General features: G+C 56.2%; 51 protein-coding genes and 1 riboswitch. Of the genes, 38 read left to right on the top strand and 13 right to left on the bottom strand.

What is annotated here, in order from left to right:
- Positions 1 to 140 precede the first annotated feature (140 nt).
- A complete protein-coding gene (gene rnjA / locus JUE30_RS07340) occupies positions 141 to 1,823 on the bottom strand; it encodes a ribonuclease J1 (RefSeq protein ID WP_125755451.1) in 1,683 nt (560 codons plus the stop codon).
- A 2-nt stretch (positions 1,824 to 1,825) separates the two neighbouring features.
- Complete coding sequence (locus tag JUE30_RS07335) at positions 1,826 to 2,038, bottom strand: RNA polymerase epsilon subunit (RefSeq protein WP_125755449.1); 213 nt, start codon at positions 2,036 to 2,038, stop codon at positions 1,826 to 1,828.
- A 182-nt stretch (positions 2,039 to 2,220) separates the two neighbouring features.
- On the opposite strand from JUE30_RS07335, the gene JUE30_RS07330 reads away from it, so the two are divergent.
- Positions 2,221 to 2,667, top strand: a complete 447-nt coding sequence (locus JUE30_RS07330) for a hypothetical protein (RefSeq protein ID WP_125755448.1) — start codon at positions 2,221 to 2,223, stop codon at positions 2,665 to 2,667.
- Positions 2,668 to 2,731: 64 nt separating this feature from the next.
- Here JUE30_RS07330 and def read toward each other — a convergent pair whose 3' ends face one another.
- Positions 2,732 to 3,286: a peptide deformylase gene (gene def / locus JUE30_RS07325; RefSeq protein WP_203624287.1), complete on the bottom strand. Its 555-nt coding sequence runs from the start codon at positions 3,284 to 3,286 to the stop codon at positions 2,732 to 2,734.
- A gap of 211 nt (positions 3,287 to 3,497) precedes the next feature.
- Positions 3,498 to 3,659, top strand: a riboswitch (M-box (ykoK) riboswitch).
- Positions 3,660 to 3,903: 244 nt separating this feature from the next.
- Here def and JUE30_RS07320 point away from each other — a divergent pair.
- Positions 3,904 to 4,719 (top strand): hypothetical protein, encoded by an 816-nt coding sequence (locus JUE30_RS07320; protein WP_203624286.1) that lies wholly within the window; start codon positions 3,904 to 3,906, stop codon positions 4,717 to 4,719.
- Positions 4,720 to 4,921: 202 nt separating this feature from the next.
- On the opposite strand, the gene JUE30_RS07315 is transcribed toward JUE30_RS07320, so the two are convergent.
- Both JUE30_RS07315 and JUE30_RS07310 read right to left on the bottom strand, forming a co-directional pair.
- Entirely contained in the window at positions 4,922 to 5,353 is a 432-nt protein-coding gene (locus JUE30_RS07315; RefSeq protein WP_203624285.1) for an Rrf2 family transcriptional regulator, read from the bottom strand.
- A 77-nt stretch (positions 5,354 to 5,430) separates the two neighbouring features.
- A complete protein-coding gene (locus tag JUE30_RS07310; RefSeq protein ID WP_203624284.1) occupies positions 5,431 to 6,297 on the bottom strand; it encodes an SDR family oxidoreductase in 867 nt (288 codons plus the stop codon).
- Between the two features lie 322 nt (positions 6,298 to 6,619).
- On the opposite strand from JUE30_RS07310, the gene JUE30_RS07305 reads away from it, so the two are divergent.
- From JUE30_RS07305 to JUE30_RS07255, 11 genes are all read left to right on the top strand, one after another.
- The gene (locus JUE30_RS07305) at positions 6,620 to 7,507 is read left to right on the top strand and encodes a lactate dehydrogenase (RefSeq protein WP_203624283.1); all 888 of its coding nucleotides are present in this window, start codon (positions 6,620 to 6,622) and stop codon (positions 7,505 to 7,507) included.
- A gap of 2 nt (positions 7,508 to 7,509) precedes the next feature.
- The gene (locus JUE30_RS07300) at positions 7,510 to 7,824 is read left to right on the top strand and encodes a UPF0223 family protein (RefSeq protein WP_203624282.1); all 315 of its coding nucleotides are present in this window, start codon (positions 7,510 to 7,512) and stop codon (positions 7,822 to 7,824) included.
- The gene (locus JUE30_RS07295; protein ID WP_203624281.1) at positions 7,793 to 8,566 is read left to right on the top strand and encodes an inositol monophosphatase family protein; all 774 of its coding nucleotides are present in this window, start codon (positions 7,793 to 7,795) and stop codon (positions 8,564 to 8,566) included. The genes JUE30_RS07300 and JUE30_RS07295 overlap by 32 nt, the downstream gene beginning before the upstream one ends.
- Before the next feature lie 177 nt (positions 8,567 to 8,743).
- Positions 8,744 to 10,594 carry a translational GTPase TypA gene (gene typA / locus JUE30_RS07290; RefSeq protein ID WP_203624280.1) on the top strand — a complete coding sequence of 617 codons (1,851 nt, stop codon included), beginning with the start codon at positions 8,744 to 8,746 and terminating at the stop codon, positions 10,592 to 10,594.
- A 189-nt stretch (positions 10,595 to 10,783) separates the two neighbouring features.
- Entirely contained in the window at positions 10,784 to 12,157 is a 1,374-nt protein-coding gene (locus tag JUE30_RS07285) for an Nramp family divalent metal transporter (RefSeq protein WP_203624279.1), read from the top strand.
- A gap of 122 nt (positions 12,158 to 12,279) precedes the next feature.
- Complete coding sequence (locus tag JUE30_RS07280) at positions 12,280 to 12,648, top strand: GntR family transcriptional regulator (RefSeq protein WP_203624278.1); 369 nt, start codon at positions 12,280 to 12,282, stop codon at positions 12,646 to 12,648.
- Positions 12,645 to 13,517, top strand: coding sequence for an ATP-binding cassette domain-containing protein (locus JUE30_RS07275; RefSeq protein WP_203624277.1), 873 nt, complete (start codon positions 12,645 to 12,647; stop codon positions 13,515 to 13,517). Before JUE30_RS07280 ends, JUE30_RS07275 begins: the two co-directional genes overlap by 4 nt.
- Positions 13,507 to 14,238: a hypothetical protein gene (locus tag JUE30_RS07270; protein WP_203624276.1), complete on the top strand. Its 732-nt coding sequence runs from the start codon at positions 13,507 to 13,509 to the stop codon at positions 14,236 to 14,238. The genes JUE30_RS07275 and JUE30_RS07270 overlap by 11 nt, the downstream gene beginning before the upstream one ends.
- Before the next feature lie 12 nt (positions 14,239 to 14,250).
- Positions 14,251 to 15,000, top strand: a complete 750-nt coding sequence (locus tag JUE30_RS07265; protein ID WP_203624275.1) for a hypothetical protein — start codon at positions 14,251 to 14,253, stop codon at positions 14,998 to 15,000.
- Positions 15,001 to 15,099: 99 nt separating this feature from the next.
- Positions 15,100 to 15,621, top strand: coding sequence for a DUF805 domain-containing protein (locus JUE30_RS07260; RefSeq protein WP_203624274.1), 522 nt, complete (start codon positions 15,100 to 15,102; stop codon positions 15,619 to 15,621).
- A 205-nt stretch (positions 15,622 to 15,826) separates the two neighbouring features.
- Complete coding sequence (locus JUE30_RS07255) at positions 15,827 to 16,174, top strand: hypothetical protein (RefSeq protein ID WP_203624273.1); 348 nt, start codon at positions 15,827 to 15,829, stop codon at positions 16,172 to 16,174.
- 234 nt (positions 16,175 to 16,408) lie between these two features.
- Here JUE30_RS07255 and JUE30_RS07250 read toward each other — a convergent pair whose 3' ends face one another.
- Both JUE30_RS07250 and JUE30_RS07245 read right to left on the bottom strand, forming a co-directional pair.
- Positions 16,409 to 17,119 carry a nuclease-related domain-containing protein gene (locus JUE30_RS07250; RefSeq protein ID WP_203624272.1) on the bottom strand — a complete coding sequence of 237 codons (711 nt, stop codon included), beginning with the start codon at positions 17,117 to 17,119 and terminating at the stop codon, positions 16,409 to 16,411.
- A gap of 50 nt (positions 17,120 to 17,169) precedes the next feature.
- Positions 17,170 to 18,216, bottom strand: coding sequence for a hypothetical protein (locus tag JUE30_RS07245; protein ID WP_203624271.1), 1,047 nt, complete (start codon positions 18,214 to 18,216; stop codon positions 17,170 to 17,172).
- Between the two features lie 563 nt (positions 18,217 to 18,779).
- Here JUE30_RS07245 and JUE30_RS07240 point away from each other — a divergent pair.
- The gene (locus JUE30_RS07240) at positions 18,780 to 18,956 is read left to right on the top strand and encodes a ribbon-helix-helix protein, CopG family (protein WP_203624270.1); all 177 of its coding nucleotides are present in this window, start codon (positions 18,780 to 18,782) and stop codon (positions 18,954 to 18,956) included.
- A 103-nt stretch (positions 18,957 to 19,059) separates the two neighbouring features.
- On the opposite strand, the gene JUE30_RS07235 is transcribed toward JUE30_RS07240, so the two are convergent.
- On the bottom strand, positions 19,060 to 20,388 hold the full coding sequence (locus tag JUE30_RS07235; RefSeq protein ID WP_203624269.1) for a C1 family peptidase: 1,329 nt from the start codon (positions 20,386 to 20,388) through the stop codon (positions 19,060 to 19,062).
- Positions 20,389 to 20,606: 218 nt separating this feature from the next.
- Between JUE30_RS07235 and JUE30_RS07230 the strand changes: the two genes are divergently transcribed.
- The 7 genes from JUE30_RS07230 to JUE30_RS07200 all read left to right on the top strand — a co-directional run bounded on the left by JUE30_RS07230 (position 20,607) and on the right by JUE30_RS07200 (position 29,682).
- Positions 20,607 to 21,785 (top strand): FtsW/RodA/SpoVE family cell cycle protein, encoded by a 1,179-nt coding sequence (locus JUE30_RS07230; protein ID WP_203624288.1) that lies wholly within the window; start codon positions 20,607 to 20,609, stop codon positions 21,783 to 21,785.
- Positions 21,786 to 21,799: 14 nt separating this feature from the next.
- Positions 21,800 to 25,234 carry a pyruvate carboxylase gene (locus JUE30_RS07225; protein WP_203624268.1) on the top strand — a complete coding sequence of 1,145 codons (3,435 nt, stop codon included), beginning with the start codon at positions 21,800 to 21,802 and terminating at the stop codon, positions 25,232 to 25,234.
- Positions 25,235 to 25,253: 19 nt separating this feature from the next.
- Positions 25,254 to 25,562 carry a YlbG family protein gene (locus JUE30_RS07220; RefSeq protein WP_203624267.1) on the top strand — a complete coding sequence of 103 codons (309 nt, stop codon included), beginning with the start codon at positions 25,254 to 25,256 and terminating at the stop codon, positions 25,560 to 25,562.
- Positions 25,549 to 26,109 (top strand): 16S rRNA (guanine(966)-N(2))-methyltransferase RsmD, encoded by a 561-nt coding sequence (gene rsmD, locus JUE30_RS07215; RefSeq protein ID WP_203624266.1) that lies wholly within the window; start codon positions 25,549 to 25,551, stop codon positions 26,107 to 26,109. The genes JUE30_RS07220 and rsmD overlap by 14 nt, the downstream gene beginning before the upstream one ends.
- Positions 26,110 to 26,616: a pantetheine-phosphate adenylyltransferase gene (gene coaD, locus JUE30_RS07210; protein ID WP_203624265.1), complete on the top strand. Its 507-nt coding sequence runs from the start codon at positions 26,110 to 26,112 to the stop codon at positions 26,614 to 26,616. It begins immediately after the preceding gene.
- Positions 26,594 to 27,658 carry a SepM family pheromone-processing serine protease gene (locus JUE30_RS07205; RefSeq protein WP_203624264.1) on the top strand — a complete coding sequence of 355 codons (1,065 nt, stop codon included), beginning with the start codon at positions 26,594 to 26,596 and terminating at the stop codon, positions 27,656 to 27,658. Before coaD ends, JUE30_RS07205 begins: the two co-directional genes overlap by 23 nt.
- A 113-nt stretch (positions 27,659 to 27,771) precedes the next feature.
- Positions 27,772 to 29,682, top strand: coding sequence for a M13-type metalloendopeptidase (locus JUE30_RS07200; RefSeq protein WP_203624263.1), 1,911 nt, complete (start codon positions 27,772 to 27,774; stop codon positions 29,680 to 29,682).
- Positions 29,683 to 29,693: 11 nt separating this feature from the next.
- Here the strand turns inward: JUE30_RS07200 and JUE30_RS07195 are convergent, their stop codons facing one another.
- Positions 29,694 to 31,112, bottom strand: a complete 1,419-nt coding sequence (locus JUE30_RS07195; RefSeq protein WP_203624262.1) for an IS5 family transposase — start codon at positions 31,110 to 31,112, stop codon at positions 29,694 to 29,696.
- 224 nt (positions 31,113 to 31,336) lie between these two features.
- Here JUE30_RS07195 and JUE30_RS07190 point away from each other — a divergent pair, with 224 nt between their 5' ends.
- From JUE30_RS07190 to JUE30_RS07170, 5 genes are all read left to right on the top strand, one after another.
- The gene (locus JUE30_RS07190; RefSeq protein WP_203624261.1) at positions 31,337 to 31,981 is read left to right on the top strand and encodes a helix-hairpin-helix domain-containing protein; all 645 of its coding nucleotides are present in this window, start codon (positions 31,337 to 31,339) and stop codon (positions 31,979 to 31,981) included.
- Positions 31,978 to 34,152, top strand: coding sequence for a DNA internalization-related competence protein ComEC/Rec2 (locus JUE30_RS07185; RefSeq protein ID WP_203624260.1), 2,175 nt, complete (start codon positions 31,978 to 31,980; stop codon positions 34,150 to 34,152). Before JUE30_RS07190 ends, JUE30_RS07185 begins: the two co-directional genes overlap by 4 nt.
- On the top strand, positions 34,149 to 35,189 hold the full coding sequence (holA, locus tag JUE30_RS07180) for a DNA polymerase III subunit delta (RefSeq protein WP_203624259.1): 1,041 nt from the start codon (positions 34,149 to 34,151) through the stop codon (positions 35,187 to 35,189). Before JUE30_RS07185 ends, holA begins: the two co-directional genes overlap by 4 nt.
- Positions 35,190 to 35,296: 107 nt before the next feature.
- The gene (locus JUE30_RS07175; RefSeq protein ID WP_203624258.1) at positions 35,297 to 35,587 is read left to right on the top strand and encodes a hypothetical protein; all 291 of its coding nucleotides are present in this window, start codon (positions 35,297 to 35,299) and stop codon (positions 35,585 to 35,587) included.
- Positions 35,588 to 35,602: 15 nt separating this feature from the next.
- On the top strand, positions 35,603 to 35,779 hold the full coding sequence (locus JUE30_RS07170) for a hypothetical protein (RefSeq protein ID WP_203624257.1): 177 nt from the start codon (positions 35,603 to 35,605) through the stop codon (positions 35,777 to 35,779).
- Between the two features lie 107 nt (positions 35,780 to 35,886).
- On the opposite strand, the gene rpsT is transcribed toward JUE30_RS07170, so the two are convergent.
- Positions 35,887 to 36,141, bottom strand: coding sequence for a 30S ribosomal protein S20 (rpsT, locus tag JUE30_RS07165; protein ID WP_125758171.1), 255 nt, complete (start codon positions 36,139 to 36,141; stop codon positions 35,887 to 35,889).
- Between the two features lie 142 nt (positions 36,142 to 36,283).
- Between rpsT and JUE30_RS07160 the strand changes: the two genes are divergently transcribed.
- The 6 genes from JUE30_RS07160 to JUE30_RS07135 all read left to right on the top strand — a co-directional run bounded on the left by JUE30_RS07160 (position 36,284) and on the right by JUE30_RS07135 (position 42,627).
- Complete coding sequence (locus tag JUE30_RS07160) at positions 36,284 to 36,535, top strand: hypothetical protein (protein WP_203624256.1); 252 nt, start codon at positions 36,284 to 36,286, stop codon at positions 36,533 to 36,535.
- Positions 36,536 to 36,662: 127 nt separating this feature from the next.
- A complete protein-coding gene (gene rpsO, locus JUE30_RS07155; RefSeq protein WP_125758175.1) occupies positions 36,663 to 36,932 on the top strand; it encodes a 30S ribosomal protein S15 in 270 nt (89 codons plus the stop codon).
- A 164-nt stretch (positions 36,933 to 37,096) separates the two neighbouring features.
- The gene (locus JUE30_RS07150; RefSeq protein ID WP_203624255.1) at positions 37,097 to 38,779 is read left to right on the top strand and encodes a ribonuclease J; all 1,683 of its coding nucleotides are present in this window, start codon (positions 37,097 to 37,099) and stop codon (positions 38,777 to 38,779) included.
- A 113-nt stretch (positions 38,780 to 38,892) separates the two neighbouring features.
- Positions 38,893 to 39,810 carry a hypothetical protein gene (locus JUE30_RS07145; RefSeq protein WP_203624254.1) on the top strand — a complete coding sequence of 306 codons (918 nt, stop codon included), beginning with the start codon at positions 38,893 to 38,895 and terminating at the stop codon, positions 39,808 to 39,810.
- A gap of 210 nt (positions 39,811 to 40,020) precedes the next feature.
- A complete protein-coding gene (tuf, locus tag JUE30_RS07140) occupies positions 40,021 to 41,211 on the top strand; it encodes an elongation factor Tu (protein ID WP_203624253.1) in 1,191 nt (396 codons plus the stop codon).
- A 219-nt stretch (positions 41,212 to 41,430) separates the two neighbouring features.
- On the top strand, positions 41,431 to 42,627 hold the full coding sequence (locus JUE30_RS07135) for an MFS transporter (RefSeq protein WP_203624252.1): 1,197 nt from the start codon (positions 41,431 to 41,433) through the stop codon (positions 42,625 to 42,627).
- A 108-nt stretch (positions 42,628 to 42,735) separates the two neighbouring features.
- Here JUE30_RS07135 and JUE30_RS07130 read toward each other — a convergent pair whose 3' ends face one another.
- From JUE30_RS07130 to JUE30_RS07120, 3 genes are all read right to left on the bottom strand, one after another.
- Positions 42,736 to 44,124, bottom strand: coding sequence for an MFS transporter (locus JUE30_RS07130; protein WP_203624251.1), 1,389 nt, complete (start codon positions 44,122 to 44,124; stop codon positions 42,736 to 42,738).
- The gene (locus JUE30_RS07125; protein WP_203624250.1) at positions 44,117 to 44,539 is read right to left on the bottom strand and encodes a MarR family winged helix-turn-helix transcriptional regulator; all 423 of its coding nucleotides are present in this window, start codon (positions 44,537 to 44,539) and stop codon (positions 44,117 to 44,119) included. Before JUE30_RS07125 ends, JUE30_RS07130 begins: the two co-directional genes overlap by 8 nt.
- A 122-nt stretch (positions 44,540 to 44,661) precedes the next feature.
- Positions 44,662 to 46,113 (bottom strand): amino acid permease, encoded by a 1,452-nt coding sequence (locus JUE30_RS07120; protein WP_203624249.1) that lies wholly within the window; start codon positions 46,111 to 46,113, stop codon positions 44,662 to 44,664.
- A gap of 223 nt (positions 46,114 to 46,336) precedes the next feature.
- Here JUE30_RS07120 and JUE30_RS07115 point away from each other — a divergent pair, with 223 nt between their 5' ends.
- The 6 genes from JUE30_RS07115 (at position 46,337) to JUE30_RS07090 (ending at position 52,173) form a co-directional block, all read left to right on the top strand.
- Positions 46,337 to 47,521 (top strand): PLP-dependent aminotransferase family protein, encoded by a 1,185-nt coding sequence (locus JUE30_RS07115; RefSeq protein WP_203624248.1) that lies wholly within the window; start codon positions 46,337 to 46,339, stop codon positions 47,519 to 47,521.
- A gap of 92 nt (positions 47,522 to 47,613) precedes the next feature.
- Entirely contained in the window at positions 47,614 to 48,285 is a 672-nt protein-coding gene (locus JUE30_RS07110; RefSeq protein WP_203624247.1) for a hypothetical protein, read from the top strand.
- 135 nt (positions 48,286 to 48,420) lie between these two features.
- Positions 48,421 to 49,212, top strand: coding sequence for a Cof-type HAD-IIB family hydrolase (locus JUE30_RS07105; RefSeq protein WP_203624246.1), 792 nt, complete (start codon positions 48,421 to 48,423; stop codon positions 49,210 to 49,212).
- A 15-nt stretch (positions 49,213 to 49,227) separates the two neighbouring features.
- Positions 49,228 to 49,830 (top strand): histidine phosphatase family protein, encoded by a 603-nt coding sequence (locus tag JUE30_RS07100; protein WP_203624245.1) that lies wholly within the window; start codon positions 49,228 to 49,230, stop codon positions 49,828 to 49,830.
- Complete coding sequence (locus JUE30_RS07095; protein ID WP_203624244.1) at positions 49,817 to 50,989, top strand: MalY/PatB family protein; 1,173 nt, start codon at positions 49,817 to 49,819, stop codon at positions 50,987 to 50,989. Before JUE30_RS07100 ends, JUE30_RS07095 begins: the two co-directional genes overlap by 14 nt.
- 146 nt (positions 50,990 to 51,135) lie before the next feature.
- Positions 51,136 to 52,173, top strand: a complete 1,038-nt coding sequence (locus tag JUE30_RS07090) for a DUF262 domain-containing protein (protein WP_203624243.1) — start codon at positions 51,136 to 51,138, stop codon at positions 52,171 to 52,173.
- The last annotated feature ends 79 nt before the right edge of the window (positions 52,174 to 52,252 follow it).

The following is a 52,252-nucleotide window of genomic DNA, read 5'->3' as shown; positions in this document are numbered from 1 at the left end:
ATCAACCGTATTTTCCTTGAGCGTGTCTGGTTTAACCCCAAAGCCCACAACCTGGCGGCTTAAAAAAAGAGTACCTAGACCAATTAAGGTCTAGATACTCTCATAAATTATGTTCAACTTCACTTGACGAAGAGCCGATTTTATAAGGTGATCAGCATTGGCAGGATCACAGGGTGACGCTCGGTCTTATCAAACAGGAATTCCTGCAGGTTTGACGTAATCGCATCCTTGAGCATGCCTTCGGTGACCTTCTCGTTTTCCTTGAATGTGTTCTTGATCGTGCGGTAGACGCGGTGCTGCGCTTGATTGATCAGCTCACCGGATTCGCGCATGTAGATGAACCCGCGGGAAAGCAGGTCCGGGCCAGCAAACACGGCCTGTTTTTGCATGTTGATCGTGGCCACGACCACGACCAAGCCTTCTTCGGAGAGCATGCGGCGATCGCGGATGACCGCGTTGCCGATGTCGCCGACGCCATTGCCGTCAACATAGACGTCGCCGGCCGGGAAGTGCCCGGCGCGATGGCAGGTGTCCGCCGTCAGCGCCAGCACGTCGCCGTTGTCCATGATGAAGCAGTTTTCTGCCGGGACGTGGCACTCCTGCGCCAACTCGGTGTGGATCTTGAGCATCCGGTATTCACCATGGATCGGCATGAAGTACTTCGGCTTCATCAGCCGCAGCATCAGCTTTTGTTCCTCCTGGCCGCCGTGACCAGAGGTGTGGACGTTGTTGACCTTGCCGTGAATGACGGTCGCGCCGGCTTCTTCCAGCTCGTTGATCACGTGGTTCACGGAAACCGTGTTGCCAGGGATCGGGTTAGAGGAGAAGACGACGGTGTCGCCAGGCTGGATCGTGATCTGCCGGTGTGTGCCGTTGGCGATCCGGGACAGGGCGGCCATTGGTTCGCCTTGCGAGCCGGTGCAGAGGATCATGACCTTTTCGGCGGGCATCTTGTTCAGCTCGTGCGGGTCGATCAGTTCGTCGTCGGTGACGTCGAGGTAACCCAGTTCGCGGCCATTGACCAGCGCGGTTTCCATCGACCGGCCGAAGACGGCGATTTTGCGGCCGTGCTCACGCGCCGCCTGAATGGCTTGCTCCATCCGCGAGATGTTCGACGCGAAGGTGGCGAAAATAATGCGGCCTTCGATGTCATCGAAAATGTGGCGGATTGACCGCCCCACGAATCGTTCCGACTTGGTGAAGTTCGGGATCTCGGCGTTGGTCGAGTCGCTCATTAAAAGCAGCACGCCTTCTTCGCCAAGTTTGGCCATACGTTGCAGGTTCGGCGCTGGCTGGTCGCCAACTGGGGTCAAGTCAAACTTGTAGTCCCCGGTTTCAACGATTGCCCCATACGGTGTATGAACTGCCACGCCCAGGGTATCAGGGATACTGTGGGTGGTGCGGAAGAAGTCGACCCAAAGATTCTTGAACTTCAGGACGTCTTCTTCCTTGATTTCGTGCAGCTCGGTCGAACGCAGCAGGCCGTGTTCTTCGAGCTTGCCGCGGATCAAGGCCGCTGCCAGCGGTGGGGCGTAAACAGGCACATTCGGCACTTCGCGCAGGAAGTAGGGAATGCCGCCGATGTGATCTTCGTGCCCGTGGGTGATGACCAGGGCATCGATCATGTCCTTGTGCTCAACCAGGTACGAGTAGTCAGAAATCACGTAGTCAATGCCCAGCAGGTCGTCTTCGGGGAACTTGATGCCGTTGTCGATCACGACGATCTCATCCTTGTATTGGACGCCGTACATGTTTTTGCCGATCTCACCGAGACCGCCAATGGCAAAGACTGCGACTTCATCTTTCTTTATGTTTAGATCCATAATTAGAACTCCGTCAGCTTGTAGTTCGGCGACTTCTGTTCGTATTCCAAAAAGTTGCCGGTGAGCTCCTGCACAAGCTCAATGTTGTAGTCCGTGTGCTGTTCGACAGCAGCACGCGCAGCGGCCGCAGATTCGGCCTCCATGTAAAGGGTCTGGGTGGTTTCCCGCCGCGGATTGCGGATCTTGTCCGGTTGGTACAATACTTTATAGATCATAAATAAAACTCCTTTGCACGCGAAAATGGCCTCAGGCTGAGGATCTTCGCAAATTTTGCCGGTCAAATGTTGAAAACTCAACAGTTATAGATAGTTTAGCATATAAGGGGCGCTTGCGCCACCAGCTGCCAGCGGCGCCGCGGGCTTTAAAGCGGTATAATGAACGCAAAGGAGGCGAGACCATGTACTGGTTGCTTGCAATTCTTGCGGTCGGCGTGGTCTTAGCCGGCGTCATTTGGCTCCGCATCGCCAGGCGGCGGCGCGCGCTGCGCCTGTTCGTGCGGCACAGTCAGCAGCTGACCGACCAGGTGGTGGCGGAGGTGTTGACGGTCCTGCACTGGCCGTTTGATAACCCGCTGCACTCGGATGCGGTCGCCGATGTGTGGGGCCACGGCATTATGGGCTTTGAATACGAGACGGACACCCCGAAAATCAAGATCACGCGCGACCGGCTTCAAAATCAGCTGCGCGACACGGCGGAGGATCAGCACATCGCCAGCTCCGATCCGCGCTATCCGGCGTTTGTGATTACCGATTTTTGGGAGCGGGACGGCAAGACACACTTCGATGTCGCCTTTGTCACGAATGCCCCAACGATTGCGTACCTGCAGGACATTCAGCGAGTGTAAAAAAGCGTCTCTGATGGGCGCGCGGCAAGTCAGGCTTGCCGCCGCACCAGAGACGCTTTTGGGTTTAGTCGATCAAAATGCCCTCAGGGTCCATTTTGAACGGCGTCTTCTTATTAATGTGATCGTAGAACAAAATCCCGTTGAGGTGGTCGATTTCGTGCTGGCAGACGATCGCCGGGTAGTTCTTCAGGCGCACCTTCTTGGTTTCGCCATCCAGGTTCTGATAGCGGATGGTGACGCGGTCGTGGCGCACCACGTAGCCTTCGATGTCCTTGTCGACGGACAGGCAGCCTTCACCTTCGGAAAGGGCGGCGTCTTGCACGGAGTTCGAGATAATCACCGGGTTGACCAACACTTCCTTGAACAAAATCTCGTTGTCCGGACCGGGGACCAGCACGGCGGCCATGCACTCGGACACGCCGACCTGCGGGGCAGCCAGGCCAACGCCGGGCCGCAGCTGATACTTCTTGTTTTCTTCTTCGTCTTGGCTGATGACCAGGTATTCCATCAGGTCATGGGCCAGCTGCTTATCCTCATCGGACAGCGGAAACTTGACCTTCTTCGCCCGCGCGCGCAGGACGGGGTCGCCGTCTCGGGTAATGTCTTTCATTAGATACAAGCGTAACGCCTCCACTTCAAATCGATTCCTTTTTACTTTAGCACAACTGGCAGGCAAGCAAAACGCGCAAATGAGGGCGGGCAGGGGTGTTTGGCGAATTCTGTTGGTGTCGCGCTCAAAATGAGAAAATGCTCATCAAGGCTGATGTACCAGGGTCTGGCGGTTGACAGGCAAGGCAAAAGTAAGTAGAATTAGGCTTGTAAACAAATATGGTGCTTTCCGTTAGGTGAGGCTCCTATACGAACAATGCTGCTGCTCAGAAACATCCAGAGATGCCAATGAGTCAACTGCGCCTGTCTACAAAGGCCCGCGCTAATGCAGCTGAGAACTTTTCTAGGCGTATAGTGCTAAAACTAAACGATTGGGATGCAAATCGCGCATACTCAATCGGTGTGCGCTTTTTTCTATTCTAGATGAGAAAAAACGCGGGTGGAAACCGCGAGCACAACGGCAAGTCAACTGAAAGGTGGTGAGCGCAATGAAACAAACAGCGATTGACGGTGGCGGTAGTCCGGACAGTGCGGATCCCGGAAGGTTTGTCATTGTGCCACCACTTAGTTCGATATATAAGTAAATAGGCGCATCGCAAGCCCTCTCTGGGAAGAGAGGAGAACACGATGTTTATGCAAGAATATTCTGGCCTGAGCACGACTCAGGTCAACAAGATGCAGTTCAACTTGCGCACTGTTGCGACGCCACTTCGTTCCACGTTCCCACTGCGCCTAATTGCCATGCTCAGCGCTGGCTTGGGTGTGCTCAGCGACGTGCTGCTTGACCGGGTTTGGCTCGGTTTGGCGCTCACGGCGCTGCTGGTGATGGGCGGCTACGCGGTGCACGCCGCATTTTGCCGCTGGCTGACCAACTTCAATGGCAACCGCCAGGTTCTGGTGGTGCGCGACGGGTTGGTTCGGGGCACGACGCTTGCTGGTTTAGTTGCCGGTGATATCGTCAAGATCCCGGCCGGCACGCTGCTGGCGACGGATGTGGCGACCACTGCTTCTGCTACGCCAAGCCGCTGGTTGCAGGTAATCCTGACGCTCACCGGCAAGACGATGCCGCAAGGGGTTGCCTTGGCGGGCAGCCGCGTCAATGAAGACGTTCAGGCGCGGGTGCTGGCCGTGGGCGATCAGCGGTACATCGCGAAGATGGCCAACGAGATTTTCGCCGTTAAAAGCGGGCTGCCAGTAGTCGCGATTTTCCAAGCGCTGCTGACTGGCATCAAGTGCACCATCATCCGGTTAGGCCGCGTGATCAGCGCAAGCAAGTTGATTCAGCAAGTTGAAATTAAAGTCAAGCAGGTTCACGACGACTTGGCCCTGATCCCGCAGGTTGCGGGTCGGGCTTCCCTGGTTAAAAGTGACGTGAGTGCGGTCAAAGCGACCGCGTTCCGGTACAACCAGGACCCAGTCACGTCGCCCCGACCCTCAGTTTAATTGAAAATGAAATGCATACCGCCCATCATTCGATGGGCGGTATTTTTGCGCTTTCCTGCTGGGCGTGGAGAGCCGATGGGGCTCATCCGGCGCGCAAGTTCGGCAGCAAGCGGGTACACAGGAGTCAACCAAGCCTTCAGTTTACCCCACACAAAAAGCGCATTGGTGAGAGTCTTAAGCTCATCATCAATACGCTTTTGAGTTAGTATTTGGCGTCCTGGCGAACCAGAATGTCGGCGATTATCTCTGCCAACGTGTGCTTGGCCATGCTGGCTTCAGTATCGCGTTGAATGTTGGCGTATACGACATTCAGGGTGTCTTGAATATTGCCACCAACAATGCACAATGGGTTGGTTTTATCATCGATGTGTAACAGGTTTTGATTGTCCTCAACAGCCAGATAAACGTCGAGCAGAGTGATGTTTTCAGGGGACTTAGCCAGGCTCACTGCGACCTTGCCAGGTTGGCTATTGAGCAGGCCGGCCTTGACTAGTTTAGACATCATTTGCCGCACCATGCTTTGGTTGGCTTCCACGCTTGCGGCAATCGCAGCACTGGATAGGTCGCCGCCAGCATAAATCTGGACGTACGCCAAAATGTGGAGGGCATCACTGAGTTTATGGGAAAATTTCATCGTGTATCCTGCTTTCAGAATGGCGGCGCCAGTGACGGTGTTCCCCACCCGATGCTGGGGCAAGGAAACCAGGAGGCTTACGCTTCTGGGCGGTAGCTGCGCTTCAGGAAGGCCGACATGCTCTCAGGCTTTTCGCCAGTGATCTTCGAAAAATCGTTGGTGGCCTGGTCGAACAGACCCAAGGCGCCGGCGGCATACATGCTGGCGAGTTCTTCACCATCGCCTTCCGCCGCATAAATGCGGCCGAATTCTGCCGTGGTCACGGGTTTATAGCCAATTTCATGACCGGTGACTTTGGTCATGATCCGTCCTAGTTCTGGCATGGTCAGGGCTTTTTCCTGGGTCAGCGTGTATATTTGGCCAGCGTCGCGCAATTCCGGCTTTACGGCCAAGGTGGCAATTGCCTTGGCGCTGTCGTCCTGGGTGATAAAACTCATCGCCTGATTGCCGACGGGATAGATCAACGCCTGGCGCTCGATCAACTCCGGCAGATAAGGCACGAGCGGATCGGCGTACAGCGAGTTTTTCGCGACCGCATACTGGAGGCCGCTGGTGGCTAGCCTGCGTGGAGCGTAGGCGTAGTATGGTGACATTCTAAAAGGATTATTCTCCTGGTCGGCATAAAAACTGACGAACACGACAGATGGCACCTTCGCGAGTTCGAGCGCCTTGATTGAGTTTTCAAATTCGGTGATTCGCTGTAAGACATCGTAGGTTTTGCTGGGAATATAGAGGACGACGTCTTGACCAGAGAAAGCCTGACGCATGGTCTCGACGTTGAGGTAATCCAGAACGACCGTGTTGATTCCTCGCTCGCTCAGGGCAGTGGCTTTTGCTGGGGTGTGTACAGCCGCGGTTAATGCGGACGCGCCGACCAGAGCGACCAACTGATCGATGACTTTGCGACCGAGATGTCCTGTAGCGCCAGTGATGAGATATTTCATGGATTGAGCCTCCTGGTAGAATGATTGACTGACATGGCCTGATGTTTTTTTGTAATTAACCTGTTGTTTTAACAATAACATCTAATAAACATTATGCAAGAATTTTTCCGAAACTTTTAGATGTACAGTGGCATTTCGGTGGGGAAAGTGCGATGGTCCACTAGTTCAGGGACCAGCATCTCTCCTGAAAACTGCGCGTGTTCCTCAGTTAGACACGCCTGCCACTGTCCACGATCCAGTGTCCACGTTTTGACATGAAACTGTATCGTCTTATCGCACTGCAATTGTTTAATATTACCTTAAGAGACTTGGAGGGTAAGTTATGCAAAAAGTAGTGGTTTGTGGGGACACCAGCGCGACGCAAGACATTGCCGCCAAACTGATTCAAAGCCGGCTGCCGCTGGCGGTTTTACTGGACACACCGGCGACCGAACATGTGGGGCTGGATGGCCTAATTGCGCTGGCCGCGGTGAGCGAGAACGCGTTTCAAAAGGCCACGCCCAAGCAGCTGGCCGATGCGGATGTGCTGATCATCACCGATTTTGCCGAAGGGGCGGCAGAAACGGTGCAGGCAGCCAATCTGGCCGGCATGCGGCGCGAGTTGAAGGCGGCGATGGGCGCCGGGTTCAGCGGCCGCCTGCTGGTGGCGACCCAAGAAAGCGAGCTGTGCACCCATTTTGCGCAGCGCTTCTCCGGCTTAAAGGCAGACGCGGTGATGGGACTGGGCACGATGGGGCTGACCCGCTGCTTTGAGCACAGCCTGGCGCGCGAGTTTGACGTCCCGGCAGGTGCGGTCACGGCGTATGTGATCGGCACCCAGCCGGACTTCACCTTGCTGTGGAGTCGGGCCTACATTGGCGCGACTGCGGTGATGACGCTGCTGCAAGACGCAGACGACGCGTCCGGCATCATGACGCGCGTGCTGACGGCCTGCCAGGCGTACGCGAAGGCGGCAGACGGTCACAGTTTGTGCGGCCTGGTCGAGCGGCTGCTGGCGGCCAACGCTGGCTCTGCCTTGATTGCGCCGGTGGCCGTGCGCTACGATAAAGGCGACCAGCCGCTGGTCTACTCGCGGCCGGTTCAAATCGATCGACGCGGCATCACCGCGGTGGCGAGCGTCACCGGGTCTGAGGCTGAGCAGCAAAGCTTGGCCGAAGCGCTGACTCGCCTATCCGCGCAAATTGCCGCGATCGAAGCAGGAGAGAACTAAATTTGGAAGCCAATTATGAATACCCGCTGGACCTGGATTGGTCCAAAAGCGAGATGATCAAAGTCACCACACTTTACACATTAGTGGAAGACGCCTATGAAAAAGGGGTCGACCGCGCCAATTTGCTGGCCGCTTACGCCGGGTTCAAAGAGGTGGTGCCGGACAAGGGCACCGAGCGGCGGCTGGGCCGGGAGTTTGAACAGGCCTCTGGCTACTCGATTTACCGCGTGATGAAGGCGGCGCAGGCGACCACTGACGGTCGCGTGCGCGTAAAGGAGGCAGCCCATGATGCTCGAGGCGCTCGCAGCAAACATTGAAGCCTGGCTGACCGAAGACCGCACGCGGATCCTCACGGCGATGCAAACACCAGTCAACGTGGCAACCAAAACCGGTCGCAATGACCTGGTCACCAATGTCGACGCGGCAAGTCAGCAGTTTCTGGTTGCGAAGATTCGCACCGCGTATCCGGAAGCAAAAATCGAAGCCGAGGAAGGCACTGCGGCGAAAGTTGCTGACATGGCCGGTCTGGTCTTTTTTGTCGACCCGATCGATGGCACCATGAACTTCGTCAAGCAGCGGGCCAATTTCGCCGTGATGATTGGCGTGTACCAAGATGGCGTGCCGCTGTACGGGGCCATCCTGGACGTCATGCGCAACGAGCTGGTCACCGGCGGGCCAAACCTGCCGCCAATGCTGAATGGCCAGCCGGTCAGCCTGCCGCTTGACCGCTTGCTAAAAGATGGTCTGCTGGGCGCCAGCGGGCCGATGACGATTCACAACTATTTGAATCTCGGCGACATCGCGCTGGCCAGCTCCGGCGCGCGGATCTCCGGGTCCGCCGGCATGGAGTTTAAAGCCATCGCCCTGGGCCAGCTGGTGGGGTATGTGTCGTACCTGCAGCCCTGGGACATCGCCGCCGGCATGGCGATTGGGACCGGGTTCGGGCTCAAGTGCACGCGGCCAAACGGGTCGGCAATCGATCTGCTCAAGGCCGACGTGGTGGTGGCCGCCATGCCGCAGGCGCACGCGGAGATTCTGCACCAGATGCCTGCCAAGTAATTTTCACGAAAGCCTCGCATGACTTTTCAGAAAAGGTATCCGAGGCGCGTGGTTTGTGCTATACTCTTATTTCGAAGACTGTCTCAGAAGAGGCATGTTTTTTTATGCCAGAACCAGCGCCGAGTTGGTTGGCATTTTGCAGCCACACAAGGCCATTCTGAAAGGAAGTTAATTAATTTGAAGACTCGCGACGATATTCGCAACATTGCGATCATTGCCCACGTCGACCACGGTAAGACCACCCTGGTCAACGAAATGTTAAAGCAGTCCGACACCTTGCCGGAACACATGCAGATCGGGGACCGCGCGCTTGATTCCAACGCGATCGAAAAGGAACGCGGCATCACCATTCTGTCGAAGAACACGGCCGTTAAATATGGGGACACCACCATCAACATCGTGGACACCCCAGGGCACGCGGACTTCGGTGGCGAAGTGGAACGGATCATGAAAATGGTCGACGGGGTCCTCTTGGTCGTTGACGCGTTCGAAGGCACCATGCCGCAGACCCGCTTCGTTTTGAAAAAGGCCCTCGAGCAGCACCTGACCCCAATCGTGGTCATCAACAAGATCGACCGGCCCGGTGCGCGTCCTGCTGAAGTCGTTGACGAAGTCCTTGAATTATTCATCGAACTCGGCGCTGACGAAGACCAGCTCGAATTCCCAATCGTGTATGCATCAGCGTTGAACGGGACCTCCAGCTACTCGGACGACCCGGCCAACCAGGAACACACCATGAAGCCGCTGTTTGACACCATTCTCAAGACCATTCCGGCCCCGGAAGACACTTCCGACGAACCGCTGCAGTTCCAGGTTTCCATGCTGGACTACAACGACTACGTGGGCCGTATCGGGATCGGCCGCGTGTTCCGCGGCACGATTTCCGTTGGCGATAACGTCACGGTCATGAAGCTGGATGGTTCTCACAAGAACTTCCGCGTCACCAAGATGTTTGGGTTCTTCGGCCTCAAGCGGGTCGAGATCCAGACGGCCAAGTCCGGTGATCTGATTGCCGTGTCCGGGATGGATGACATCTACGTCGGCGAAACCGTTGCCGCCGCTGACCATCCGGAAGCCCTGCCGATTCTGCGGATCGATCCGCCGACTCTGCAAATGATGTTCATGCAAAACGATTCCCCGTTTGCCGGCCGCGAAGGCGACAAGGTCACCGCGCGCAAGCTCGAAGACCGTCTGAAGGCTCAGCTGCAGACCGACGTCTCGTTGCGAGTTGACGACACCGATAAAGCCGGCGCCTGGATGGTTTCCGGCCGTGGCGAACTTCACCTGTCCATTCTGGTCGAAGAAATGCGCCGTGACGGCTTTGAGCTTCAACTCGGCCGCCCGGAAGTCATTTACCGCGAAATCGACGGCCAGACCATGGAGCCGTTTGAAGAAGTGCAGATCGACATTCCAAGCAAGTACACCGGCACCGTGATCGATGCGATGTCTCAGCGTAAGGGTGAGATGCAGGACATGTCTGATGAGGGCAATGGTCAGACCCGTCTGGTCTTCCTGACCCCATCGCGTGGCCTGATCGGTTACTCGACTGAATTCTTGTCCTCGACCGGTGGTTACGGCATCATGAACCACACGTTCGAGAAGTACATGCCGGTCGTTCGCAACTGGACGCCTGGCCGGGTCAACGGTGCGCTGGTGTCCATCAACGCAGGCGTGGCCACCACCTACTCCTTGCAGAGCATTGAGGAACGCGGGCAGTTGTTCGTTGACGCCGGCACCGAAGTGTACGAAGGCATGATTGTCGGCATGAACAACCGCGAAACCGATATCGCCGTTAACGCGACGAAGGGGAAGAACCTGACCAACACCCGTGCGGCCGGGAAAGACCACGCGGCGGCCATCAAGACCCCGAAGAACATGAGCCTCGAAGAGTCGATCGAATTTTTGAACGACGACGAGCTCTGCGAAGTGACACCTAAGAGTGTTCGCTTGCGCAAAAAGATCTTGAACACTGGCGAGCGTCAAAAGGTCGCTAAGCGCAAGAAGATCGCCACGACCGACAAGAAATAACTTGTCCGAGTCGTTCACGAACCGTCATCACAACTCTGTGGTGATGGTTCTTTTTGGTTTTTTCAAAAAGAAGTGACGAGCGGAAATTTGGGGGTTTCGGGAAGACTAAAATATCGCTATACTTACATATGAGGTTTTATCATAGACGTAGACTGTATTTGGGAAATCCTGAGAAGGGGAGGTGGCGTGATGGCAAAGTCATCCCGCAAAGAGCACCAAGTCATGTTCGCTGAAGAGGAGGCCGGCTCGAAAAGCTTGGACGAAATCAACGGCAGCATCGAGGTCCCAAAGAACGCCGGTTTCTGGAAAACCCTGCTGACCTACACCGGACCGGGGATCCTGATCGCGGTCGGCTACATGGATCCCGGCAACTGGATCACCTCGATCGCCGGGGGCGCGCAGTTCAAGTACACGCTGCTGACAGTGGTCCTGATCTCGAGCTTGACCGCGATGCTGCTGCAGGCAATGGCCGCCCGGCTGGGTATCGTCACCGGCAAGGATCTGGCGCAGCTCACCCGCGAGCGTACCGGCAAGGTCACTGGGTTCATCTTATGGATCATCACCGAGCTGGCCATCATGGCGACCGATGTGGCCGAGATCATCGGGTCGGCGATCGCGCTGGAGCTGCTGTTCAAGATCCCGCTGATCGTCGGCATCATCGTCACATCGGCCGACGTGCTGATCCTGCTGCTGCTGATGCGCCTCGGGTTTCGAAAAATTGAGGCTATTGTCGCGGTGCTGGTCGCCGTGATCCTGATGGTCTTCACGTACGAAGTGCTGCTGTCCCAGCCTGATGTCGGGCAGATGCTGCAAGGCTACATTCCGTCGCCGACCATTTTGACGAACCGCTCCGAGCTGTACCTGGCTTTGGGGATCGTCGGGGCGACCGTCATGCCGCACGACCTGTACCTGGGGTCGTCTATCTCGCAAACGCGCGCGGTCGACCGCAAGGATCCGAAGGCGGTGCACCGGGCCATTCGCTTCAGCACCATCGATTCCAACATTCAGCTGAGTATCGCGTTCGTGGTCAACTCGCTGCTGCTGATTTTAGGGGCGGCGCTGTTCTTTGGCACCAATTCCGACCTGGGCCGCTTCGTCGATCTGTTCAACGCCTTGCAGGACAGCAAGGTCGTCGGCGCGATCGCCAGCCCAGTCCTGTCGATGCTGTTCGCCGTGGCCCTGCTAGCTTCGGGGCAGAGCTCGACCATCACCGGCACCTTGGCCGGCCAGATCATCATGGAAGGGTTCATCCGCCTCAAAATGCCGCTGTGGGCCCAGCGCCTGCTGACTCGCCTGCTGTCGGTCACCCCGGTGCTGATTTTTGCCATTATCTACAAGGGCAACGAGGCCAAAATAGAAGGGCTGCTGACTTTCTCGCAGGTGTTCCTGTCAGTGGCGCTGCCGTTTGCGGTCGTGCCGCTGGTCTCGTACACCTCCAGTGAGGAGCTGATGGGCGAGTTCAAGAACCGCGCCTGGGTCAAATACGCCGCGTGGTTTGTCACGATTGTCTTGATCATTTTGAACATCTGGCTGATCTTGCAGACCTTCGGCATTAAAATTTAAATTCAAAAGTCGTCCAAAACGTTGGGCGACTTTTTTGTTGACTTCTTGTTGTGAAGAGGGTATCTTGACAGCGTAGGTTAGTTACTCAACTAATTAACTAAATAACCGGAAGGAGGCGGCCCATGAAATTCGATGCAAGCAGCGTCGTGCCGCTGTACCAGCAAATTGCCGATCAGTTCACGGCGGGGATTCTGAGCGGCGCGTTCGCTGAGGACACGCAGATCCCGTCGACGACTGAAGTGGCGAAGAGCTACGCCATCAATCCAGCCACCGTGCTCAAGGGGATGAATGTTTTGGTCGATTTGGGCCTGATCGAGAAGCGGCGGGGCATCGGCATGTTCGTGGTGCCAGGGGCGCAGGCTAAGATCAAGGCGAAGCGCAAGCACGATTTTTACGCCGAGCGCATCGCGGACCTGGTTGCGGCCGCCAAGGCGTTAGATATTAGCAAGGCGGAACTGATCGCCGCAGTGGAAGAGGGGTATGGGGCATGAGTAAGTTAGAGTTTAAGCAGGTCACGCGCAACTTCGGCGCCAAAAAGGTGCTGCGCGGCGTCAACATGACATGGGAGGCCGGCCAGCTATATGGCTTGCTGGGCCGCAACGGCGCGGGCAAGAGCACGCTGATGAAAATCGTCAATAACCGCCTCTTCCCGACGGCCGGCAAGGTGCTCCTGAACGGCAAAAACGTCACCGAAAACAGCGACGCCCAAAATCGCATTTTCCTGATGAGCGCGGCGATGCTGTACCCAGGCGATAGCCGGATCGAGCAGCTGTTCACGCTGACGCGGGAGATGTACGGGAGCTTCGATGACGAGCTGGCCGCTCACCTAGTCAAGGCTTTTGGGCTGGATCCGCACCAGCGGTTCCGCAAGCTGTCGACCGGGTACCGCACCATCGCCAAGCTGATCATCGCGCTGTGTGTGCCGTGCGAGTTCGTCATGCTGGACGAGCCGGTACTGGGGCTTGACGCCAACAACCGCGAGATTTTTTACCAGGAGCTGGCTAACACCTTTGCCAGCAAGCCGCGGACGTTCATCATCGCGTCCCACCTAATCGAAGAAATCGAGAATCTGGTCACCCATGTGTTCGTGCTGGATGGCGGGACCATCACCTTGGATGAGGATGTCGCTGATCTGACTGCCAAGGGCCGGGTGGTCACCGGTCCGACGGCACTGGTTCATGAGTGGCTCGGCGGTACGTGCACGCTGCGCGAAGTGCCGCTGGGCGGCATGCTGACCGCCTACACCTTGGATGCGCCACTGGAAAAGCCGGTGCCGGCAGGCGTCACAGTCGGCGGGATGGATCTCCAGCAGATGTACCTGGAGCTGACCCGCGATGGGGGTGGCGCTGATGACGAGTAAATTTCAGGCGATGCTGAAAGTGCAGTTGCAGATGATGAGTATCGTTATGATTGGCGGCCTGTTTGGCTGGGGCGTGCTGGTGGTGATGAGTTTTCTCGGCGACACGTCTGACGCCAACGGCTGGTCTGGCGAGTTTATTGGCCTGTATATCGCCGCAATTTTGGGTTATTTTGCCACGCCATGGGCGCTGGGGTCGGCGTTTCAAAACGGCGTCAGTCGCAAGCTTTATCTGCAAACCGCAGCAGTCGGGCTGGTGGCTTGTTCCGCTGTTCTGGCGGGGCTCGTCACCTTGGTCAGTCTCATTCCGCTGTTCAACGGTACGGGCAGTTTTCTGGCTTCTGTTTATCACCTGACTGGGCCAACTGGGGTACTCATGAGCGTCTTGTTGCGGCTAATGGCGTATTTGGCATTTTCGGCGCTTGGGGCTGCACTCGGTTTCCTTAGCCTGCCATTCAGCGGAAAAGTGAGATTTGCGCTGGTGTTTGGCATCTATGGGTTGATGGTTTTGCCGGGGTTGGCCTTGGTCCTGATCATGCTGGCACTGCCGGATCTGGCCACCGATTCAGGCGTGCTGCAGTTCTTGCTGGCGCTGATTGGGCTGCCGCTGCACGGGGCGCCTCAGCCGCTGCTCCTGCTCTTGATCTTCACGGTGCTGGCGGTCGGTTTTGGGTATTTAGCGGCGCGCTTGGGCCGCCGCGCCGAACTCAACGACCGGGTTTAGGAGGGAAAAGTCATGAAAAAACGTGTCATGTTAAAAATGCAGCTCCTGGACCTGGCGAAACCGTTTCTCATCTTTGCCGTGGTGATGCTCGGGCTTAGTTTTCTCTTTGTGGTCGGCATCAACGCCATGGTCGGCGCGAAGATGGACTGGAATCAGCCCTTCGGCAACACCATGATCGTGCCGACTGGCATGTTCACCATCGTAGCGAGCATGATCTTGACCCCAAAATGGCTGCGTCTGGCCGCTCAGTTTGGCATTCCGCGTTGGCAGCAGTTTTGGACGCAGCTGACCGGCTGGCTGTGCTATGGCTTGGTCGGGTTTGCCCTTGACTGGCTGATCATGACCATCTTCGGCGTGCCGATGCTGTTTATCAAGGAGCTTGGGTACTCGGGGACGTACACACCGGTTGCGTGGGTCGCCAACGCGCTGTTCATTGTGCTGGTGTTTGCTTCACTCGGTGGCATTGGGATGTTCTTCAACGTGCTGATGCAGCGGGTGGACCGGGTGGCAGCAGCCTTGACGCTTTGCGGGGTGTTCATTGCGGTTGCGCTGGCCTGGTTTCCGGTTGGCCGGTTAATTGCGCCTTCCGACAGTGCTGCTGCTGCGCTGACCCGGCACTTGGCCAGTGGATCCCTGACCCAGACGTTGCCGGCAGCTCAGGCGAACCCGTTTTTGATCGTGGCAGCAGCGCTCTTGGTCTTCGCTGTAATCTTTGGGTTGACCGCGCTGGGGATGCGGCGCATGACCGTGGCTGAGCAGTAGGCAAGACAAAATGTTAGTTGCATCAGCCAAAAATTAGCCTAAATATTCGTTAACAATTGATTATGATATTAACAATATTTAGTATTTCGGAAAGATATTATGAAACACCTAGATGACGCGCTTGTCCGTAAAAATCGCAACTCGTATTATGGCGTTGGTGGTTTCCGGGCAATAAAAGCGTTCTTTGCCAACTACGTGAACTTTGTCGGTAAAAGTAGTAGACGAGAGTTTTGGTGGACAACGCTTTTTGAAATTATTTTTGGGTTAATATTGTTCTTTTCGGTAGGCGCAGTCGTTGTTCAGCATGTACTCAAAGTGATCAATAGCGGGAAATTTTCGGCAAGTAGCGGAGTACTGGACTTTCTGGGTGGATCGATTGCGGCGTTACTCATTTTGTTAGTCGTTGTGATTGTTCTGTTCTTACCGTCTATGGCAATTACCATCCGCAGATTTCGTGATGCGGGTGTGAGTTGGATCGTTTTTGCCGTATTATATGCAATCAATGTCTCGAGCGTGTTCATTTTTTCAAATAATGCGAGAGTCTCGTCTCTGATCGTGGGGCTTGCGACAACGGCGATGTTAATTATTGAACTGTTGCCCACCAAGCAAGCTGCACGTTAAACACCAAAAAAGCCACCAAGGGCTGAGTGCTACTTCATTTGCACGAATGGCCAGTGCGGCGAATCATCTAAATCCGATTGGCTAGAACCTATCATTACAAACTCAGTCAACTGGAACTAAGAAAGACTTGCCACATACAGGCAAGGCGAATTGTTTGCCTCAGTGCCGGGCCGGGCGTAAAGTGGGCGCGAAAGGGGCGGTTTAGATGTTAGACGTGAAGAACAGTATCGATAACCTGGAATGGACCACCACCCATCACTTGGCGCACATTCAGAATCAGCACCCGTTCATGCGTCGGTGGGCCGTGCAGTTCGAACTTGCCTACACCGATTTTCGCGTGATCCAGATGGCACTGCAGCTGGACGGTCAGCACCACGAGCTGTTGGCGGATTTCAGCCAGACGTACGAGACCATTCACAACTACGAGTTTGCCTTCGCCGGCGACGGGCTGGAAGGGTTCAACCAGCAGTACGGTGGCGAGCTGGACGAGTACGCGAGCCAGGTCGACCATTTTGAAGACTTGCTCGATCAGATTCGTGACTTAGAGCCATGATTTTCCCGTTTCTGAATTGTGGAACAATCTACTGAGCTTTGTCCACATGGGCGGATTAGTTCGATTCTCGAATATACTTACACGATTTGCAGATTAACAGCAAAGATAATCAGGCTTGGCGTGCAACCGGGTTTCTCAACATTAATCTCTTGAGAAGCAACAAGGCTGGTCCGAGAGAATTCGGACCAGCCTTGTTATTTGTCTATTTTCCTTGCCTTCGGAATCGTGGTGCAGTTAGTTGATAATCTCTTCTTCGATACATTTTGCAATCTCAGTGGTTCGAGACGCCTGCATTACCATTTTTGGCATGTGCTCATAATAATCTCGAAACCGGGCCAAACTAGAGAACCCATCTGGTTCAGATGCTGTGTGACCAGTGATTTCCGCAGCATCGTCATTCTTGGTATCGTCATCTCCGTCAAGCCGGCCGTTTAAATCGAAAATTTTGTTTTCATCTGACTGAGGGTACGCGTATAGTACGAAACCATGCACAAATGGCGGAATCTCCAGGTGCTCCTTCAGAAAAGTATGCAGTTTGGCCATCGTGGTCTTCACTTGCTGAGCAGGGTCGTGCCAGTTCGCATAGCCCTCGAGTGCTTCATCAGGTCTGGCAACCAGCGTAAAGAAATCAGAATGCTTTAGTTGGCGGATGGTGCTAGGCAATGAATCTTTGACAATCGGCCAGTAGTCGGCACATTCTTCAGTGAGTTGATCGAGTGTAATCTCGTGATAAATGGTGCCGGTCCAGTACTTGGTCTCAAGAACAAACAGACCGCGGTGACTTAATAACAGGTGATCGATTTGCCGGTTGGGCTCCCCATCATTGAGACTGAGAAACAGGTTAGCGTAAATTTTGATGCCGTCTTCAGGATACTGGGTCTGCAGTAACTTTGCCATTTTGTAGGTTTCGTATTCTCCGCGGTTGGTATATTGACGCTCTTGCATGCTAGAGAACCTTCTTTCAAGCCAGGGTAAGTTTATTCTGACTATTTTGTTTAGTTCTGAAACTTCGTGGGAATTTCATAAACCGTCGTATAAGAGGTGTATTTCATTTCAACCTCATCACTCTTATCATAAGGCACAACCGTGACATCATGTTCTCTTGGAATCTGATGTTTTTGAATCAGCTCCTTCATAAATTTTTCTGTGTCCCTGCTGTCAAAATTGTAAGATAGCTGAATGTGCTGGCTGTCACTCGAGACCTCTGTATGTGGATTATCGCTTGGCATATCTTGTTCTTTGTCTTTTTTGGTGAAAGTAATTTTTACGTGCTCATGTAAAACTGTGTCGAATTCAACCAAGATATCATCTGAGATGAGTTTTTTCACAACTGTTTCTGAAGGCACTGGGCTGTCAAACTTACCATAACTAGTGTTGCCTGTTTTTGTTGCTTTTTCCGCTTGATAAGTGCTAAAAGCTTTAAGCATATCCCCGCTTATGATGATGTTGTTCTTGCCTGGCTCGAGGAATGGAATATAAAATCTGCTGTTTTTTCCCGTTCCGTTTTTAAAGCTAATTCGTACGTGATGGACCGGCTCGCCATAGAATAGTCTGAGTTCAAACAGAGTGACACTCGCCTCATGAAAATTATTTAAAAAATTGACAAATACGGACGAATCAGAAATGTTGCCATACTTTCCACTCGCCTCGAGTTCGTCCAACCCTTTCGACATGATAAATATTCTATCACCGGGCTGAACTTTAGAGATAGCATCTTTAGCTTTGAAAGTTTTTTGTAAAAAAAACAGCATTGGTCTTACTTTATTGGAGGCTGTTGCCTGCTGAATTCTATTTTCATGAGCAATTTGCTCTTGAACATCTTCGTGTGAGCGGCTGGCTTGATAGACGACAAATAATGCGGCAATAGCTGCGGCACCAAAGTTACCAAAGAAATCAATTGCCCGGTCATAATTAGAGGTATGAGTAGTTATTAATTGGGCGAGAGAGGTGAAGCCCAATGCGACGAGTAATAATATAATTGCCCATAGGCAAAGTGATAACTTGCGAGGCATTTTTTGCAACAATTTTTTAAATGATTGCATAACTATTAAACTTCCTTCTTTGTGTAATGAACTATTCTTTCCGGTTGTTTCTCTCGCTCAGAAGCTGGCTGCAGCTGGTTACAAACCACGAAAATCTGTCAAAAGAGTAAAGAAATAGGTCAATCCACGCAGCATTTCTCAGTCCGTTTGCATTTTGTTACTAAAATGCAAATATGCTAGCGAGAAAACTCTTTTAGTAGGTTGGCCAACCGTTTTTAAAGCATATTTTTGTATACGCCGATAATATATCGCTTTTTCAGATTGATTACAATAAGTCTAGATGAGCCGAGCTAGTGTGTTCTGAAGCTCACGTTGTCGAACTAAAGATATCCCTTATTTCTCAGGCTTTATGACTTATTTTGGCAGGAAGGCATTCAACGTCACCAATGCAGAAGTTGGATTGTTTGTTGCGCTGCCGAAAAAACAAGACCGAGTTGTATAGACTCAACCTTCTTAGATATTGAAAGGACCTCCTTAGGCCTGCCTTATTTCGGAGTGACGGCAGCGGTAAATGGTGTTACGCTTACCGAGTTGGCTTTGAAATCTGCGAATGGGGGTTCATCATGGCAACTCAAGAAATGACGATCACACTGCCGGCTGATCTGGCCGCACAGGTAGCCGAAGAGGCGAAGACGCTCGACGGAGATGTTTCTGCCGTCGTGAAGTACGCACTGGAACAGTACCTGGAAGAGCAGAAAAAGGCGCGCGCGTTTGCCTTGGAAGACGACTGCAACGACTAACTAAAAATTAACTGGCCTGCGGGGGGACCTGCAGGTTTTTTTGCGTGAAAAAATAGTCGCCTCCCAGTGGAAGCGACCATTTTCGTAACAACGGTGGTGCATTCTAGTGCAATTCGTCCCATGGGTCCAGCGGAATCGGCTCGGTTTGCGTGGCGGCCAGAATCTCCGGCGTCAGCAGGTCCTTGCGAATCGCGACTTCGTAGGCGTACTGCTCGAACCAGCTTTGGTCGGCGACGTAATAGCCGTCGTTGCCGCGGTCCTTACCCCAGGAGTTCTCGACCTTCCAGCGGGTCGGCTGGCCGTTGTCGTCCAAGTCGACACCGGTGAGGGTCATCGCGTGGGTAACCTCGGCCTGCCGAGTGGCGAAGCGGTCGGCCACTCCCAGCTTCATGTCAAAGCCGAAGAGGGTCGAGTAGTCATACAGGCCGCCGGTCAGCGTCCCGGTATCGCGGTCGACGTCTTGGCCGACGTCATTGCCGAACCAAACGGCCTCGCCGGTTTGCAGCTGCTTGATCGCCATTTGTGCCAGCTGGTCTGCTGGCACATTCACGAAGGTGATCGGCCTCCCGCCAACGACGGTGTTTTGACTTGGCAGGCTGTAAGCTTGGAAGTACTGCTTGGTGTCGCGTGGGTCGGCAACCAGGTTGACGTGCTGGCCCAGGTCCCAGCCAACATACTTGGCGTAAAATTCCTTCGGCGTCAGGCCGCGGTCGGCGTGGAAGTTCTTTTTGTCGTCGCGGTACTCGAAGTCGAAGGTCGCTGGCGGGTTGCCGTAAGCGTAAGCGACAATGCGGTAAATGGCACTGAGGTTGTCGTCCTTGATGGCTTCGAGCGCGTCCTGATCCTTGCCGGCCTTGGCCGCCTGCTGGAGCTCGTTGGCCGCTTTGCGGAGCTTGAGGTTCAGCACGGCGTTGAGCTGACCGGTGGCGGAGCTGTTGAAGGTTTCAGGCATGACCGACTTGGGCACAATGCCGTACTTCTCGATCAGCGCCGGGGCGTTGTCGAACTGGCCGCCGTCGCCGTTGGGCTGCTGCAGCAAAGTCGCCAGCTTGCGGTCTTCGGTCGGGGAGGCAGTGGGGTCGGCGATTACCTGCTCGAGAAACAGGTTGGACTTTTCGATGCGGTCGTAGAAAGCCAGGTAGGCCTGGGACAACTCGAGGTCCTTGATGCCGAACTTTTCGCCGGCAAAATGGCGCATGGTGTTCAGCTCGGAAAACATCCAGCAGCGTCCGGACTGCTTCTGGTTGGTGACCTTACCAGTGTCCAGCTCAATGGAAAAGGCGGGCTTAATGGCTTTGTCGTTCAGCGTGCCGCGGCTGGCTGCCTGCGGGCCGACATTTTGCACGGCCTTGGCCAGCACCTGGGCGCCAGGCTGGTCGACAAAGTCCTTGTGGTACTGATCGATCTGATCAAATGAGATTGCTTTTGCCAAATTATTCACTCCTCATTGCAATATATGGAACCAGTCTACCGCTTTTCTTAACCAGAGGAAACAACTTTATGAGAGAAAAATGAAAGACTCTTGCCTGATTTTAAGTTTTGTCCGTGAATTTTGGCCCGGTCTTCCGCCGGCCCGACCACTGCCGGTCCCGGCGCCTTTCAGCTATGATATAATAATGTCAACTTTGCCGCGAAAGGGCGATCCCGTTGCTGAAAAAGCTGCATTACCTGGATTATAAAATTTTAGTGCCGTACCTCGTCCTGAGCGCGATTGGGGTCGTGATGGTTTATTCGGCCAGCGCGTACTGGATTCAGACCCAGTATCACTGGGCCGATAACGCAGTGATGATCAAACAGCTCCTGTTTGTGATCGCCGGCTTGCTGCTGGCGCTGTTTTTCTTCTACTTCAAGCTCAGCGTGTTCCGCCACCCGCGGGTGCAGCTGCTGCTGTGGGCGGTCCTGTTCCTCGGGCTGTTTTACCTGCTGTTTGTTGGCCGGTCGGTCAACGGCGCGGCGGCCTGGATCCCGGTTGGCCCGATCAACATTCAGCCGACCGAGTTTGCCAAGCTGATCATCATTTTCTACCTGGCTTACATGTTCAGCCAGCGCCAGGACAACATGCGGCGGCCCGACTTTTCCATTAAAGAGCTGGTTAAGCCGCTGATTCTGGTGGGCCTGGGCATCTTCCTGGTGCTGGTCGAACCGGACACCGGCGGCGCGATCATCATCACCGGCATCACGCTGATGATGCTGTGTGCCAGCGGCATTGCCCTGGGGTGGGGCACCGGATTCTTCGCCGGGCTGGCCCTGCTGGTCGGCAGCCTGTATTATGTTTTCGCCAACGTCAAGCTGCCGCACTGGTTGACCAAGCACTACCAGATTCAGCGCCTGACGGCCGCCATTCATCCGTTTCAGGAAAGCAAGACGGTTGGCAATCAGGTCGTCAATTCACTGCTGGCCATCAATCACGGCGGCCTGTTTGGGGTCGGCCTGGGCAACGGCACCCAAAAATTGGGTTACCTGCCTGAGCCGTACACTGACTTTATTTTGGCGGTGATTGCCGAGGAACTCGGGCTGGTTGGCGCGGCGGTCGTGATTGGCCTGATTTATTACCTGATCGCCCACATTTACCGCATCGGGATTCGCTCAAAAAGCGCGTACCGGTCGCTGATCAGTTACGGCATTGCGACCATGATGCTGATTCAGACCACGTTCAACGTGGGTGCGGTCACCGGCATGCTGCCAGTCACCGGGGTCACGCTGCCATTTGTTTCTTACGGCGGGTCCTCGATGCTGGTCCTCAGCATTGCGATGGGGGTCATGCTCAATATTTCCGCGATGGATAAGCAGGCGTTGGCCCGCAAACAGGCCGGCAAACAGAGCAAGTGAAAGGAAGCACGCACATGCGTAAAGTCTTAGTAGCTAACCGCGGCGAGATCGCGGTGCGGATCTTTCGGGCAAGCGAAGAGTTGGGGCTCAAAACCGTTGGCATCTACGCCAAGGAAGACGAGCTGACCATTCACCGGTTCAAGGCCCAGGAAAGCTACCAGGTCGGGGCCGGCAAGGGGCCAATCGAGGCCTACCTCGACATGGAAGACATCATTCGCATCGCCAAGGAGTCCGGGGCCGACGCCATCCATCCCGGTTACGGGCTGCTGTCGGAAAATGCCGAGTTTGCGCGGCGCGTTGAAGCGGCCGGGCTGACTTTTGTTGGCCCACGGCCCGAGCTGCTGGACATGTTCGGCGATAAGGTCGCTGCCAAGCGGGCGGCGGTCAAGGCCGGCCTGCAGACGATTCCGGGGATGACCGAGCCGACCCGCGATTTTAATGAGATCGTCGCGTTCACCGAAAAGCACGGCTTCCCGATCATGCTAAAGGCGGCGTCTGGTGGCGGCGGCAAGGGCATGCGCATTGTCCACTCCGAAAAAGAGCTCAAGGACGTCTACCAGAACGCCGTGTCCGAGGCCGTGGCCAGTTTTGGCGACGATCGCATGTATGTTGAGCGCTACCTGAAAGATGCTAAGCACATCGAGGTGCAAATTCTCGGCGACCACAACGGCAACCTGATCCATTTGTTCGAGCGCGACTGCTCGGTGCAGCGCCGCAACCAAAAGGTGATCGAAATCGCGCCGGCGGTCGGGCTGGCGCCTGCGCTCCGGGCGCAGATCTGTGATGCCGCGGTGGCGCTGATGAAGAGTGTGAATTACGACAACGCCGCCACCGTCGAGTTTTTGGTGGAAGGGGACCAGTTCTACTTCATCGAGGTCAACCCGCGGGTGCAAGTCGAGCACACCATCACGGAGCTGATCACCGACGTCGACATCGTCCAAGCACAGCTGCGCATTGCCGCCGGCGAGGACCTGTTCAAAGACATCGGCATCCCGCAGCAAAAAGACATTACCACGCGCGGGGCGGCGATCCAGTGCCGCATCACGACCGAAGACCCGAGCAACCACTTCATGCCCGACACCGGGACCATCACGACTTACCGTAGTCCCGGCGGTAACGGCGTGCGGCTGGATGTTGGCAACGCGTATGCCGGCGCGGTCGTCAGCCCGTACTACGATTCGCTGCTGGTCAAAACTTCCGTTCACTCCGGCTCGTTTCTGGGTGCCGTGGCGAAAATGACGCGCGCGCTGAAGGAATTTCGCATCAGCGGCGTGAAGACCAACCTGGCCTTTTTGCTGAATGTCTTGGAAACACCGACATTCCGCTCTGGCAGTGCGACGACCACCTTCATCGATGAGACGCCTTCGCTGTTCAAGCTGCGCCCGGTGGAAAGTCGCACCACGCAGCTGATGACTTACATTGGCCAAACCACGGTCAACGGCTTCCCCGGAGTGCACCAGCACCGCGAAAAGTTGCTGGCAGATTTTGACTACCAGCCGCGGTTCGAAAAGACCCAGCCGCAAACCGACCTGGTCGCCATGCTGCATGACCAAGGCGCCGATGCCGTGACCAAGTGGCTCGGCGCCCAAAAGCGGGTACTGCTGACCGACACCACGCTGCGCGACGGGCACCAAAGCCTGTTTGCCACGCGGATGCGTACGCGCGACATGCTGCGGGTCGCCTCGGACTTCAGCAATGCGCTGCCGAACCTTTTTTCCGCGGAAATGTGGGGCGGGGCGACGTTTGATGTCGCGTACCGTTTCCTGAATGAATCGCCATGGATCCGGCTAGATCAGCTGCGCAAGCGCATGCCACACACGCTGCTGCAGATGCTGTTCCGCGGCAGCAACGCGGTTGGCTACCAGAACTACCCAGACAACGTCATTAAGAAATTCATCCAAGTCGCGGCGAACCGCGGCATCGATGTCTTTCGCATTTTCGACTCGCTGAACTGGGTGCCGCAGCTGACACACTCGATCGACGCGGTGCGGGAGACGGGCAAGCTGGCCGAAGGGACGATGTGCTACACCGGTGACATTTTGGCCGACAGCCACCCGAAGTACTCGCTGGCCTATTATGTCGATCTTTCCAAGCAGCTGGTCGACGCCGGCGCCAACATTTTGGCCATCAAGGACATGGCCGGGCTGCTGAAGCCCGAGGCCGCTTACGAGCTGGTCAGTGCGCTGAAGGACGCGGTCGACGTGCCGATTCACCTGCACACGCATGACACCACCGGCAACGGGGTGGCCACTTACGTGCAGGCGGTCAACGCCGGTGTGGATGTGGTCGATGTTGCTCAATCCGCCTTTTCCGGCACGACCAGCCAGCCGAGCATGGAGAGCCTGTATTACGCGCTGGCCAATAACGACCGGCAGCCGGACTTGGATGTCCAAGGCGCCGAGAAGCTGAACCAGTACTTCGAACAGGTCCGCCCGTACTACCAGGACTTCGCCAACGGCGTGACTGGGCCTTTGACCGATATTTACACGGTGCAAATGCCAGGTGGCCAGTACAGCAACCTGAAACAGCAGGCCGAGTCGATGGACATCACCGACTTTGAGGCCGTCAAGCAAATGTACGCGCAGGTCAACGAGATGTTCGGCGACATCGTCAAGGTTACGCCGTCGTCCAAGGTGGTCGGCGACATGGCGCTGTTCATGCTGCAGAATCACCTGACCCCGCAGGACGTGCTGGATCACGGCGAGACCATTGATTTTCCGGCCAGTGTCGTGGACTTTTTCAAGGGCGACCTCGGCCAGCCGGTTGGCGGTTTTCCAAAACAATTGCAGGCCAAGATCCTCAAAGGGGAAAAGCCGCTGACCCAGCGCCCCGGGGCGTTGGCCGAGCCGGTCGACTTTACCGCTGTGCGCCAGCAGCTGATTGAAAAGGGCCTGCCGCACCCGACTGATGCGCAAGTCCTGTCTGCTATTTTGTACCCCGAAGTCTACACGACTTACCTGAAAAACCGCCTGAAGTTCGGCCCCATCACCGCGCTGGATAGCCAGACCTACTTCCAAGGGATGCGGATCGGCGAGCGCATCAGCGTCGACGTGCGGCCTGGCCTGCAAGTCGTGATGCAGCTGGATGCCATTTCGCCGGCTGATGCGGCGGGCAAGCGCACCTTGTACTTCACGGTCAACGGGCAAAAGCGCGAGGTCCAGATCCTGGACGAATCCGCTCAGCACACAGTGGCCACGAAGCGTCAGGCCGAACCAACCGACCAGAACCAGATTGGCGCGCCGATGGGCGGCCGGCTGGTCGGCATCGAGGTCAAGGAAGGCCAGCAGGTCGAAAAGGGCGACGCGCTTTTTGTCACCTCGGCCATGAAAATGGAAACCACGGTGCACGCGCCATTTGCCGGCACCATCACGCACCTGTACGCCGGTGTTGGCGACTTAGTGGAAACCGGCGAGCTGCTGGCCAAACTGAAGCCGCTGGCGCAGAACTGATTTTGTGAGGAGGAATTGCATGCTTGAGGTCACCAAACGCCAGGGCCTAGTGGTCTGGGTGTATTCACTCAAACAGATGAAGACCCTGCGCCATTACGGCACGATTCTGTACGCGTCGCGCCGCATGAAATATGTCTATTTGTACCTGGATATGGACAAAATCGACGACACCATGGCCAAGCTCAAGAAACTCCGCTTCGTCAAGGCGGTCGAAAAGTCGCAGCGCCCGTTCATCGCCACCGAGTACTCCGGGGACACCAGCCTGTCGGCCCTTGAGGACGACCAGGACGACGATGCGCCCAAGAGGTATCGCGATGCGCGTCATTAGCGGCGAATTTCGCGGCCGGCGCCTGGCCGCCGTGCCCGGCGCAAATACACGACCGACAGCGGATAAGGTCAAAGAGTCCATGTTCAACATGCTTGGGCCTTATTTTGACGGCGGCGCGGCCCTCGACCTGTACGCCGGCACCGGCGCTCTCGCCATCGAGGCCGTGTCACGCGGCATGGCCTCAGCGACATTGGTCGACAAGGCGTACCCGGCCATCAAGGTGATCAAGGAAAACGTCGGCCAGTTGCCACACCCAGAGCGCTTCACGGTGCTGAAAAGTCCGGTGGACCGCGCGCTGAAAACGTTCGGCGAAGCGGGCCGGCAGTTCGACCTGATCATGGCCGACCCGCCATACGCCAAGCAGGAGGCGCTGGCCCAGATGGCGCTGATCTTGGAACTGCACCTGCTGGCCCCTGGAGGCACGGTGATGTTTGAAACGGGGATGGACGTGGTTTATCCCGACGTGATTCCTGGTTATGAAAAGGTGCGCCGCCAGACCTACGGCGTCGCTCAGGTCCTGATTTTGAAGCAAAGCGAGGCAGAGTAGATGGTCAAAGCAATTTTTCCCGGGAGTTTCGATCCCTTCACCAATGGTCACCTCGATACCGTGACCCGCGCGGCCAAGATGTTCGACACGGTCGTGGTCGCGGTGATGACCAACACCTCTAAGCGCCCGCTGTTCACCGGCGCGGAGAAAGTGGCGCTGATCAAAGCAGCCACGGCGGACCTGGCTAACGTCGAAGTGGTCGCGGCGCCGTCGATGCTGACGGTGCGGTTCGCCCAGCAAATCGGTGCCACCGTGCTGGTGCGCGGCGTGCGCTCCGGCAAGGACCTCGACTACGAGCAGGACATCGCGGAGATGAACCAGGTGCTGTCGCCGCAGCTGGAAACCGTGCTGCTGCTGGCAGACAAACGCTACCGGTTCCTCTCGTCGAGTTTGATCAAGGAAGTGGCCACATTCGGCGGCGATGTCAGTTCGCTGCTGCCAGCAAACGTGAACGCCGCCGTGATGGCCAAGTTAGGTGATGCGCATGAGCAAGCAAAGAAAAACTAGCAACAAACGTCGTTGGGGGCTCATTGGGGGACTGGTTGCCGCGCTGGTAGTGGCTGCCGGTCTCTTGTTTTACCCCACCAACTACTACGCCGAGGTGCCAGGCTCGGCCGAGTCGCTGAAGCCGTACGTGACGGTTGAAGGTAAGAAGGACACGGAAAAAGGGGCCTACATGCTGACCACGGTCGGCGTGGTCGGCCCGGCCTCGCCGGCGCTTTTGCTGTGGGCGAAGCTGCAGCCGTATTCCGAGATCATGTCCAAGCAGGAACTGATGGGCGACGATGATTCCAAGGCCTATGATTTTCTGCAGGAACAGTATATTAAAAGCGCCGCCAACAACGCGGTCCAGGCCGCCTTCAAAGCGGCGGGCAAGCCGGCCAAAATGCGCCACCTCGGCATTTATGTGATGTCGCTGGTCAAAGGGTCGCCGTTTAAGGGCAAGCTGCAGGTGGGCGACACCATCACCGCGCTGGACGGCAAGCGCTATACCACCGCCAACCAGTACATCAAAGAAATTCAGTCACGCAAGATTGGCTCCAAGCTCACGCTGACCTTCACGCGTAAGGGCAAGGTGCACACGGCGACGGCGAAGCTGATGAAGCTGCCCGGCACCAACAAGGCCGGCATCGGCATTGAGCTGACCGAGCACACGACCATCAGCACGACCCCGCAGGTCAAGATCGATGCCGGTCAGATCGGCGGCCCAAGCGCCGGCCTGATGTTTGCGGTCCAGGTGTACACTGAGCTGACCAATCAGCACTTCCGCCACGGCCAGAAGATCGCTGGTACTGGCACCATTGACGGCGACGGCAACGTCGGCCAAATCGGCGGCATCGACAAGAAGGTCTACATGGCTGACAAGGAAGGCGCCAAGGTCTTTTTTGCCCCGGACCAGCCGGCCACCAGGCAGATCCGCAAGCTCGACCCGAGTTACGATAACAATTACGCCGTGGCCGCCCGCACCGCCAAGCAGATCAAGACCAAGATGAAAATCGTCCCGGTCAAAACGCTGAAGGATGCGCTGGATTACCTGAGAACCCATTAACTGATTGGAGTCGTCGCAACCCGCGGCGGCTTTTGGGTTACGGTTGTGAATCCCTTGGCAGTTGGCTATGATTAAAGCAATGCGAGAAAACAGTGAAATCACGAGGAGGAAACATGACAGATAAACCACGGATTCAAGATGATCTTTACATGGCCGTCAACGGCGACTGGCAGGAAAAAACGGTGATCCCGCCTGACAAGGCCATGGTCAGTGCCGACTCCGACCTGACTGACAACATTCGCGCCAAGCTGGTCAAAGATCTGACCGCACTGGCTAACGGCGAGCAGACGACAGATGACCCGGCGCTGCAGTACGCCGCCAAGCTGTACGTGAAGGCCAGTGACAAAGCGGCCCGCGACGCGCTAGGCATCGCCCCGATTGTGCCGCGGTTAAAGCACTTGGAAAGCCTCAAGACCTTGGCTGATTACAAGGCTGCGCTGCCGGAATTGGTTCAAGATGATTATCCAGTACCGTACGACTGGATGGTCATGGCCGATATGCACGACGCGACCACCAACCAGCTGCACCTGGCCGGCTTCAGCACCATTTTGCCGGACGCCGAGCAGTACGCGAAGGACACGCCGGAAAACCAGGAGAAGTTTGACGCCTGGCGCAAAATGGTTGAAGGTCTGCTCCAGGCAGCGGGCTACAGCGCTGACACGGCGGCGGCATACGTTACCGATGCGCTGGCCTTTGACCAGCGGCTCGGCAAGCTGACGCCGACCAATGAGTTCCTGGCGGTTGACACCAACTGGGACCACCCGACCAGCTGGGCCGACCTGGCGCACGAAACCAGCAACATTGGTCTGACCGATGCCTTGGCCAGTGTGCTGCCTGCGACGCCGGCAACGGTGAATGTCCTGATGCCGGATGTGTTTGCGCAGATGAACACCCTAATTTCAGAAGATAATTACCAGCAATGGCAGCACCGCGCCATCATCAACGAACTGCTCAATGACGCGGATTTGCTCAGCGATAATCTGCGCACCCAGGCCGGCGCCTACGCACGCTTTTTGACCGGTCAAGAGGCGGCCACGGAATGGGTCAAGGCCGCGTTCCAGCTGACGAACGCGTTCTTTGCCGATTCGGTGGGGCTGTACTACGGCCGTAAATATTTTGGTGAAAAGGCGAAGGCCAACATCACGGCCATGGTCAAGGAGCTGATTGCCCAGTATCAGGTCCAGCTCAATCACAACACCTGGCTCAGTGCCGAGACCCGCGAAAAGGCGATCCGCAAGCTGAAGACCATGAAAATCAAGATGGGCTACCCGGACGAAGAACCGAAACTTGCGCTGCAGCTGCATTTTGCCGACAGTGACAACTTGGTTGAAGCTGTCGCCAAGCTGACCAGCCAGGTCCAGGCCTTCCGCTTCGGCCAAGTTGGCCAACCGGTCGATCGCAGCGAATGGGCGATGCCGGGTTACCTGGTCAACGCCTGCTACGATCCGTCCAAAAACGACATCACGTTCCCGGCGGGCATTTTGCAGCCGCCGTTTTACAGCATTGATTGGTCGCGGGCCGCGAACCTCGGCGGCACCGGGGCCACGATTGGCCATGAAATCTCGCACTCCTTTGATAACAACGGCGCCGAATACGACGAAAACGGCTCGATGAACAACTGGTGGACCGCCGCCGATAAGGCTGCCTTCAGCAAAAAGGTCGATGCGGTGGCCGCGCAGTTCGATGGGCGAGACTCGTATGGCGCCAAGATCAATGGGCGACTGACCGTGTCGGAAAACATCGCCGACAACGCAGGGATGGCGGTTGCCTTGGCCGTGCTGGGCAAGGACGCTTCACAGGCCGAACTGCAGGCCTTCTTCAAGGCTTACACTAAGTCCTGGGCGACCAAGATGCGGCCAGCCATGGCGCAAACCCGCGCCACGACCGACGTGCACGCGCCGGCCCAGTTGCGGGTCAACGTGCCTGTGCTGAACTTTGCCGCCTGGTATCGCGCCTTCGACGTGAAGCCGACCGACAAGATGTACCTGGCGCCAGAAAAGCGCATCAATATTTGGGATAAGTAGTGGCTGTTCAACTAGGCCACCATATTCTCAATGCTAGTAGTAAATTTGTACCGGAAACGATAGGTTTGCCCTTCGTTCGTGGTTAAAATTAAAATTGGTATAGCAAACACTCTCAAGAATGTCAGCGCATTGCTTAATACCATTGCCTGATCGATTTTAACGGCCAATGACTCAGCTGTTCGGGTATTGACTAAGTCCAAGCCTACTGACCCTTTGAGAAAGGCGAATCGGCGTTCAATGGCCCCGCGTCGATTCTCTGCGTCCGTATCCTGGCGGCGTTTCTTGGCATCAATGTGTTTGGGCTTTGCGCCAAGTTTAGGTCCGCACAGGGTGATGCCTAGGTCCTTACACAACTTTCGATTGTCGCGGTTGCGATAAAGCGTGTCTGCCAACACCTCATCTGGGTAATGGCCATGCAAGTCGAAGTAATGATCCAAGGTCGCTTCAAAGTCTTTACTCTCATTGAAAGCCCTGAATTCGAAACGCTCAATATCAACGATGCCCTCACTTAACGATGCGTCAATCTTGGCCCCAAACTCAACTTTGGCTTTCGCCTTACCACGCTGGATCGGTCGAATATAAGGCTGTTGGAGACTAACAATCCGGTCTGCGACATGGTGAATCTTGTGTTCAAACATATACCATTGTTGGTCAAACAAGATTCGGATGACACCCAAGCGTACTGCTTGTTTGGCGGTTAAGATTGCCCCTGCATCAATGAATTCATTGATGTAGCGCAAGTCGCGACGGACGTATTGAAGTTGCGCTTTAACTTGCTTGTGAACGGATTGCTTTTGGCTCTTTGGATGGCGTGAGAAAGCCGTCCAAACTTGTTTGGCTTCACGCTTATACATGCGTGGATTAGGGACATTCAGTTGATGCGCCATGTCAATGGCCATGTCTTCAAGATTCTTGCGGGCTTGATTGATCAGCGAGGCATCTTGGGGATAGCGGATCTTCACCGGAATCGCTGTGGCATCCGTGATCATCACGTCAACCTTGAATGGCACCAAGGCTTCGATCTTGGCACGAAGCCAATCATTGATAATGTTTCTGACCAGTTCAGAGATATCCGCAATCCGTTTACGGAAGGTACACAAGCTGGTGTATGCGAAGGGCTTCTCTGCACGATATTCCGAGAGCCCGATGAGATACTGATAAGCCGGCGTATCTCGAATTGCGTCGACCACACCGCGATCGGTTAGTTTCATTCGATTCTGAATCAGTCCAGCGCCATAAAGCATCCGAAATGGTTTAGCCGCGCGCCCAGTACTTTTCTTGGAAAACTCCAATTGGTATGCCTCATCGAGTTCTTTCCACGGAAAAATATCGGCTAAGCGCACCCACTCATTATTTGGACTGAGCGGTGTACTCAGACCGCAACCAAAGGATTCAAAAGAGAGTTGGTGGGGACTTTGACGATAAACCATGGATAAAACCTCCGAGTGATTTCATAAATGCATGGGAAATGTCCGAAAACCGACATTTCGTATGCATTTATTATAAGACAGTAACGTCTTAAAATTACTAGTATCAGTCACTACGCGTTTTTGAACAGCCACTAAGTAAGCGGCCAGTTTTGGCCTTGGACCGTCGCAGGCAGCTGCGGCGGTTTTTTGGTGGCCTCGCGTAATCTAACTGCGAGGTGATCAAAATGGCAACACTGAAGGAATGGGTGCGGGAGTACTGGTACCTGGGGCTGGTGGCGGCAGTGGTCGGGCTGTTCTTCTGGTGGCAGGGCCGCCAACCGACCGAGGCGCCGGTGGCCGAACCACTCGTGGCGAGTGTGAGTAGCGTCAGCAGTGGGGTCAGCAGCGCTGCCGCCACCAGCAGTGCGCCGCCCAAAAAAGGCTACGTGCACATCAAAGGGGCCGTGGCCAAGCCTGGGGTGTATCCGGTGGGGCCAACCACGCGCTGGGTCGACGTGGTGGCACTGGCTGGGGGGCTGGTCGCGCAGGCCGATGTGAGCACGGTCAACCTGGCACAGGTCGCTGTCGACCAGGAGAGCCTTTACATTCCTAAAGTCGGGGAAGAGCCCCCGCCGGCCGCCATGCCTACGGGCGGTGGCTCGGCCTCAGCGGGCGCCAGCAGCAGTGCCGGTGCCTTGGTCAACCTGAACACGGCCACCGAAGCGGAGCTGCAGACCTTGTCCGGCATCGGGCCGAAAAAGGCGGCCGACATCATCGCCTACCGCGACCAAAATGGCGGGTTCAAGGCGGTTGAGGATTTGAAAAACGTCAGCGGCATTGGCGACAAAACATTCGAGCGCCTGGCGCCGCTGGTCACCGTCGGGCCATGAACCGGCGCGGGATTTTTCTGCTGGCCGCGGGCCTGGGCGGCATGCTGCTAGTCATGCAGCCCTGGTGGCTCGGCGTGCCACTGATCTTGTGGGCGTTTTTCAAGGCGGGGCGGATCGCCAAACTTGGGTTGCCGCTTGCGCTGGCCGTCGGGCTGGCGTGGGGCTTTCGTGCGGCCCAGCTCACGGCAGCACCGCCCAAGCCCAGCGGGGTGGTAACGGTGATGCCGACCGCGTGGCAGGTGACTGGCGAGCTGGTGCGCTACACTGGCACCTCAGCCAATGGGGTCAAAATCAGCGGCAGCGCGAAGGTGACCCCAGAGCAGGCCGCGGTGTTAAAGCAGATGACCAGCATCGCCACCGTTGCCTGGCACGGCGACGTGACCCGGCTCAGTGGCGCGCGCAATCCCTACGAGTTCGATTACGCCATCTACGCCTGGCGGCAGAACCAGTTGGCCTGGCAAAGTGAGCAGCAAACCCTGGATGTGAAGGTCCGGCCGGCCCGGGGCATCATCGAGCAGCTACATGTGCTTCGGGCCAAAGTGCTGCTCCATCTGCGCCAGCTCGCCCCGCGCACGCAGGCGTATGCGAAGGGGTTGCTGCTGGGACAGGTCGACAGTGATTTTGCCGAGCAGCGCGACGCCTTTGTGACGCTGGGGATATTTCACCTGTTCTCGGTTTCGGGTCTGCACCTTTATGCGTTGATTGGCGCGCTGTACTGGCTGACTGACCGGCTGCGGCTGCCTAAAGAGGCGGTCGATTGGAGCCTGCTGGGGCTGTTGCCGGCGCTTTTGGTGCTGATTCCACCGGCCGCCGGCATCATGCGCGCGGTGTGGCTGCGGATCATCGCGATGCTAAACGACCGGTTCGGCTGGCAGTGGACGCCACTGGACTGTTTTTCCGCGGCGGTCGCGTTGAACCTGGCACTGCAGCCGTACGTCCTGCACACCATGGGCGGGCAGTTGACCTACTTGCTGTGCTTCGTGCTACTGGTGATCAACACCGGCCGCTGGGGAATGAGCTGGCGGCTGGCGCTGGTGAGCACGCCGGTGGTACTGTTCCACACGTTTCGGGTGCACCTGCTCGCGTCGGTGTTCAGCTGGCTTCTGATGCCGGTGTTTGAGCTGGCGTTGATGCCGGCGCTGGTGGTGGTCAGCCTCTGGCCGCGCGCCCCGGGCAGCGGTGCTCTTGAGACTGTCCTGATCCGCGCCGAAAAAGGTTTAACGGCGCTGGCCACGCTGCCTGGTGAAATTATTTTCGGGGCGGTTCCGGTGAGCTTGGCGGCACTAGGGGTGGTGTTGGTCCTGGTTGGGCTCGCGTTTGGCCGCTGGCAGTGGCTGGTTGGCTGGGTCGTAGTGGCCTGGCTGGTGGTCAATGTGCACCCGCAGTATCGCGTGACCATGTTCGACGTCGGTCAAGGCGATTCGCTGCTGATTGAAGCGCCGTTCAAGCAAGGCGCGATTTTGATTGACACTGGTGGCCGCGGTTTTGGCTTTTCCGCCAATCCGCCGGCCAAGCGCGCAATCGTTAATTATCTGCGGGCACGCGGGATCACTCACTTGGACGCGCTGGTGTTGACGCACGCGGACGCGGATCACGTGGGTGACGCAGCCGTTGTCACCAAATTGATGCCGGTGACGACGCTGGTGACGACACCGCTGGCCGCGGGTCACCCATACATCGTGGCGGCCAAGCAGGGCAAGGTGACGCGGCACGTTCAGGTCCTGGCCGGCCAGACGTTGTCTGTTGGGCCGCTGAAGCTGCGCGTGGTGGCTCCCAGCGGCACGACCGCCACGGAGAAAAACGCGGACTCCATCGTGCTCTATGGTAAAATAGGGGACAGCAATTGGCTGTTCACCGGGGATGCGGACCAAGGCGTGGAAACGCGTGAGCTGATGCCGCAAGCGCTCGACGTGGACATGTTAAAAGTGGGCCATCACGGCTCCAAGACGTCGTCCGCGCCAGAATTCATCCAGCAGATCACCCCAAAGCTCGCGCTGATCTCCGCCGGGGTGGCCAATCGTTATGGCCACCCGCATCAGGAAACGCTGGTCACGCTGCAGGCGGCCGGGGTGCCATGGCTGAACACGGCGACAAGCGGGGCGGTGTGGGTCGATGCGAGCAGTACGGCCCACACCGTGCATCAATTTTTAGCGGAAGAAGGCGGCCCATGACCGTTCAGGAACTGATCAGACAGTTAAAAAAAGGCGACTTGCCGCCTCTGGTGCTTCTGCTTGGCACCGAGCAGGCGCTGGTCGACCAGGCCTTGGCCGCGCTTAAAGCCGTCATTCCACCAGATCAGCAGACCATGAACTTTGCCACCTACGACATGCGGCAAACCGCGGTCGGGGTGGCGCTAGACGACGCCGCCTCGCCGCCGTTTTTCGGTGACTGGCGTGAAGTGGTGATCTCTGACCCGTACTTTTTGACTGGGGAAAAGCCCAAGTCCGGGCCCGAGCACGATGTGCAGGGGCTAGAGGCCTACTTCAAGCAGCCTGCGCCTTCGACCGTGATGGTGATCGTCGCGCCATACGAGAAGCTGGATGCGCGCAAGAACGTGGTCAAGGCGCTGAACCGCTCAGCCAAAATCGTCAACGTGGCGCCGCTGGATCAGCGCGCCGCCGAGGCTGCCGTGCAGCGCGAGCTCAAGGCCCAGCACCTGCAGATCACGCCGGACGCGCTGAATGCGTTGGTGCAGCGCACGGCCGGTGAGTACACGGCGATGGTACATGAGCTGCCCAAGCTCAAGCTGTACGCGGCGGAAGGGGCGACCATCGATGCCCAGGCGGTCGACGAGCTGGTGCCCAAGGCGCTGACAGACCGCGTCTTTGACCTAGTCGACGCGGTGGTGCGCAAGAACACCACGCAGGCGCTGAGCCTGTACCGCGACCTCCTGCTCCAAAAAGAGGAACCAATCCACCTGAATGCGCTGTTGGTCATGCAGTTTCGCTTGCTGCTGCAAGTGCAGATCTTGGCCAAGAAGGGGTACGGCCAAGGCGACATTCAGCAGACCCTGAAAGTTCACCCGTTTCGGATCAAAAAGGCGCTGCAGGAGATCCGCCGCGTAGACGGCAAAACGCTGCGCCGGGCCTTTAGCGGTCTAGTTGACACCGAAACCGCGATGAAAACCGGCCGGGTCGATAAAAATCTGGCGTTTGAACTGTTTGTCCTGCAGTACACCAGCGGGCAAAAAATTACCTTAGGGGCATGATCTGACGGCGTCGCAGCCCAGGCTGCGGCGCCGTTTTTGGTGCCGAGGGCAAATGCTTGCTGGCCCGCGGTGCCGCTTTTAACATAGGGACAACGGGGGTGACGCCGATGAATAAGAACTGGCTGGAGCAGCTGTTGATCCGCGGTTGGGGAATCAAGGTCGCTTACGATACATACACGCAGAAGCGCGTGCTGCGGGTGCTCAGTGGCGCTTTAATGGTGCTGCTGCCGGCCGAGCTGCTGGTGATGTTAGCTTTTGCGCTCACCCAGGCCCGCTGGCTGATCAGCGCGAATTTTATTGGCCTGGAAGTTCTAGTTTTGATTATCGCGGGCGTTTTTGAAATTGATGGGTTCCATGCCCGGCCCCAACGCCGCCTCGGTAGGTGGCCGATCACTTGACACACCGTGGCGGAAATGCTTCTGCAGACGGGCGTGATTGTGGTGGTTGTCCTGATGAACGGGCTGGTTCTCGGCTTTTTCCGGTTGGACCGGCTGGCTGACGGGCCGTGGGCGATCATTTGGCCGGTGATTCTCGGTGCCGCGGTCGCCAATGTGACCGGTCTGTGGACGGCCCTCAAAGAGGCGGGGTAAACAAAAAGCCGCAAGCACGAGGCTTGCGGCGTATCATCGGCGGTGGTTAACGTGGTGCGCCCGCCTTTGCACCATAAAAAAAAGCCTGCACACGGCAGGCAATCGTGTTACTTTTTAAGCAGGGCGTGAAGCCGACTCTTGTCGCGGCCAGCCTTGTTCTTGTGGATCAGGTGCTTGGTGGCAGCCATATCCAAGGCGCGTGCTGCGTCCTTGTACAGGTCCTGCGCGTTGTCAGCGCCGGCAGCTGCGGCTTCGCGGAACTTCTTAACGGTCGTGCGCATATCGTTCTTTTGACCGATATTCAGCTGACGAGAAGCTTCCTGGGTCTTGACCCGCTTGATTGCTTGTTTGATTTGTGGCATGAATTTCACCTCCGGGCTGAGTTTTGTAGTGCGTCACTTTTGTTTCAACAGATAGCATTATACCGAAGGCCCAGCCTCTTTGCAATAAAAAGTTGTAAAGGGAAAATGCTTGATAGCTGTGTCCAGGAAGGACTGTTGCTTAATGAGTCAACATCATGCGTCGCTGGCTTCACCGGTTACGGAAAAACAGTTATTACGGTCAGCATGCGTCAACGCGATTTGGTTTGTCGGTGCCGGTGCCTTTTTCGTAACTGCGATTCCGGAGTTCAAGAGTCGCACATCGGTTGTTTACGGCTTGGCGTACCTGGTGATCGTGGGGCTCGCCCTGTATAATGGGTACACGGGTCTGCGGGACGTGATCCACGCGTTCCTGCGCGTCCAGACACCGCGGTAAGCCGCAGTTGCAATGTGCGCGCCAATAGCGTAAAGTAATACCCGTTCCAAGAACCTGACACTTAGCCCAGCGGCTCACCGCGCTTCGCTCAGTCTCAGGCAATTTATAAGAAGGGTGGAAATATTCCATGGCTGTTACAAAAGAACAAAAAGAAGAAATCATCAAGAAGTACGGACGTAAAGAGGGCGACACTGGTTCACCAGAGGTCCAGATCGCGCTTTTGACCGCCGACATCAACAACTTGACGAACCACATGTCCATTCACAAGAAGGACTATCACTCATACGTTGGTGAAATGAAGAAGATCGGCCAACGCCGTAACTTGCTTCGCTACCTGCGCAACAAGGACATCACACGTTACCGCGACTTGATCCAAAGCCTCGGCCTGCGTCGTTAATATCGACTATTCAACCACTTTGCTGCCGCAGGGTGGTTTTTTATACCCCTGCGCTAGCGGCTCGGATAGGCTTTCCTAGGTTCCTGTGGTACACTGGAACAAGGAATAATTCGTTGTCACCTTAGGGTGGCGGAAAAACCTAATACAATCTACGAGGTGTACCTATGAGTAAAATCAAAGTGGTCGCCCTCGGTGGTGTGCGTGAGAACGGCAAAAACATGTACGCGATCGAAGTGGACGATCAAATTTTCGTTGTCGACTTTGGCCTGAAATATCCGGACAACGAGCTGCTGGGGATCGATGTTGTGATTCCTGACTTAACGTACCTGACCGAAAATGCAGACAAAATTGCCGGCATCTTTCTGACTCACGGCCATGCCGATGCCATCGGCGCCTTGCCGTACTTCATCGGCGAGCATCCGGTGCCGGTCTTCGGCTCCGCACTGACCGTTGCACTGGCCAAGTTGACCCTGACGGCCAACCCGAAAGCCAAGAAGTTCAAGGACTTCCACGTGATCACCGAAAAGTCGGTCATCGACTTCGGCAAGGTCAAGGTGTCGTTCTTCCCGACGACCCACAGCATTCCGGGCAGTCTGGGCGTCGTCGTTCAGACCCCGAACGGTTCAATCGTCTACACCGGCGACTTCAAGTTCGACCAAGGCGCACCCAAGATGTACCGCACCGACTTGTCACGCCTGGCGAAAATTGGCGACCACAACGTGCTGGCACTGATGTCCGACTCCAACAACGCGGAGTCCCCGTACCCGCACGCCAGTGAGAACGAAATTTACGATCACATTGAGGAAACCTTCCATTATCAAGACGGACGGATCATTGTGGCCGGCGTGGCCAACAACATCCAGCGCATCCAGCAGGTGCTGAACGCCGCGGCGCAAACCAACCGTCGGGTCGTCTTGACCGGCCGCGAAGTCGAGCGCGTGGTCAAAACCGCGATGCGCCTGAACGCGCTGGTACTGCCAAACGACGACATTTTGGCTTCCACCAAGGAACTTAAGGACCTCAAGCCTGAGGAGACGGTGGTTCTGGAAACCGGCCGCATGGGCGAGCCGTTGAAGTCCCTTCAGCGCATGGCCAACAACAAGCACCGCTTGGTTCACATTCACGAAGGCGACCTAGTTTACATCACGACCACGGTCAGCCACTCGATGGAAACCATGGCGGCCAAGACCCGCGACATGATTTACCGCGCAGGCGGCGAGGTCAAGGCCATTTCCGATGACTTGCACGCGTCGGGTCACGCGAACAAGGACGACTTGCAGCTAATGATCAACCTGCTGCGGCCGAAGTTCGTGATCCCGGTCGAAGGTGAGTTCCGCCAGCTTGAGGCCCACCGTGAAATCGCGGCGGACGCCGGCATTCCGGCTGATCACATCCTGATGCCAAACGTCGGGGACATCATCTCCTACGACAAGGGCAAGCTGCACATCTCCGGGCACGTGGACGCCGGCAACACCATGATCGACGGCATTGGCGTCGGCGACATCGGCAACATCGTCCTGCGCGACCGCAAGATGCTGGCTGAGGACGGGATCTTCATCGCAGTGGTCACCATCGACCGCAAGAAGAAGAAAATCGTGTCCAAGCCGAAGATCCAGAGCAAGGGCTTCGTTTACGTCAAGACTTCCAAGGATCTGCTCAACGAGTCGAGCGGCGTCGTCGAGAAGTCGGTGCAAAAGCAGTTGGACAACAAGTCCTTCGACTGGAGCACGTTGAAGCAGTCCGTGCGCGACGACCTGTCCCGCTTCCTGTTTGATCACACCAAGCGGCGTCCGGTGATCCTGCCGGTCATCATGGAAGTCAACCAAAACAGCGCCAAGCGCCAGTAGTTTTTCACGAAAAGTCGCACCCCAGTCGGTGCGGCTTTTTTCGTGGCCTGATTCTGTCCAGCAGGCGTGAGGACTGTTATCATGAGATAAGAAGCAAAAAGGAGAGAACAAACATGGCCAAAATTGTCCCGTTGCCCAACAATGCCAGTCGCCACCTGACTCTGGGTGTTTCGGCGCTGCAAAAGAAGAATTACGCTAGCGCGGTGGCCCACCTGGAAAAAGCCTACAAGGAAACTCCGGTGTTCGAGGTTGCCCGGCCGCTGGTCAAGTCTTATGTCGGCCTCAAGCAGCCCAGCCTGGCGCTGCCGTACGTCAGTCAGTACATGGAGGATTTTCTCAGCGGTGACAGCACGATTAACGTGCTGTTTGACGTGCTGCTGGCGCTGCCGGATTACCGCTTCGCCTGGGCAGTCTTGCACCATGTTGACGGGCGAAAACAAGCGGACCTGACCAAGCGCATCGCAGACGCAGAGCAGGCGGACATGTCTGCGCATGGGGACGAGATCAACCAGCTGGCCAAAAAGTTGCGCCACCTAGGCGGGTTCGATGCCCACACGCAGGAGACGATGATTTCAGACCTCGGCCGGCTGCCGAAAGCCAGCATGATCGCCGCGGCCACGCCAAACCTGACTGATCCGGATGTCCACCCGGCAATTCGCGTCAGCCTGCTGGACGCGCTGACGGCGGTGGGAGCCGACGAGCCGGTCAAGGTGCTGGGCTACCAGACTGAAGGCAAAGTCGTGCCGAGCAAGCTGTCAGGGGTCATGAACGACAAGACCCTGCTGGCCGTACTCAACCAGGTGCAGCTCCAAATTGGGCTGACCGACCCCGAGCTGATGCGCGCGACGGTCGAGACGCTGCGGTTCGAACTCGGCTACCTGTATCCGTTCATCGACCAGTCCGTGACGGATCCCAAGCATTTTGCAACCAGCTACCTCAATAAAGAAGGTGCCGGCGTGACCGCTGAGGAGACCGCCTTGTTCAACTGGCTGGGCGAGCAGACCCTTAAGTTGAGTGAAATGGCCAAGTAAGCAGCAGACAGTTTTCACGTGTAAAGGGTGAAAACTTGACGGCCAGCTGTTTACAAACCCGTGGGTTCTGGTATAATCAACTTCGGAATTCATTTCCAGTCGAAATATCTTTTTGGTATTTCGGCGTGAATGTAGTACTATAGAACGTAAAGGATTACGGGCTTTTGCGCCTGTGTCTTTACGAAAAAAATACAGGAGGTTCGTTTTTTCATGGCTGAAAAAGAACACTATGAACGCACAAAGCCCCACGTTAACATTGGTACCATCGGGCACGTTGACCACGGTAAGACCACTCTGACCGCGGCGATCACCAAGGTCCTGGCTGCTAAAGGCCTGGCCAAGGAACAGGACTACGCATCAATCGATGCTGCGCCTGAGGAAAAGGAACGTGGCATCACGATCAACACCGCCCACGTTGAATACGAAACGGAAAAGCGCCATTACGCACATATCGATGCGCCTGGGCATGCTGACTACGTTAAGAACATGATCACTGGTGCCGCTCAGATGGATGGTGCGATCTTGGTCGTTGCCGCTACTGATGGCCCAATGCCACAGACTCGCGAACACATTCTGCTGGCTCGTCAGGTCGGCGTTGACTACATCGTTGTCTTCCTGAACAAGACAGACCTTGTTGACGATGACGAACTGATCGACTTGGTCGAAATGGAAGTTCGTGAACTGCTGTCCGAATACGATTTCCCTGGTGACGATATTCCTGTCATCCGTGGCTCAGCGCTTAAGGCTCTGCAGGGCGATCCAGAACAAGAAAAGGTTATCCAGGAACTCATGGACACCGTTGACGAGTACATCCCAACGCCAGTTCGTGACACCGACAAGCCTTTCTTGATGCCTGTTGAAGACGTCTTCACCATCACTGGTCGTGGTACCGTTGCTTCCGGTCGTATCGACCGTGGGACGGTTAAGATCGGTGACGAAGTCGAAATCGTTGGTCTGCACGACGAAGTTTTGAAGTCAGTTGTTACTGGCCTCGAAATGTTCCGTAAGACCTTGGATCTTGGCGAAGCCGGCGACAACGTTGGTGTCCTGCTTCGTGGGATCAACCGTGATCAGGTTGAGCGTGGCCAAGTTTTGGCTAAGCCAGGTTCGATCCAGACCCACAAGAAGTTCAAGGCTGAAGTTTATGTCCTGACAAAAGAAGAAGGTGGCCGTCACACGCCATTCTTCTCCAACTACCGTCCTCAGTTCTACTTCCACACCACTGATGTTACTGGTGTGATCGAACTGCCTGATGGCGTTGAAATGGTTATGCCTGGCGACAACGTTACCTTCGAAGTCGACATGATCGCGCCTGTTGCCCTTGAAAAGGGTACCAAGTTCACCGTTCGTGAAGGTGGCCGTACTGTTGGTGCCGGGGTCGTTTCTGAGATCCTCGACTAATCATCAGTATTATGAAACAGCATTCCGCAAGCGCGGGGTGCTGTTTTTTTGTATGGTGCGCAGGGGAATGGGTAGCCTAGTTCGAGGCATTGCCGCCGGTTTTTAGCGGCGAGGCCTCGTACGTCGCTAGCCACTTCCCCGTTGCGAACCCGAAGCCTGATTTTATAAAAGCGCGCGGGGGTGATGCACGCTTACCGGGCCTGCGATATAATTATTGTTATGCAAAAACATCGCTTTAGTATTCAACTGGTTCTAAGTCCATTCATTTCACAGCTTGGCAGTGCGATTTACCTGCTCGGCCTCAACTGGCTGGTCGTTAAGCAGACCGGGGACACCAAGCTCATCGGCCTGATCACCGGTGTCGGCGGCACCATGTTCTTCCTTGGTGATTTCCTGGCGGCGGTTATCGTCGACCATCACGACCGCAAGCGGGTCATGCTCGTTTGCAACGCGATTGCCGCCGCCATTTGTGTGTTCGGTGCCTGGCTGATCGACCCAAACGCGCCGCAGACCTGGCTGCTGATTTTGATCACCAGTGTGCTGGACCTCATGACCACCATCAACTTTCCCGCGGCCAAAGCCATCACGCCTGATATTATCGAAGCGCCGGCGCTTCAGCGGTTCAATGCCATCGCTAACGCTGTTTTCAGCATGGCCAGCATCCTTTCGCCATTGATTGGCGGCCTGCTTTTAAGCACTGGCCGGCTCGGCTTTCAGGGCTTTCTGCTGATCAATGCGGGGTCTTACGTGGTGGCCGCGCTTTTGGTGTGGACGCTGAACAGTCCGGTGTTCAAACCGGGTGAGGATGCCAGCGACCCCATCAAAGACACCATCTATGGCCTGAAGTACGTGGTGGGCAATCACCAGCTGGCTTTGATGATGCTGGCGCTCGGGGCGTTCAACTTTTGTGCGGCCGGGTTCTTGCTGGCGGCACCGTACATGGCCGACCATCTGTATGCCGGACGGCCGAGCGCCTACAGCACGTTTCTGCTGATCAATGCGTGCGGGGGGCTGCTGGGCGGTGCCGTGTTGTCACTGCAGCGCCAGCGTGTGTCGGTGATGCAAGTCTACACGGAGCAGTTGGTCATCGGCGTGCTGATGGTGGGGCTCGGGTTCCACCTCACGCATTTCCTGTGGCTCGCGCTGGCGCTGATCAACGGCTTCGTCAACTCGCAGATGTTCAGCAGTGTCGCCACGCTCATGCAGGGCATGACGCCGCGTGAGCTGCTTGGCCGCGTGTTCGGGCTGATTTTTCTGGTGTACGATGGGGTCCAGCCGCTGGGTAACTTTTTCTTCGGTCAGTTCATCAAGACCTGGGGCGCGCACACTTACACCGTCCTTGGCGGTGTCCTGGTTCTGAGTTTCGCGCTGCTGATCTGGGCGACGCGGCGGACCCAGGCCAAAGCGGCGGCCTGATTCGGGCCGCGTCTTCGCTTTTTTCTAAGCCGGCGTTGATCATTCAGCGTAATCAAAAAGCTTGTCACAACCAGGGAAAATCCCCGGTGTGGCAAGCTTTTTGTGATATTAGTCAGCGGCGTGCCTGCGGGTGACGCGAACGATCAACCCGAGGCCCAAAGCGCACAGGAGGGCCAGCAAAATCAGGGTGTGCAAGGCGCCGGTCATGGTGCCTTGCGCGACGGTGGCGGCGGTCTTTTGGCTGGCGGCAATCAGCGCGGCGGTGACACTGGTGCCGACCGCGGCGGCGAATTGCTGCGTGGTGTTGAAAATCGCGTTGCCATCGGTTTGCTCGGCTTTTGCGACTTGGCGCAGGCCGTTGGTCATCAGGTTGCCCATACTCAGGCCGATGCCGATCATGAAGACCAGGTAAAGTGCCAAAATCAACGGATCCGTGAGCCGCGGCACTGCGGCCATGAGAATGATGCCCAGCAGCGTGATGGCGCTGCCCAGACGCAGCGGAAGCTTGGGCCCGACGTTATCGTACAGACGGCCGCTTAACGGCGCCAGGAGCGCACCCACTGCAGCACCAGGCAGGACAATGAGGCCAGCGGTCAGCGGTGTGCCGCCATCGACCAGCTGAATATAGTTCGGCAGCAGGAAGGACAGCCCCAGCGCGTTGATCTGAAGCATGGCAAATGCCAGGATGTGGCTGGTGAACGCGGCATTTTTGAACAGTGTTAGGTTGATGATTGGGCTCTCGAGGTGGCCTGACCGCCAGATGAACAGGGTCAAAGCGATGAGTCCCAGCACCATTGCGCCGGCGACTTTAAGGGTCAAAAACGGGGTGCTGCCAAAGTTGCTGATGCCGAAAATCAGGCCGCAGAAGGTGACGATGATGAGCGCCACACTGGGCAGGTCGGTGCTGGCCTTGGTGGTCGGCACTTTTTGCTCGATGCAAAACAGGCCGAGGAGCAGCGCGAGCACCAGCAGCGGCAGCAGAAAGACGAAAATGAAGCGCCAGCTCAACGCCGAAACGACCAGCCCGCCGAATGTGGGGCCGATCGCCGGCGCGACGCCGGTGATCATGGTGCCGATGCCCATCATGCTGCCAATTTTGGACTGCGGGACCTGCTCAATAATGATGTTGAACATCAACGGCAGCGCGATGCCAGTGCCCAGGCCCTGAATGCCGCGGCCGAGCAGCAGCACCCAAAAGTGCGGGGCCACCGCGTCTAGCGCCACGCCGGCGATGAACAGCGTGATGGCAACCAGAAACAGCGGCTTGTTTTTGAAGCGGCGCTTGAGCGTGGCTGAAAGTGGCACCATCGAGGCAACCACTAGCAGGTAAAGGGTAGTCATCCATTGCACAGTGTTGGTGGCGACGTGAAACTCGCGCATCAGCGTGGGGAAGGTGACGTTCATGGCGGTTTCGACGATCACGCCGCAAAACGACATGATGCCAGTGGCGAGCACCGCGCCGATGACGCGGGGGCGAATGCGTTCAGAATCACTCATGGGCGCCTCCGTTCAGCTGGATGAAGGTGGTGATCATTCGGTTGAAGACGGCCTGCTCGGCAGAGGTGAAGGCTTGTTCCATCGCCTGCTGTTGGCCCTGAATGTAGGCCGTGATTTTTTGTTTCAGCTTGGTGGCCTTTGGCGTCAGGCTCACGGCTTTTTGCCTGGCGTCACTGGCTGATGCGGTGCGCTTGATCAGGCCGCTTTTCTCCATGCGCTGCAGCGTCAGCGTGGCGGTGGAGCGCTGAATGGCGAACTCGGCCTCGATGTCACGCTGCAAGACCTGGCCATGGTTGCCGACAAAATCGATGATCGACATCTGCGTGCCGGTCAGGCCGAACTGCTTGGCGTAGGTGTCCATGTGTTTATTCATTTGGTTGGTGGCCTGTTTGATGACCCGCCCAAAATTTTGCATCTGAATCGTCCTTTCGTTAGTGAGCTAACGAAAGCTACCCTACACCAATTGTTGACCGGGTGCAAAGGCAGATTTTTCCGATGAACAAAAAAAGCTGTCAGCACGCGGCCGACAACTTAGCGTTAGTCCTTGAGTTTGATTTCGTCCAGCGGAATCAGGTGGGTGTGGTGCTTGACCTTGTACCAGGTGAAGAGGATCACGAACAAGGGAATCGACATATACGAGATCAGCAGCTTGTCCCAGGCGAAGGCTTTGAGTGATGGGATGTCCTGGCCGATGATGACCACCAGGCCGAGCACCAGCGCCAGCAGCGGACCGAAAGGAAAAAGCTTGGCGTGATACACGAGTTCATCCACCGAGTGTCCTTGCTTGATCAGCGCGCGGCGGAAGCGCAGGTGCGACAGGGCGATGCCGATCCACGCAATGAAGCCGGTGAGCCCGCTGGCTGCGACCAGCAGCTGATAGACGTTGCTGCCCAGGACGCTGGTGAGAAATGTCAGCGCGCCGACCAGCGTGGTCAAGAGCAGCGCCGGGAGTGGCACACCGCGCCGGTTCGTTTTACCGTAAATGCGTGGCGCCATGCCGTTTGAGCCCATCGCCCACAGCATGCGGCTGGATGCGTACATGCCCGAGTTGGCGGATGACAGTACCGATGTCAGGATCACCGCGTTCATCAGACTCGCCGCGCCGGCCATGCCGATGCGCTGGAAGACCAGCGTGAACGGCGACATGGCGACGTGGGTTTCGCTGGCGCCCAGCAGGTTCGGGTCCGTGTAGGGAATCAGGGCGGCGATGACCGCAATGGCAAGGATATAGAAAATCAGGATGCGCCAGAAGACTTCCTTGATCGCTTTGGGAATACTTTTCTCCGGGGTCGCGGATTCGCCGGCCGTGATGCCGATGAGCTCCGTGCCTTGAAATGAAAATCCCGCGACGACGAACACCGACAGGCCCACCGGCAGCCCGCCGTGGAAGGGCGCGTCGCCGGTGATGAAATTGCGCATGCCCAGAACCGGACCGCCGCCCAGCACCCCGACGATGGTGAGAATCCCGACCGCCAGGAACACCAGCACCGTGACGACTTTGATCATTGCGAGCCAGTACTCGGTCTCACCGAACGCCTTCACCGAGATAATGTTCAGCGCAAAAATCAGGGTCAGAAAGCCGACCGAGAAAATCCAGCCGGGGATGTGCGGCAGCCAGAAGTGCATGAGAATCGCCGTGGTGGAAATGTCGACGGCCAGTGTGATCGCCCAGTTGAACCAGTAATTCCACCCGAGCGCAAACCCGGCCGCGGGGTCGACGAAGCGCGTCGCATACTCGGCAAATGAGCCGGACACCGGCATGTAAGTCGCCATTTCGCCGAGGCTGGTCATTGGAAAATACACCATCACGCCGATGGCCAGGTAGGCCAGCGGCGCGCCGCCCGGGCCGGCCGTGGCGATGGTCGAGCCGCTGGTGACGAATAGCCCGGTGCCAATGCTGCCGCCGAGCGCGATCATCGATAGATGGCGCGTTTTAAGCGAGCGCTGGACGCTGCCGCCTTCGCCTTCATCCTTAGACTTGGAACTCATGAGAAAATATCCCTCCGATAACTGTGATAAGCATGACAAATAGCTTAACACCAGGGGATTAAACCGTGATGAGGGGGGCTCTCATGGAATTGTTACGTCAGGGTAGGAATTGCTCATTTTCAAAAATGAAGTAATTTCATCATAAATGTAAAAAGATGAGTTTTACTTAACCCTAGCAAGCGCCTACGATAGAGATAATCCCAATCGGAAAGGTCGATATCCTATGAAGTTTGCTAAGCGCGTTGCTGAAACTCAAAATGCCGGGCTGAATGATCTGTACACGGCGCCGGACCCGCAGCAGATCTCCTTTGCTGGCGGCTACCCGGATCCCGCCATGTTCCCACAGGCGGAACTGCAGGCGGCGATGGATCACGCGATGGCCAATGCGGCGGCGTTTCAATACGCTGACAGCTGGGGCTACCGGCCGCTGCGCGATCAGCTGGCGACGATGATGCAGGCAGACGGAATCGAGACGACTGGCGAGCACATCATGATCACGCAGGGCGCGCAGCAGGGCATCGACCTCACCGCGCGGCTGATGATCGACCCCGGTGACGGCCTGGTGGTCGAGGCCCCGACCTATCTGGGCGCGATGGCCGCCTTCAACCAATACGAGCCGAATTACTACGAAGTGCCGATGGAAGACGACGGCATGGACCTGGTCGCCTTGAAAAAAATCCTCATGACGCATTCGGTGAAAATGATTTACACGGTGCCTGATTTTCAAAATCCGACCGGCACCGTCATGAGTTTGGAAAAACGCAAAGCGCTGGTGCGGCTGGCCAACCAGTTCGATGTCCTGATCTTGGAAGACGGTCCGTACCGGTTCCTGCGCTACGAAGGGACGAGCCTGCCCCCGGTCAAGTCGTTTGATACCCAGGGGCGCGTCGTATTTCTTGGCAGTATGTCCAAGATTCTGTCGCCGAGCTTGCGCCTGGGCTGGCTGATTGCTGACCCAGAGATCATGGCCGGCATTGAGGCACTGAAGGGTGCGGCCGATGTCGAGTCGAGTGCACTGATTCAGCGCGGGGTCACCGAGTACCTGAAACGCGTGGATTTTCCGGCCCATCTGGCCGAGCTGCGCGAGACTTATCGCGACAAGCGGGACGTCATGCTGGACGCGCTGCAAAAGTTTTTACCAGCAGACTACAGCGTCACCGAGCCGAACGGCGGCTTTTTCCTCTGGCTACAGGGGCCAACTGGCCTGGACATGACCCAGCTTCAGCGCGAGGTGCTGCTGCCGGCGCATGTCAGCGTGGTACCTGGCCGCAACTTGGCGCCCAGCCACACGACACAAAACGGCGCGCGGCTGACCTATGCGGCGCCGGCAATCAGTGACATCGAACCGGGCGTGCGTCGACTTGCCGCGGCGCTTTCACACGCGGCGGCGCGGGTCCAAGTTAAGTAGCCACAAGCAAAATTTTACGAGTCAAACAGCTGTCTTTACAACGCTTCTCATTTTGATTATGATAATTTAAATTGAGAGCGGGAGGCGCCGCGTTGACGGAACTAAAGCTTGCGCAGTTTGCGCTCAGTCATTACTCTTTGCAGTGTTTGGCAGAAGCGACCGAGCTGACGACCGACATGATCGCCGCCTTAAAAAGCGGGGAGGCCGAGCTGGCCGAGATGCCTTATCGAATTGTCCACGCGCTGGCGGTCGTGGCGACAGGCCAAACAATTTCCAACTCGCGCCATATTATGCAAAAAGCCGTCACGAATCCAGAAGGCACTCTGTTCATCGGTGAGCTGACTTTTATCCCGAGTGAACTCGGTGACATCAGAGCCTGGGGGATACGTGCGAGCTATGCGGTCGCGCGCGCGATTTGCGCCGACGCGCCAGATCTGCTGGTGTCGTTTGTCCTGATGATGATGGGCCGGCCATATGCGTTCCAGGCGCTCGACCAAAATGTCGTGCTCACCGAGGCGATGGAGGCGGTGATTTTCAATCTGCAAACGGCCAAACTTGAATACAAGCTGCCCGATTTTGTGGATAAAAAAGGCAACAAGTACTACCGTATTTTAGCCGGCTGGCACCTGCTTCAGGACCCCAAAGGTGGAGAAATCTGGGCGCGCCTGGCGACGACGATGCAATCGCTGGAGATCCACTGGGACGATCACTGCAGCCTAGACGCCACCGTGCACGTCAAAATGATGACGCAAATGTCTAAATGAGTCACTCGCGTGTGCAGCGAGTGACTTTTTGCGTGGCGCGGCATTTTTGACTGCATTCGCCGCTGGAAATATCCGCCCAGGTTGGTTCAGTTTGTTACAATAAGAGAATGAAAACGGCACCACTAGGAGGAACTTATGATTAAACTCGTCGCCGTCGATATGGACGGCACTTTTCTCAATTCGCAGCAGGACTACGACCGCGAGCGGTTCGCCAAGGTCCACGCGCGCATGACCGAGCTCGGCATTCGCTTCGTCGTGGCCAGCGGCAACCAGTACTACCAGCTGCGCTCATTTTTCACTGACTATCCGAACACGATTTACGTCGCGGAAAATGGGGCGTACATTCGCGACGCCGAAACTACTTACGCCGTGCATACTTTCAGCCCTGAGGCCACCGAAACCATCACGCAGTACCTGACCGCCGATCCCGTGCTTGCGGCGATCGCGTGCGGCGTGAAGACCGCGCACATCCGCGGCAGTGAGGACCCGGCGTTCATCAATGAAATGCACCGCTATTACCACCGCCTGCAGCTGCAGGACACGCTGGAAGCACCCGACGATCAAATCATGAAGTTTGCGACGAAAATGCCGCCGGCGCGCACCCAGGAGTACCTCGATAAGTACAACGAGGCCTTCGCCGGCATCGCGGTGCCGACCAGTTCCGGCCACGGCGACATCGACATCATCCAGCCGGGCCGCCACAAAGCCGCGGGCCTGGCTGAACTCGGTGAGGTGCTGAACATTCCGCTCAGCGAGATGGCGGCGTTCGGCGATGGCGGCAACGACCTGGAAATGATCCGCGAAGCCGGCCTGGGCGTGGCAATGAAAAACGCCGACCCAGAGGTCCTGGCCGCCGCGGACGCGGTCACGCCGGTCGACAACGATGCCTCTGGCGTCTGCGGGTTTCTTGAGGATTATCTGAAGTAAAAGAGGGCTTGGATCGTGAGTAAAAAACTGTATCTGATGCGCCACGGCGAGACCTTGTTCAATGTGCTGGGCCGGATCCAAGGCTGGTGCGACTCGCCGCTGACCGACCGCGGCATCGCTCAGGCGAAAACGGCGCGGCAGTGGTTCGCCGCGCACCACGTCACGCTGACCGAGGCGCACTGTTCCACTGCTGAGCGGGCGGCGGACACCTTGGAACTGGTGACTGACTTGACGTACACCCGAGAAAAAGGCTTGCGCGAGCATGGATTTGGCCGCTTCGAAGGCCAGCCGGAGTATCTGAATCCGGCCATTCCGTATGGCGACTTTTTTGTGCCATACGGCGGCGAGGCGGATCAGACTACTATTGACCGAGTGGTGGCGACTGTCGACCGCCTGATGGCCGCGGCGCCAGACGACGCTCAGGTCCTGATGGTGTCGCACGCCGGGGCCACCCACAGCTTTTTGTCGCAGCGGGCCCCAGCCGGGGTGCTTAACGAGCGAATGCCGAATTGCGGTATCGCCATTTTTGATTATGAGGCCGGCGCGTACACATTCGAGCAAATCGTCGACCCAGTGGCGTCGGCCAAGCAGCGGGAGGGCAGCCATGACAAAATATGATTTTGACACTGTGATCGATCGCTACGGCACGTACTCGGACCAATGGGATTACGTGCAGACGCGCTTTGGCGAGGCCAACCTCCTGCCGTTTACCATCTCCGACATGGACTTTGCCACCGCGCCTGGTGTGCGTGACGTGCTGGTCAAGGCGTCGCAGAAGGGCATTTTCGGTTACACCCACTGGGACAACCCGGCCTTCAAAGGCGCCATCGCCGGCTGGTTCAACCGCCGCTACCACGTGGCCATCGATCAGGACGCCATCGTGTACAGTCCCAGCGTCATTTTCACGTTGGCGAAGCTGCTCGAGCAGTTCAGCCAGCCCGGCGATAAAGTTGTCACGTTCAGTCCGTGCTATGACGCGTTCATCAAAACCGTGACGTCCAACCACCGGCTGCTGCTGGAGTTCGACATCAACCACGGCGTCGACTGGGATAAGCTTGACGCCTACTTTGCGCGCGAGCACCCGGCCGTGTTCCTGCTTTGCAACCCGCACAACCCGCTGGGCATCGCCTGGTCAGGGGAGGACATGCAGCGCATTGTCGAGCTGTGCAACGCCTATCACGTCGCCATTATCTCCGACGAGATCCACATGGGTGTTGTGCGCCGCGGCACCATTGTGCACTCGTTGGCCGCGTACTTCGACCAGCTCACCGTGCAAAAGACCGTCATCTCCTCAGCCGGCAAGGCGTTCAACGTCACCGCGCTCGGCTGTTCGTACGCGCTGATTCCCGACCCGCGCGACCGCGAGGAGTTCGTCTACGGCCTCGAGTACCGCAGCGCGCTGTCGTCTGTGCCGTACCTGGGGATGCTGGCGACGATTGAGTGCTACAGCCACCAAGAGGAGTGGTTGAACCAACTGTGCGACTACATCGACGGGAATTACGAGTTGTTGCAAAAGTATCTGAAGGATGAGGTCGGGCTGGATTACCAGATTCCGGCCGCGACTTACCTCGCTTGGATCGATACCTCACCGCTTGGCATTACCATGCCAGCGCTGCAGCACGAGATGGTTCATGGGCAAAATGTCGCCATTATGGACGGGCGTGTGTATGGCAATGGCGGGGCCAATCATTTGCGGTTCAACCTGGGGGCGCCAAGGAGCAAGGTTGAGGAAGGACTGCGACGGTTTGGAGCAGCCGTAAAAGCCGTGAAACACTAGTCAAATCTTGTATTGGCTATTGTTAGGTATCCTCACTGTGTGGTTTTTAAAGGTGTTTAGACAATAAAGAAGAAATAAGGGTAAACTATAACAGGAGAAAGAAACGAGACACGGTGAGGTATAACAAGGAAAATAGGAGGGTAATTATGCAAATCACGCCTGAGACGAAGCCTATATCGGAGCTGTTTCCTATTGAAAGCAACTTAACACACGTTATCCCTGCTTATCAGAGAAACTACTCATGGACGGATAGCAACATTGAGACCTTAGTTGATGATATTATCCATGAGTCTAAGGGATACTACATGGGCAACTTATTAGTCCAACAACGGGCTGATGACAACAATAGTTATGATGTAGTAGATGGTCAGCAGCGGCTGACAACTATTTCACTCATCTTTCTCGCGATCTATCAGCGATTAAGTGACCTTCAAAAGACACTGAATAACCAGAATCCTACTGAGGCTGCTCAGTTGGAAGATATTATAACGTTAAAGTCTAATATAAAGCGTAAGCTGATGTACGATGGCAAACCTCGCTTGACTCTTCTCCATCGAGATGCTGAAGTTTATGAGAGTTTCTTGGCGATTATCAATAAAGAAGAGCCCAAAAAATATGGCAGTCGCGCTTTCGCCAAAAGGTATAAGTCAATTCTTGGCCTCTTGAATGATCCAGAAGGAATACACAGCATCGAAGACATCAAAAGTTTCTACGACCGACTGAACGCTGCGGAGATGCTCAGAATTTCGGTAGGCGATACTGCTGATGCATTTGCAGTTTTTTCATCATTAAATTCCAAAGGCGTTCCTTTGACACTGATTGATCTGCTAAAGACGGAATATCTCCAGCGAGCCACACAGGCAGGCATGACCACAGATGGAGCACAAAGCAAATGGGAAGAATTGACTGATATTTTTACGGGGGAAGGAAACGAACCAAACTCCACAGCAATTACCCAATTTCTCCTGAATAATTATGACGCACTTGTAAGTGGTAGCCTTAGCTCTATTACTAAGCGTCAAGCTCTAAGATTATATCTAAAAGAGTTTAACGACAAAGGTGCGTCCTACATGGACCAGCTGATCGGCAACGCAAAAATGTTTTCGCATATTAGTCCGTTATTAGATCCCCCCAGTTTACAATTCAAGTGCAACACCTTAGCGACTAGACCAAAAAGGCCATGAAGACCTATTCTTGTTAGTGCAACCAGACAAGAAAGCAGGAATCTTCATGACCCACTCTCAGATTAACACTCACAAGCAC

This window comes from Lacticaseibacillus sp. 866-1 (assembly GCF_016861825.1).
Lineage (GTDB): Bacteria > Bacillota > Bacilli > Lactobacillales > Lactobacillaceae > Lacticaseibacillus.
Note: the sequence above shows the minus strand (reverse complement) of the source record. Positions and strands in the feature narration are given on the sequence as shown.

Excerpts from the sequence above, each read along its gene's own strand:
- rnjA (WP_125755451.1), bottom strand. The coding sequence starts at position 1,823 with ATGGATCTAAACATAAAGAAAGATGAAGTCGCAGTCTTTGCCATTGGC.
- JUE30_RS07335 (WP_125755449.1), bottom strand. The coding sequence starts at position 2,038 with ATGATCTATAAAGTATTGTACCAACCGGACAAGATCCGCAATCCGCGG.
- JUE30_RS07330 (WP_125755448.1), top strand. The coding sequence starts at position 2,221 with ATGTACTGGTTGCTTGCAATTCTTGCGGTCGGCGTGGTCTTAGCCGGC.
- JUE30_RS07320 (WP_203624286.1), top strand. The coding sequence starts at position 3,904 with ATGTTTATGCAAGAATATTCTGGCCTGAGCACGACTCAGGTCAACAAG.
- JUE30_RS07315 (WP_203624285.1), bottom strand. The coding sequence starts at position 5,353 with ATGAAATTTTCCCATAAACTCAGTGATGCCCTCCACATTTTGGCGTAC.
- JUE30_RS07310 (WP_203624284.1), bottom strand. The coding sequence starts at position 6,297 with ATGAAATATCTCATCACTGGCGCTACAGGACATCTCGGTCGCAAAGTC.
- JUE30_RS07305 (WP_203624283.1), top strand. The coding sequence starts at position 6,620 with ATGCAAAAAGTAGTGGTTTGTGGGGACACCAGCGCGACGCAAGACATT.
- JUE30_RS07295 (WP_203624281.1), top strand. The coding sequence starts at position 7,793 with ATGATGCTCGAGGCGCTCGCAGCAAACATTGAAGCCTGGCTGACCGAA.
- JUE30_RS07285 (WP_203624279.1), top strand. The coding sequence starts at position 10,784 with ATGGCAAAGTCATCCCGCAAAGAGCACCAAGTCATGTTCGCTGAAGAG.
- JUE30_RS07280 (WP_203624278.1), top strand. The coding sequence starts at position 12,280 with ATGAAATTCGATGCAAGCAGCGTCGTGCCGCTGTACCAGCAAATTGCC.
- JUE30_RS07275 (WP_203624277.1), top strand. The coding sequence starts at position 12,645 with ATGAGTAAGTTAGAGTTTAAGCAGGTCACGCGCAACTTCGGCGCCAAA.
- JUE30_RS07270 (WP_203624276.1), top strand. The coding sequence starts at position 13,507 with ATGACGAGTAAATTTCAGGCGATGCTGAAAGTGCAGTTGCAGATGATG.
- JUE30_RS07265 (WP_203624275.1), top strand. The coding sequence starts at position 14,251 with ATGAAAAAACGTGTCATGTTAAAAATGCAGCTCCTGGACCTGGCGAAA.
- JUE30_RS07260 (WP_203624274.1), top strand. The coding sequence starts at position 15,100 with ATGAAACACCTAGATGACGCGCTTGTCCGTAAAAATCGCAACTCGTAT.
- JUE30_RS07255 (WP_203624273.1), top strand. The coding sequence starts at position 15,827 with ATGTTAGACGTGAAGAACAGTATCGATAACCTGGAATGGACCACCACC.
- JUE30_RS07250 (WP_203624272.1), bottom strand. The coding sequence starts at position 17,119 with ATGCAAGAGCGTCAATATACCAACCGCGGAGAATACGAAACCTACAAA.
- JUE30_RS07245 (WP_203624271.1), bottom strand. The coding sequence starts at position 18,216 with ATGCAATCATTTAAAAAATTGTTGCAAAAAATGCCTCGCAAGTTATCA.
- JUE30_RS07240 (WP_203624270.1), top strand. The coding sequence starts at position 18,780 with ATGGCAACTCAAGAAATGACGATCACACTGCCGGCTGATCTGGCCGCA.
- JUE30_RS07225 (WP_203624268.1), top strand. The coding sequence starts at position 21,800 with ATGCGTAAAGTCTTAGTAGCTAACCGCGGCGAGATCGCGGTGCGGATC.
- JUE30_RS07220 (WP_203624267.1), top strand. The coding sequence starts at position 25,254 with ATGCTTGAGGTCACCAAACGCCAGGGCCTAGTGGTCTGGGTGTATTCA.
- rsmD (WP_203624266.1), top strand. The coding sequence starts at position 25,549 with ATGCGCGTCATTAGCGGCGAATTTCGCGGCCGGCGCCTGGCCGCCGTG.
- coaD (WP_203624265.1), top strand. The coding sequence starts at position 26,110 with ATGGTCAAAGCAATTTTTCCCGGGAGTTTCGATCCCTTCACCAATGGT.
- JUE30_RS07205 (WP_203624264.1), top strand. The coding sequence starts at position 26,594 with ATGAGCAAGCAAAGAAAAACTAGCAACAAACGTCGTTGGGGGCTCATT.
- JUE30_RS07200 (WP_203624263.1), top strand. The coding sequence starts at position 27,772 with ATGACAGATAAACCACGGATTCAAGATGATCTTTACATGGCCGTCAAC.
- JUE30_RS07195 (WP_203624262.1), bottom strand. The coding sequence starts at position 31,112 with ATGGTTTATCGTCAAAGTCCCCACCAACTCTCTTTTGAATCCTTTGGT.
- JUE30_RS07190 (WP_203624261.1), top strand. The coding sequence starts at position 31,337 with ATGGCAACACTGAAGGAATGGGTGCGGGAGTACTGGTACCTGGGGCTG.
- JUE30_RS07185 (WP_203624260.1), top strand. The coding sequence starts at position 31,978 with ATGAACCGGCGCGGGATTTTTCTGCTGGCCGCGGGCCTGGGCGGCATG.
- holA (WP_203624259.1), top strand. The coding sequence starts at position 34,149 with ATGACCGTTCAGGAACTGATCAGACAGTTAAAAAAAGGCGACTTGCCG.
- JUE30_RS07175 (WP_203624258.1), top strand. The coding sequence starts at position 35,297 with ATGAATAAGAACTGGCTGGAGCAGCTGTTGATCCGCGGTTGGGGAATC.
- JUE30_RS07170 (WP_203624257.1), top strand. The coding sequence starts at position 35,603 with ATGCTTCTGCAGACGGGCGTGATTGTGGTGGTTGTCCTGATGAACGGG.
- rpsT (WP_125758171.1), bottom strand. The coding sequence starts at position 36,141 with ATGCCACAAATCAAACAAGCAATCAAGCGGGTCAAGACCCAGGAAGCT.
- JUE30_RS07160 (WP_203624256.1), top strand. The coding sequence starts at position 36,284 with ATGAGTCAACATCATGCGTCGCTGGCTTCACCGGTTACGGAAAAACAG.
- rpsO (WP_125758175.1), top strand. The coding sequence starts at position 36,663 with ATGGCTGTTACAAAAGAACAAAAAGAAGAAATCATCAAGAAGTACGGA.
- JUE30_RS07150 (WP_203624255.1), top strand. The coding sequence starts at position 37,097 with ATGAGTAAAATCAAAGTGGTCGCCCTCGGTGGTGTGCGTGAGAACGGC.
- JUE30_RS07145 (WP_203624254.1), top strand. The coding sequence starts at position 38,893 with ATGGCCAAAATTGTCCCGTTGCCCAACAATGCCAGTCGCCACCTGACT.
- tuf (WP_203624253.1), top strand. The coding sequence starts at position 40,021 with ATGGCTGAAAAAGAACACTATGAACGCACAAAGCCCCACGTTAACATT.
- JUE30_RS07135 (WP_203624252.1), top strand. The coding sequence starts at position 41,431 with ATGCAAAAACATCGCTTTAGTATTCAACTGGTTCTAAGTCCATTCATT.
- JUE30_RS07130 (WP_203624251.1), bottom strand. The coding sequence starts at position 44,124 with ATGAGTGATTCTGAACGCATTCGCCCCCGCGTCATCGGCGCGGTGCTC.
- JUE30_RS07125 (WP_203624250.1), bottom strand. The coding sequence starts at position 44,539 with ATGCAAAATTTTGGGCGGGTCATCAAACAGGCCACCAACCAAATGAAT.
- JUE30_RS07120 (WP_203624249.1), bottom strand. The coding sequence starts at position 46,113 with ATGAGTTCCAAGTCTAAGGATGAAGGCGAAGGCGGCAGCGTCCAGCGC.
- JUE30_RS07115 (WP_203624248.1), top strand. The coding sequence starts at position 46,337 with ATGAAGTTTGCTAAGCGCGTTGCTGAAACTCAAAATGCCGGGCTGAAT.
- JUE30_RS07105 (WP_203624246.1), top strand. The coding sequence starts at position 48,421 with ATGATTAAACTCGTCGCCGTCGATATGGACGGCACTTTTCTCAATTCG.
- JUE30_RS07095 (WP_203624244.1), top strand. The coding sequence starts at position 49,817 with ATGACAAAATATGATTTTGACACTGTGATCGATCGCTACGGCACGTAC.
- JUE30_RS07090 (WP_203624243.1), top strand. The coding sequence starts at position 51,136 with ATGCAAATCACGCCTGAGACGAAGCCTATATCGGAGCTGTTTCCTATT.